47 protein-coding genes and 3 pseudogenes are annotated in these 51,386 nt (G+C 33.2%); 4 read left to right on the forward strand and 46 right to left on the reverse strand.

What is annotated here, in order from left to right:
- Positions 1-249 precede the first annotated feature (249 nt).
- The 6 genes from JOD14_RS06875 to JOD14_RS06900 all read right to left on the reverse strand — a co-directional run bounded on the left by JOD14_RS06875 (position 250) and on the right by JOD14_RS06900 (position 6,409).
- A complete protein-coding gene (locus tag JOD14_RS06875; RefSeq protein ID WP_204654105.1) occupies positions 250-1,113 on the reverse strand; it encodes a formate/nitrite transporter family protein in 864 nt (287 codons plus the stop codon).
- A gap of 911 nt (positions 1,114-2,024) precedes the next feature.
- A complete protein-coding gene (locus JOD14_RS06880) occupies positions 2,025-2,507 on the reverse strand; it encodes a hypothetical protein (RefSeq protein ID WP_204654106.1) in 483 nt (160 codons plus the stop codon).
- Entirely contained in the window at positions 2,500-3,252 is a 753-nt protein-coding gene (locus JOD14_RS06885) for an ImmA/IrrE family metallo-endopeptidase (protein WP_204654107.1), read from the reverse strand. Before JOD14_RS06885 ends, JOD14_RS06880 begins: the two co-directional genes overlap by 8 nt.
- Positions 3,253-3,261: 9 nt before the next feature.
- A complete protein-coding gene (locus JOD14_RS06890) occupies positions 3,262-3,591 on the reverse strand; it encodes a helix-turn-helix domain-containing protein (RefSeq protein WP_204654108.1) in 330 nt (109 codons plus the stop codon).
- Positions 3,592-4,146: 555 nt separating this feature from the next.
- The gene (locus JOD14_RS06895) at positions 4,147-5,544 is read right to left on the reverse strand and encodes an MmgE/PrpD family protein (protein ID WP_338031676.1); all 1,398 of its coding nucleotides are present in this window, start codon (positions 5,542-5,544) and stop codon (positions 4,147-4,149) included.
- A gap of 28 nt (positions 5,545-5,572) precedes the next feature.
- On the reverse strand, positions 5,573-6,409 hold the full coding sequence (locus tag JOD14_RS06900; protein ID WP_204654110.1) for a phosphosulfolactate synthase: 837 nt from the start codon (positions 6,407-6,409) through the stop codon (positions 5,573-5,575).
- Positions 6,410-6,671: 262 nt separating this feature from the next.
- On the opposite strand from JOD14_RS06900, the gene JOD14_RS06905 reads away from it, so the two are divergent.
- Positions 6,672-7,592: a LysR family transcriptional regulator gene (locus JOD14_RS06905; protein ID WP_204654111.1), complete on the forward strand. Its 921-nt coding sequence runs from the start codon at positions 6,672-6,674 to the stop codon at positions 7,590-7,592.
- A gap of 111 nt (positions 7,593-7,703) precedes the next feature.
- Here JOD14_RS06905 and JOD14_RS06910 read toward each other — a convergent pair whose 3' ends face one another.
- From JOD14_RS06910 to JOD14_RS07000, 19 genes and pseudogenes are all read right to left on the reverse strand, one after another.
- Positions 7,704-8,387, reverse strand: coding sequence for an RloB family protein (locus JOD14_RS06910; protein WP_204654112.1), 684 nt, complete (start codon positions 8,385-8,387; stop codon positions 7,704-7,706).
- The gene (locus JOD14_RS06915) at positions 8,380-9,621 is read right to left on the reverse strand and encodes an AAA family ATPase (RefSeq protein ID WP_204654113.1); all 1,242 of its coding nucleotides are present in this window, start codon (positions 9,619-9,621) and stop codon (positions 8,380-8,382) included. Before JOD14_RS06915 ends, JOD14_RS06910 begins: the two co-directional genes overlap by 8 nt.
- 935 nt (positions 9,622-10,556) lie before the next feature.
- Entirely contained in the window at positions 10,557-10,784 is a 228-nt protein-coding gene (locus JOD14_RS06920; RefSeq protein WP_338031679.1) for a type II toxin-antitoxin system RelE family toxin, read from the reverse strand.
- A gap of 13 nt (positions 10,785-10,797) precedes the next feature.
- Positions 10,798-11,019, reverse strand: coding sequence for a type II toxin-antitoxin system RelB family antitoxin (gene relB / locus JOD14_RS06925; RefSeq protein ID WP_204654115.1), 222 nt, complete (start codon positions 11,017-11,019; stop codon positions 10,798-10,800).
- Between the two features lie 648 nt (positions 11,020-11,667).
- Positions 11,668-12,234, reverse strand: coding sequence for a hypothetical protein (locus JOD14_RS06930; RefSeq protein WP_204654116.1), 567 nt, complete (start codon positions 12,232-12,234; stop codon positions 11,668-11,670).
- On the reverse strand, positions 12,227-13,453 hold the full coding sequence (locus JOD14_RS06935; RefSeq protein WP_204654117.1) for an AAA family ATPase: 1,227 nt from the start codon (positions 13,451-13,453) through the stop codon (positions 12,227-12,229). Before JOD14_RS06935 ends, JOD14_RS06930 begins: the two co-directional genes overlap by 8 nt.
- A 358-nt stretch (positions 13,454-13,811) precedes the next feature.
- Positions 13,812-14,765 (reverse strand): uroporphyrinogen decarboxylase family protein, encoded by a 954-nt coding sequence (locus tag JOD14_RS06940; RefSeq protein ID WP_204654118.1) that lies wholly within the window; start codon positions 14,763-14,765, stop codon positions 13,812-13,814.
- Positions 14,762-16,066 (reverse strand): Sapep family Mn(2+)-dependent dipeptidase, encoded by a 1,305-nt coding sequence (locus JOD14_RS06945; protein ID WP_204654119.1) that lies wholly within the window; start codon positions 16,064-16,066, stop codon positions 14,762-14,764. Before JOD14_RS06945 ends, JOD14_RS06940 begins: the two co-directional genes overlap by 4 nt.
- 15 nt (positions 16,067-16,081) lie before the next feature.
- Positions 16,082-16,900 (reverse strand): PTS system mannose/fructose/sorbose family transporter subunit IID, encoded by an 819-nt coding sequence (locus JOD14_RS06950; protein WP_204654120.1) that lies wholly within the window; start codon positions 16,898-16,900, stop codon positions 16,082-16,084.
- A gap of 4 nt (positions 16,901-16,904) precedes the next feature.
- A complete protein-coding gene (locus JOD14_RS06955) occupies positions 16,905-17,657 on the reverse strand; it encodes a PTS mannose/fructose/sorbose/N-acetylgalactosamine transporter subunit IIC (protein ID WP_204654121.1) in 753 nt (250 codons plus the stop codon).
- Between the two features lie 26 nt (positions 17,658-17,683).
- On the reverse strand, positions 17,684-18,538 hold the full coding sequence (locus JOD14_RS13530; protein ID WP_204654122.1) for a PTS sugar transporter subunit IIB: 855 nt from the start codon (positions 18,536-18,538) through the stop codon (positions 17,684-17,686).
- Positions 18,535-19,005 (reverse strand): PTS sugar transporter subunit IIB, encoded by a 471-nt coding sequence (locus JOD14_RS06965; protein ID WP_204654123.1) that lies wholly within the window; start codon positions 19,003-19,005, stop codon positions 18,535-18,537. The genes JOD14_RS13530 and JOD14_RS06965 overlap by 4 nt, the downstream gene beginning before the upstream one ends.
- Before the next feature lie 14 nt (positions 19,006-19,019).
- Positions 19,020-19,409, reverse strand: a complete 390-nt coding sequence (locus JOD14_RS06970) for a PTS sugar transporter subunit IIA (RefSeq protein ID WP_204654124.1) — start codon at positions 19,407-19,409, stop codon at positions 19,020-19,022.
- A 154-nt stretch (positions 19,410-19,563) separates the two neighbouring features.
- Positions 19,564-22,086, reverse strand: a complete 2,523-nt coding sequence (locus JOD14_RS06975; protein ID WP_204654125.1) for a sigma 54-interacting transcriptional regulator — start codon at positions 22,084-22,086, stop codon at positions 19,564-19,566.
- A 296-nt stretch (positions 22,087-22,382) separates the two neighbouring features.
- Positions 22,383-22,790 (reverse strand): PTS sugar transporter subunit IIA domain-containing protein, encoded by a 408-nt coding sequence (locus tag JOD14_RS06980; protein WP_204654126.1) that lies wholly within the window; start codon positions 22,788-22,790, stop codon positions 22,383-22,385.
- A 12-nt stretch (positions 22,791-22,802) separates the two neighbouring features.
- Positions 22,803-23,285 (reverse strand): PTS sugar transporter subunit IIB, encoded by a 483-nt coding sequence (locus JOD14_RS06985; RefSeq protein WP_204654127.1) that lies wholly within the window; start codon positions 23,283-23,285, stop codon positions 22,803-22,805.
- A gap of 29 nt (positions 23,286-23,314) precedes the next feature.
- A pseudogene (locus tag JOD14_RS06990) lies at positions 23,315-24,133 on the reverse strand (PTS system mannose/fructose/sorbose family transporter subunit IID).
- Complete coding sequence (locus JOD14_RS06995) at positions 24,120-24,899, reverse strand: PTS mannose/fructose/sorbose/N-acetylgalactosamine transporter subunit IIC (RefSeq protein ID WP_204654128.1); 780 nt, start codon at positions 24,897-24,899, stop codon at positions 24,120-24,122. The pseudogene JOD14_RS06990 and the gene JOD14_RS06995 overlap by 14 nt, the downstream one beginning before the upstream one ends.
- A gap of 1 nt (position 24,900) precedes the next feature.
- Positions 24,901-26,979, reverse strand: a complete 2,079-nt coding sequence (locus tag JOD14_RS07000; RefSeq protein ID WP_204654129.1) for a glycoside hydrolase family 31 protein — start codon at positions 26,977-26,979, stop codon at positions 24,901-24,903.
- A gap of 331 nt (positions 26,980-27,310) precedes the next feature.
- Here JOD14_RS07000 and JOD14_RS07005 point away from each other — a divergent pair, with 331 nt between their 5' ends.
- On the forward strand, positions 27,311-28,480 hold the full coding sequence (locus JOD14_RS07005) for an ROK family protein (RefSeq protein ID WP_204654130.1): 1,170 nt from the start codon (positions 27,311-27,313) through the stop codon (positions 28,478-28,480).
- Between the two features lie 547 nt (positions 28,481-29,027).
- Here JOD14_RS07005 and JOD14_RS07010 read toward each other — a convergent pair.
- The 4 genes and pseudogenes from JOD14_RS07010 to JOD14_RS07025 all read right to left on the reverse strand — a co-directional run bounded on the left by JOD14_RS07010 (position 29,028) and on the right by JOD14_RS07025 (position 33,963).
- On the reverse strand, positions 29,028-30,806 hold the full coding sequence (locus tag JOD14_RS07010) for a hypothetical protein (protein WP_204654131.1): 1,779 nt from the start codon (positions 30,804-30,806) through the stop codon (positions 29,028-29,030).
- 11 nt (positions 30,807-30,817) lie between these two features.
- Positions 30,818-31,516, reverse strand: coding sequence for an ATP-binding protein (locus JOD14_RS07015; protein ID WP_204654132.1), 699 nt, complete (start codon positions 31,514-31,516; stop codon positions 30,818-30,820).
- An 81-nt stretch (positions 31,517-31,597) separates the two neighbouring features.
- Positions 31,598-31,786 (reverse strand): annotated as a pseudogene (locus tag JOD14_RS13625) (AAA domain-containing protein); the annotation flags it as partial.
- 5 nt (positions 31,787-31,791) lie between these two features.
- Positions 31,792-33,963, reverse strand: a complete 2,172-nt coding sequence (locus JOD14_RS07025; protein ID WP_204654133.1) for a protein kinase domain-containing protein — start codon at positions 33,961-33,963, stop codon at positions 31,792-31,794.
- A gap of 508 nt (positions 33,964-34,471) precedes the next feature.
- On the opposite strand from JOD14_RS07025, the gene JOD14_RS07030 reads away from it, so the two are divergent.
- Complete coding sequence (locus tag JOD14_RS07030; RefSeq protein ID WP_204654134.1) at positions 34,472-34,966, forward strand: hypothetical protein; 495 nt, start codon at positions 34,472-34,474, stop codon at positions 34,964-34,966.
- Positions 34,967-35,013: 47 nt separating this feature from the next.
- Here the strand turns inward: JOD14_RS07030 and JOD14_RS07035 are convergent.
- The 17 genes and pseudogenes from JOD14_RS07035 to JOD14_RS07115 form a co-directional block, all read right to left on the reverse strand.
- Positions 35,014-35,487: pseudogene (locus JOD14_RS07035) on the reverse strand (GDP-mannose 4,6-dehydratase); the annotation flags it as partial.
- Positions 35,488-35,764: 277 nt separating this feature from the next.
- Positions 35,765-36,634, reverse strand: coding sequence for a UTP--glucose-1-phosphate uridylyltransferase GalU (gene galU, locus JOD14_RS07040; RefSeq protein ID WP_338031677.1), 870 nt, complete (start codon positions 36,632-36,634; stop codon positions 35,765-35,767).
- A 624-nt stretch (positions 36,635-37,258) separates the two neighbouring features.
- The gene (locus JOD14_RS13385) at positions 37,259-37,786 is read right to left on the reverse strand and encodes an acyltransferase (RefSeq protein WP_275581288.1); all 528 of its coding nucleotides are present in this window, start codon (positions 37,784-37,786) and stop codon (positions 37,259-37,261) included.
- 65 nt (positions 37,787-37,851) lie between these two features.
- A complete protein-coding gene (locus JOD14_RS13220) occupies positions 37,852-38,403 on the reverse strand; it encodes a serine acetyltransferase (protein ID WP_239576126.1) in 552 nt (183 codons plus the stop codon).
- Positions 38,403-39,569 (reverse strand): nucleotide sugar dehydrogenase, encoded by a 1,167-nt coding sequence (locus JOD14_RS07055; protein ID WP_204654136.1) that lies wholly within the window; start codon positions 39,567-39,569, stop codon positions 38,403-38,405. Before JOD14_RS07055 ends, JOD14_RS13220 begins: the two co-directional genes overlap by 1 nt.
- Before the next feature lie 339 nt (positions 39,570-39,908).
- A complete protein-coding gene (locus JOD14_RS07060; protein WP_204654137.1) occupies positions 39,909-40,982 on the reverse strand; it encodes a glycosyltransferase in 1,074 nt (357 codons plus the stop codon).
- Position 40,983: 1 nt separating this feature from the next.
- Entirely contained in the window at positions 40,984-42,204 is a 1,221-nt protein-coding gene (locus JOD14_RS07065) for a hypothetical protein (RefSeq protein ID WP_204654138.1), read from the reverse strand.
- A 6-nt stretch (positions 42,205-42,210) separates the two neighbouring features.
- Positions 42,211-43,755, reverse strand: a complete 1,545-nt coding sequence (locus JOD14_RS07070) for a lipopolysaccharide biosynthesis protein (RefSeq protein ID WP_204654139.1) — start codon at positions 43,753-43,755, stop codon at positions 42,211-42,213.
- Positions 43,756-43,959: 204 nt separating this feature from the next.
- Complete coding sequence (locus tag JOD14_RS07075; protein WP_239576127.1) at positions 43,960-44,268, reverse strand: transposase; 309 nt, start codon at positions 44,266-44,268, stop codon at positions 43,960-43,962.
- Positions 44,269-44,386: 118 nt separating this feature from the next.
- Entirely contained in the window at positions 44,387-45,076 is a 690-nt protein-coding gene (locus tag JOD14_RS07080) for an IS3 family transposase (RefSeq protein WP_338031678.1), read from the reverse strand.
- The gene (locus JOD14_RS13535; RefSeq protein WP_204654141.1) at positions 45,012-45,431 is read right to left on the reverse strand and encodes a COG3415 family protein; all 420 of its coding nucleotides are present in this window, start codon (positions 45,429-45,431) and stop codon (positions 45,012-45,014) included. Before JOD14_RS13535 ends, JOD14_RS07080 begins: the two co-directional genes overlap by 65 nt.
- Positions 45,428-45,940, reverse strand: coding sequence for a transposase (locus JOD14_RS07090; protein WP_204654142.1), 513 nt, complete (start codon positions 45,938-45,940; stop codon positions 45,428-45,430). Before JOD14_RS07090 ends, JOD14_RS13535 begins: the two co-directional genes overlap by 4 nt.
- 91 nt (positions 45,941-46,031) lie before the next feature.
- A complete protein-coding gene (locus JOD14_RS07095) occupies positions 46,032-46,682 on the reverse strand; it encodes a DUF1919 domain-containing protein (RefSeq protein ID WP_204654143.1) in 651 nt (216 codons plus the stop codon).
- Between the two features lie 22 nt (positions 46,683-46,704).
- Positions 46,705-47,796, reverse strand: a complete 1,092-nt coding sequence (locus tag JOD14_RS13540; RefSeq protein WP_204654144.1) for a glycosyltransferase — start codon at positions 47,794-47,796, stop codon at positions 46,705-46,707.
- Positions 47,789-48,826: a glycosyltransferase gene (locus tag JOD14_RS07105; RefSeq protein ID WP_204654145.1), complete on the reverse strand. Its 1,038-nt coding sequence runs from the start codon at positions 48,824-48,826 to the stop codon at positions 47,789-47,791. The genes JOD14_RS13540 and JOD14_RS07105 overlap by 8 nt, the downstream gene beginning before the upstream one ends.
- A gap of 90 nt (positions 48,827-48,916) precedes the next feature.
- Positions 48,917-49,834, reverse strand: coding sequence for an ATP-grasp fold amidoligase family protein (locus JOD14_RS07110; RefSeq protein WP_204654146.1), 918 nt, complete (start codon positions 49,832-49,834; stop codon positions 48,917-48,919).
- 33 nt (positions 49,835-49,867) lie between these two features.
- Positions 49,868-50,758 (reverse strand): sugar-transfer associated ATP-grasp domain-containing protein, encoded by an 891-nt coding sequence (locus JOD14_RS07115; protein ID WP_204654147.1) that lies wholly within the window; start codon positions 50,756-50,758, stop codon positions 49,868-49,870.
- 113 nt (positions 50,759-50,871) lie between these two features.
- Here JOD14_RS07115 and JOD14_RS07120 point away from each other — a divergent pair.
- A partial coding sequence (locus tag JOD14_RS07120; protein ID WP_204654150.1) for a transposase occupies positions 50,872-51,386 on the forward strand: 515 nt, incomplete at its 3' end.

The raw sequence follows: 51,386 nt of genomic DNA on the forward strand, positions 1-51,386 counted from the left end.
TCCTCTTTTTGTTATTGGCCGCTAAACCTAACATTAAGAATAATGGTCTTCTTTCTTTTTTTCTAGTCCTACCGCAATATATTTTACACTTAGGTAATTTCCTCATAAACAAAAACAGCTAAATCCATTTAATTAGGGTTTAGCTGTTTATCTATCGGTAAAAGCACAAGATATTTGAGTTTTATTCGAATGATTCTTCTTTTAGTTTACTACGAATCAGTATGTTTCTATCCTTTTAATTCAGGCGAATCACTGATTTGGCGATTCACTAAATGGCTCACTCAAATTGGGATACGTTTCATTTGATGAGGCAAGTACTTGGTCATGACTTGTTTCGCTAGCGACTTCTTTCATTCCTACTTTAAACGCTAAGAAATACAACCCTCCCAGTAGCAAACCGCCACCGACCAAATTTCCTAGCCAAACAAATAATAAATTATTCAAAAACGCCCCCCAAGTCACACCACCAGCTAAAATGCCTGCCATTATCAAGAACATATTAGCGACCACGTGTTGATAACCGGCAATCACGAAGCCTGCAACCGGTAAGAAAGTACCTACAATTTTCCCAATAAAATCTTTCGAAGCCATATTCATATACACACCTGTACAAACAAGAATATTACAAGCAATTCCCGACAAAAAGGCTTGTAATGGCGCATCCGCAATTCGTCCCTGAGCCACGGCAATGGTTCGCTCTAAAAAATGACCATCTAATGTTTTTGAATAGTAACCAAAGAAAATAGCAACACCAACAGCCCCAACGAAATTAAAAACCGTAACTAAAAATAAATTTCTTGCCCATTGCTTCACACTAATTTCCTTGGCATAAAGCGCCATCGTTACGACAAACATATTACCAGTCACTAGCTCACCACCTACAAGCAATAAGCAAATTAAGCCAAACGGAAACATCAGAGCGCCCATTAAGTTAGTCATTGTCCCCCACGAAGCAGGCATTGTCCCCATTGTTCGAATCATCGCAACACCCGCTAAGGCAATGAAAACCCCGGCCATCATTCCTAAAGTTGCGATTGTTATAAAACTATAGTTTGCTTTTACTTTTCCTCTTTTAATTGCTTCATCAACTAATTCTTTTGGTGATAATGACATTGACTTACCTCTTTCATTTTTCAATATGTAAATAAATATATGTATTTATATATAAATTTGTTATCTTTTTCACTATTATAATAACATATTTTTTACATAATAAAACCCTTTTTTTTATTAAAAAATAGAATTTCCAGTTATTATCCGCTTGAAAACAACGACGAAAAGGCTTTTTCTAGCTAAAAAAAATAATAAATGCTCATTTGTTAACAATGGTTTTTTGTTTGAATTGCTTTGATTGCTAAATTTTAAAAAAGGGATTGTAAATTCTTGTTAATTTTGAACAACTAGAAAGCCAACAGGATAAAAAAATCGCCTGTTGGCTTTTCGTTAATTTTTTATATAATGTCTACTGAATAATTGCCAAATATTCATAACGTGCTCAATTTTCGAATATTGACTTAAATATATATCTTATTTAATAGCCACTATAATGCTAATAAAATCGTGTATAATAAACTTATAATTGATGACTTCTGAAGGAAAAACACTGGGTCCCAAAATGGGGTAGGCATAAATCGCTGAGCATTCCTATGTGCCTGGGGTCATCTTTTTTTATTGCTATTGCATTACTTGCCAAAACTTTGATGAACCCTTTAATTTTCTTATTTAAATCAATAAAACCTTGTGATAAGCAGATGAAAATTACAAAGTATTTATAAAAAACCAGCCCACCCTTCAAATTTGAAAAGTGGGCTGGTTTGCTAATTTTTGTCCTGGTAGTCTTAATAAGATATGATTCACTCCCTTTAAAAATTAGCCCTCCACCTCAGCTAATCGTTTGTCTAACTGTTCTAATTTGAATTGTCTTTGGTGGGATTCAAAAATAATCGATTTATAAAAAGAACGAATACTCTTACGTGAGGCAATCTTATTCTGATAACAATACACACAAAATCTTCGGCAGAATCTTATACTAACAATACCTCTTGATTATCAATCAAAACACGATAATCCTCTTGAATGGCAATCGTCCGAATATCAAAATCATTACTACAAATTACTCGGGCATTGACCATCAGGCAAGCTGTAATTGTGGCAATCTCCCCAAAGTTAGAAACTGGTTTCATTCGTTTCCCTTCTTCTATCTTAGTAAGATTCATCTCACGAAAAGATTCTTTAACATCCGTGAGTCGGTTTCGATAGATTTCTTGCTCAACCTTCGTTAAACAAGAAGAATCTGCCGGATCAAATAGAAGCCATTGTTTCTCAGTAACAAAAGAAACCACCGTATTTTTTATTTCTGAGGTAAGTAATTCGTTATAAACTTCTATATGGATATAAATATTCTCATATAGGTTATCCATCCATTCTAAAACATTCTCTTTTTGAAAATTGGCGGCAAAGATTAACATGTTCGAATCAATAAATACCTTTTGAGGTGAATCAGTCATCTTCTACCCAATCGTCCATTAGCTGTTGTCGCTTCAGCCAGTAAACTTCCGCTTGTTTAGGATCAATGTGTTTCAGAAGATTGGCAGCCATTTCTAACGTGATTTGATGATTACTAACTTGTTTCTCAACTTCTTTTGAAAAAGAATTAAACTGTTCAAACGGATAACTTTCATCTAGATAACTTGGTGGAAAACCGAGGTCTTTTCTAACTATTTTCCATTCTTCATCGCTTCTGTTTATAATCGATGAAGAGATACTATTTCCGAGTTCTTTTAATCTTCTAGTTACTGCAACATAAGGCATAGAGGAGAGATCCGCAATCTCGATTATTTTATTATCAAGATTTCCTTTCAAATTTCGAAAAAGAGCGGTTACGAGATCATCAGGTAACATAACATTAGCAGCAAAATGGTCTGCTGCTCGCTCATGATCAATTTTTTCATAAGCAATTGGAATTTCATCTGATTCATATTGTAGATGCCAGAGTTCATGCGCAGCACTATAATACCTGATACGTAAAGGTTGTGCCGTATTAATTGCAATAAGATGTTTATCTAACAAATGAATTGAAGCGCCATAATAAGAAAAATCCGGTACATTTTGATAAATAACAAACGCCTTTTTAGCAATTACCTTCTCAATTTCACTCCCTAAAAAAACTTCTTTTCCAAAATAATTTTTTAGAAAATCATTAGCATAAATTCTTGATATTTTTTCCGCTTGTTTTTTATTGATTGTTGTCATCTAATCCACCTACTTATTTAGCAATTGAACAAAGTGTTCTACGTCAAGTAACAATTGATTGAATGCACGTTCCCCTTGTTCATTAGAAATACTTCCTCTTAAAGAATAAACAAGCTTGCCACTAAATCCATCTGCTGAAGAGGCAAGTTCAGAAATACTCATACCCGTGATTTTGGCAAATTTTTCAATCTGTGCAGGTTGAAGTTTTCGCGTACCATTAAATAGTTGGCTAATCAAAGAAGGTGCAACGTCCATTTCAGTGGACAACCATGCTTGGGTTTTACCATTATCCGTCAACCATTTCTTTACATTTTCTACTGTATTTACATCACTTCTCATTGTTATCGCCATCCCTTCACACATAGTGTAACACCATTTGTGAATATTCACAATTATAACGATACGGATTGTGAACTTAATTTCCAAAGAAGGAGAGACTATAAAAATTTAAACTAAAAAACCAAATCATAAAAAGATACTTAAACAAACGAATCGTTTGATCTCATTTATCTCGCTATCATTCTTTCTCAATTTTATAAAATCTATAGCTAGCACACAGCCATCTATAACTTAATAAATTCTTTTAATACACGATAAACTGTCACAATAGGCATCCTTTTCAATCGATTCAGCAGCAATACGGTCTCGATTATTCCATGCATTCGTTAAAAGATACGCAAATAATAACTGATTTCATTTTAATTTTTAAACTTCTTTATTTAAAATGGCATTTAATTTCTTTAAATCACTAGGTAATAAAAATTGTTTTCTTCTATAAAAAACCAGCCCACTCTTCAAATTTGAAAAGTGGGCTGGGTTGCTTCGTCTAAAACAATTTTTGTCCCCTATCGTCGGGGTTGGGGCTCGAGTAGCAAAACAAATTCCTCGCGATAACTATCCTTCATTCATTTCATTCAAAACCCGTACCTGACCAAGCAGTGAAGTGAATTCGGTGATGGCAACTTCATCAATTTTTTGGATGGTTGCGGCGATTTGATTGGCTAGTTTTTGATCGATTTTTTGGGTTAAAGTCTCGTACTTTTTAAGTAGTACTTCCCAAGTAGCTGGGTGGGTGGTGAAGCCTTCGTAATCTTGCTTTTCTACCGAATAAATCGTGCCATCGTTTGTTTCAACTTCAAGGCGACACGCCATTTCTTGTGGGAAACGCGCGCTGTAGGTCGCATCGACTTTTACCTCGACTTTTTGTAGTAGGTTTTGAACGTCGGCTTGGTTAATTCGACTCGGCTCGTATTGCTCAGGCATAACTTGACCGTCTAAAAAGGCCACGGCCAGCATATATGGCAACGAATGATCGGCTTCTTCTTTCGTTTGGATGGTTTTCTTTTCGCCTTCTTCGCCACCGCCAATGATATGATACGCCACATCAAAAGTTGTTAGACGGATTTGTTTGATGTCTTCTACGGCTATTTTTTGCTTATTGCGAATTTCTAAAAGCCCTTCGATTGAAGATTGGGAATGAATTTCAGCGTTGTATTTTTTTATGATGGTTTTGTTTACGTGTTCTAGCATTTCTTTTGACCAATCAATAGTAAACTTGCCGGCAATACTGTCCATCAAACCTTTATTGCCTTCAAATACTTCGCGTGGACCAGTAATGCCATAACTTGCAAGGAGCGCCGCATGGACAGCTCCCATTGCGGTATTCGGATAAGTCAGGCCTTTCCAATTGGATAGACTGCCTGTTCTTGTTACCCGTAAAGCGTTTTGAGTTGTGCCTGCAATCGCAATGGCATTGGCTATTTTCTGTGCATCAAGTCCCAGTGCTTTTGACGCACCAGCCGCTGCACCATACGCGCCTTGCACGGTGTGGTCAAAGCCGTGTTTTCGAACGGGTGCTACCTCTGATAATCGAGTTTGTACTTGATAAGCGATCCCTAGCGACAATAGAAATTCTTTGCCACTAATTTGATTGTATTCCGCCGCAGCAAGAACTGGCGCAATATTGTCTGATGGGTGACACGTTTCTTCTTTGGCTAAAAAGGAATCGTTGTAATCCAAATAACGAATTGCTGCCCCATTGTAAAAAGTTGCGTCCACCGGTGTCGTTTTCCCACCACCGATTAAAGTCACAAGCGGCTTGCCACCAAAAGTTTCCGTCATTTGACGAATCGCTTGAATTGGCTCTCCTTCTAGCGCGCCAATGGCTACTCCAACACTATCTAATAGCCGCTTTTTTAAAGCCTCCACCGCTTCTGCTGATAAATCTTGCCATTCAAGTTGTGCGACCCATTCGGCAAGTGATTCAACCATTGTTTTATTTGTTTTTGTCACAGAAATCCCTCCTTCTTGCGATGATTCATTAAGCATTTTTGCCGTCATCCAGTGTCAGGACGCGACCAAATAATTCCGCATTCCCCCAAATCCCTCGACGCAAACCTTCTAATTGAACAATTTGGCTATGGTCGACGAACAGATTGATTTCCGGACCATAGTTTTTAATATACCAAGCAAAAACATTCGGATCGGCTGCTTCAAACATGACTTTTTCCGTGCCTAGCTCTTTCACAAATTTAGAAACCATGTCTGTTCGCCAAGTATCCACACTTTCCGTAATACCTTCTGATTCAATCATAAGCATATACGCACCCGCGGCTAAACATTGCTTGCCCGTCTCAATTGCCTTATCGATATCGGTTAACCCAGCTGCTTCGTTTTGCGCCACCGTGTTGGTCCCACCAGAGCCAAATTGAATCCCAATCTCTGGTTTTGCCAGTAATCCCGCTGCTTGAACACGCTTGGTTAAACGCACAATGTCGTCACTTGGAATTGTTAAAAAACCCGTAGAAATCTCAATAATATCAAAACCAACTCGTTTGCATTCACTAATATAATGATCGACCGCTTCAATTCCTTGCGTCAAAACGTACTCCATCCAGCCACCCGTATCGACTTTCACGTCATATTCATGACAAATATTGATAAAATGAATTAATTGATCTTCTGGCATCAAAGAAAACGAGCCCCCCGCAAACTTAATGATATCCACATGTTCACCCATTGTTTCCATAATATCTCTTAAATAACGTTCCCCCATGACATTGTAGTACGGGCCGCGGATTTCGGTTACCCCATAACTTCTTGGCTTTTTCGGGCGGCTATTGTGTCTAATTTTTGAAAATGCTTTATTATTGGTCATCTGACTTCAATCCTTTCTATGATAAAACTAAAAACAGTGCGTGCTTCCCTTGCTCCTTTTTTCATACACACTTTTGAGTCATTCATCGCTTTTTTCGTTTTTCCTGTTTATGTTACGATTCATGCATGATAAAAGCGTTTTGATTGATTCTGTGCTAAAGTGAAGAAGTAACGTTAAAGTCATCTTAGCACCACAACTTTTAGAGATAAATATGGATTCTCGTTAGAAATATCGGATTTCCCGATGAATAGGATGTGAAAGAATGAATTTAAATCAAATGAACGCCTTTTTGGCCATCGTTGAAACAAGTAGCTTTACGAAAGCCGCTGACCAGTTGTACATTAGCCAATCCACCCTATCTGACCGACTCTTTGCTTTAGAAGAAGAACTTGGCACACGCTTAATCCAGCGACGTTCCGGCAACAAAAAACTAAGCTTAACCGAAAAAGGCATTGAATTTTTAGACTACGCTGCTCGTTATATTGAATTAGAAAATGAAATTAACGATTGGAAAAAGGCCCCCTTACTCCCGCATCTAAAAATCGGCGCACCGCAAACCGTTAATGCGTACTTGTTTCGTGGCCTTTATCGCAGTTACCTAGCAGATACTTATCAAATCCACGTCAGCTCCCATTGGAATCGCACCATTTACAATATGGTCAATTCATTTGAGCTCGACATTGGCATTGTTTCTCGCCCTTACCAGTCTAAACAAGTAACGACCACCGCTTTGATCAATGAGCCATTACTAATTGTTTATGACGAACGCTTTTCAGATTACCAAAAACTCACCGATTTAAAACGCCCCGATCAAATCTATATCGGCTGGGGACCCGTTTACAAAAAGTGGTATCATCAACACTGGGACCGAAACATTCCGGCAAGAATTACACTCGATTCCCCCGAATTACTGATGGACTACCTCGAATCCGAAGCGGCTTGGGCGATCGTTCCCTTATGTATTTATCAAGACATTATCCAAAAAAATCCCCATATCAAAACCGTGCCAACCGAAAGTGACGTCCATCGCACGCTCTATTTAATTTATCAAATGGGCCAAGGCCAAGCCCGAAATCAAAAAATTGAAGAATTTATCAAGAGTTTGCATGATTATGTGCTAGATTTAGAAGTGCAGAATTTATGTACAGTTTTAGGGGGGATGGGGAAAGAAAAAAGAGAGTGAAGCTTGTTTTTGAGAGTTTTATTGAAACATAAAAAAACTTGAAGCGCCTGCGATACATAAAGGCGCTTCAAGTTTTTTATATTTAAATTTATTTTTTTATAAATCAAATCATTAAAAATATCTCTCTTGCATTTTTATCTTATCAATTATTCTTTCTAATTCAATAATTTCCCTTACCAAGTGATGAACTGTTGTACATGGATTTTTTTGCGAAGCTGGAACGTTCATCTCGTAACTCTCTTCAAGTCTCTGAGCATTTTTTATTGCTGAATTTCTACGATTTTGTAAAATTTCAGTTACCCTAGGATCATTTTTGTTATATCCCTCGAGTCCTTCTTTTTTCATATACATGTCCAGTTTTTCAGTATATTGCTCTCTCATAATCCCTGACTGAAGATATTCGAAATGCAATAAAAACCATAGTTCAAAAGAATCATTTGCCCAAGCCGTTTGCCAACCTAGACTAGCAGCCTTTTTAATTGCATTATCAAAATAATTTTCTGGAATATCATCTTTGTCAAACACTAACCATATATTTTCAAATAATCTAGGACTTGTCCTTAAATAAGCTACTACATCTTCAATTAAACGAAAATTACTCGTTCCCATCCCTTCAATGTCAAAATTAGGAACAGTTACTCGATCTTCGTATCCTTGATATTTTCGGCTTAAACCATCAGCCATTTGTTGAAAGTATAAGACTTCTGTTTTCGTTCCCTCTGAAGCAACTAAATAAGTGGCCGGCTCAAGAATTCGTTTTTCTCTTGTTTTTCGTTTTCCGACTTTTCTAGCCATTGAACTCCTCCATTCGTTTTAATGAAGGGATAGAGCGGTACCTACCTAAGATATAGTCTTTCCCATAACTTGCATCATTGCGGATTTTTTTGTCTTTTTCATCTACATAAGATACTAAAGAATACAATTCAGAAACCCCTTGCTCGCTTTTATCAGTAAACCAAATTTCATCTCTTCTAAGATTATCCTTGTCTAAGGTAAAAACTTCTTGCGTTGAAAAAATTAGTTGCGCATGATTCGGGTTAATTCTTTGGTCGTGGAACATAATGATAATATAGCGAATTAATAATGGATGAAGTTTGGCATCCAATTCATCAATAAAAATTGTTCCTCCATTATCAAGAACTTGTTTAATATTTACATAAAGCATCAACATTTTTATCGTACCACTCGATTCACTCTCAATCGGTGTCTGCAGTAACTCTTTTGTGAATGGATTCTGATGATAAGCAACGACACTTTTCCCATCACTTTCTTCAATCACACCTAGCTCGGCAATTCCAATATCAATTGCCCGAATAAAGTTCTCAAGTTGTTTTTTTTCTTTTGGATTTTCAATCAATTTAATCAATGGATGATTCCAACGGCCGTTTTTCATTCGTCTAATTTCTGTAAATTCTCGATTAGGGTTACCATAATCGACAACAGGCGTATTTTTAAACCATTCAAATACCGTTTGTATAGTCGGCAATTTTAATTTAGAAAGAACAGAAAGAATCAAAGTGTTACTTTCCACTAACGAAAGTAAATTTTTAACATCAATTTCGTCTAAAATAGTGCCTTCGAGACTATTTTTAGTGCGATCAAAAATTGTCAAATAATGTTCCATTACTCGTGATGAATCACGCTGATATAAATATTCTTCAAGTATCATTCCCTCTTGACCAATTGAAAAACCATACTGAAAAATATCTTGTTTAGCAGAAAAAATAACACTAAATTCAGTCGGAATTGCTTTGTCTTCAAACCAAAAAGGTTCTGGTTGGAATCGATTACTAGATAACTCGTTTTGAAAAGAATAAAGCACCAGATGTTTCATAATATTAAACGCATCAATGACGTTACTCTTCCCAGAAGCATTTGCACCATAAATTGCTGCAACTTTTAATACCTTTTCATTAAACGAATCCGTCACAACATCTTCTGGATGCTCTTTAATCGAAGTTGCTAATAAATCTAGAGTCATTTCATCTTTAAATGATTTAAAGTTCTTAAACGTAAATTGATGTAGCATATCCTCACCTCTCAGAATCATTATACGTTAAAACAATCGATATTTCAATTTTTGAGAAAATATCTCAAAAATCAAATCAGAAAATTTAACCGTTAAAAAAGTCTGATTAAACATATTTCTGTTTAAATCATATGCTGTTTATCATTTCCATGCACAAAAAACTTGCCATCCATTCGTATATAAATGGATGGCAAGCTTGCATTTGTTGAAAAGTTTGTTATTTATTATTGGGAGTAGATAGTGGAATAACATTTGAATCGTTAAAATAAATAGGTAGCGGTTCAGTCGTATATTGATCTAAGAAACTAGGTTCTAAATTGAAAATCGCTTCAAAAAAAGATCGATCAATAAAATGATCATTGCAGATAAAATTTTTATTTCTACTAGTACTAGTGTTTGCCAATTTATTTTGCAAAAAAGTGAGCGCTTGAATATTCTCAAAAAAAGCTATATTTTATACTCATTTTAACGGAAAAAACCCTACTTTCGTAAAAGTAAGGTTCCTTAGTTTGGATACGTATATCGAACTAAAGTAAGATTAACCCCGTAGTGAAGCTTCACTACGCGAGCCAGTCTGAGAAGACTGTTTCATTTAAGAGAAATATTACTATTACTTACTTAGAGAGTCAAGTAAAATAAAAAGAGGATATCTTTGAGAACAGCTTCTTCATCCATTTGTTCTAAAAGATTACCTAAACTAACGATATTTAGCGACATCCAAATTAACCCTTTCTAACTAAATAACTAAAAATAGAATCAATTGAATCCTTATCATTTTATGTTGACTTTCAATACTAACTCGCTTTGAACTGTCTAAAGCATCCAGAAATTTCTCTGCGGTTTTTGTACTAAAGGTCAATTCTTTTTTAAAACTCTTAGTTGCCATGACAGGTTCACTCTCCCTTCTATTTATAAACGTCTCGGCGGTGGCCAATTTATAAAACTAAAATAGTGATTGTATCGTCCTCTCTGTTTGCTAATAAACGATAAGCACCTATCCTATATCGCCATTGTCCGCCCTTGTTCCCCGCTAATCCTTTACCATGAGTTCGAGGCAAATCGGTGCCTTCTAAATTTTTAGTAATCCAAGATAGTAGCAGCATCGTTTGGTACTTATCCATCTTTTTTAATGCTTTTTGAACATTTTTTTCGCATCGAACAATCGATTTTTTTCCATCATAGCCCTAGTTCTCGAAACAGTTCTTGGTAGGAAATACTTTCATCGTTTAATTCATGAGATTTTATCGCTTGTTCATACAATGCCATATCAACTTGATTTTCTAATCTTTCTAATAGCTTGGTTTTAGCAAATTCTGAGAGACTTAATCCATTTAAATCTGCCAGCGCTTGAATAACCGTTTTTTCTTCATCGGTCACTCGAAATGTAATAATATTCATAAAAAAGCCTCCTTCGCGTACATCCGCTCTACAAATCGACTGTAATATAAATGTACGCAAAGGTCAAATATTTATGCGTTTTGTACCTAATATTATAAAAGCTATAAATTAGTTTATGGGTTGTTGTTGGTTTCTTTAAAATAAACGATAAATCATTTTTTCAATAAGAAAAAGGACTACTAAAAACTGTTGCAATCGTTTATACTACAATTATTGCAGATGACTCGGGAAGGAAAAACACTGGGTCCCAAAATGGGGTAAGCATAAATCGCTGAGCATTCCTAGGTGCCTGGGGTCATCTTGCTTTAAATCATTCTTCCTCAATCTTTGGTAAATAGTTTTTTTGGGAGCTATATTCTATGACAATAAAATCAATAAGCCATGGTTCTAATCTTCATATCTGCTTCCTCGTTTCTATGCACAGTATATGACTGCGCTCTCAACACTTAAAATAGAGTTTTCTTCAACTATTTACCGCAAAAAAGTAAACGCTCTATCAATAAAAACACCTAGACTGCTTAACCGAATTAAAAAGTTAAGTTGCCTAGGTATTCCTAATAATTTAATTTTTGATTCTTTTAGTCTAGATTCAGCTAATAACATTTTCTAATACTTTTTAAAATGATAATTAAGCGTAAGATCTTTATCCTAATCTAATGATAACAAATCTACTAACCCCAATTGATTTGACTTTTTTCGTTTAGGACTTTTTTGGGAATACGCTCGGATCGCTTCCACTAAATCATTTGGATTTGAAAAAGTTGATTCAATGTAGCCTTTTGATTTCAAGATACTTGCTTTTTCATTTAAATGTGTTGCTAAAAAAATTGAGGGTTTTTGTTTCTCTTTTCCACTTTTCACTTTCTGAAATTCTTGATATAAACCATAGTGATGAATTAGCAACATCTCTATTTCCGGGGTCGTTAAAAAATAATATGTAGCTTTAATTTTTTCTTGATATGGACTTTTAATTTTTCTCATCGCATTATCGTTATCTTGAACTAGAAAGATTACTAATTCTTTGTCATAATTCATCGTTAAGTAACGTTTCTGAAAAATATCGGATTTCCTAGCGTCAATTGGCAATATATCATTCGTCAATAAATCATCTCGGTTAATTTTTAATTTATTATGATCCAATAAAATTTTCAGATAATACTTTTCAGAATTCCCCTCACAAATCAATGCAATATAACGATTTGACCATTCAATCATTGTCTAAGCCCTCTACTGTTTTTTTTATAAATCGATTTAAATTCCAATACCTTTCAAAAGATGGTGCCGTACCAAACAATCCACTCAAAAATAAATCGCTATTTTTGATATCTGAACGATTTTTACCTCCCTCACTGGCTAAGCGATTCAAGCTTTTCACACTGATTTTTTTGTTAATTTTTCTAACAATCCGAATAGAATCACGCCTTTTTAATGAATCAAGTAGTTCACTGTAGTGGGTAGAAAAAATAATCGTTGCGCCGTTCTTATTCACATCCGACTGGAAAAATTCAATAATATTTTCTACAATCGCCTTATTAAAATGGTTTTCCAGTTCATCAATTAGTAGGTAGCCTCCCTGAGTTAAAGTAGAGATGATTGTATTTATTAACCCCAATCCCCTAATTGTTCCTGAAGATAAATACTGATTTAAGTCAAAAAACGAAACTACCGTCTCTTCTTGATCGGCTAATTTTAAATCAAAAGCAATTCTTTCTATAGAAAAATTTTCTTTATTAAAATCTTTTGGAACTTTTAAGACTAATTTTTCAATAGTTGGATCCAAAAATAAGATGATTTCTGATGAGAATTCAGAAACATTACTTAAAAAATTCATATCAGTTTGATTGAACGTATCACTCACATAGTCAGAAGGTATTTTATTTAACTGCGATGGCACAATTGAATCATCAGACTTTAAAAATTGAAGTATTTTCTTATCTAAATGTTTCCTCTCTAGCTTTAAGGAAAGCTCTTCTTCCCCAAATTCATAAAGTTTTCTTTTAGAGAGGTTACTTGTCAATTTCTTTTCTAAGATAACTTCATTGACAAACTCTAATTGATTCACATAACCTTTTTTATTTTTTTGTAACTCTGAAGTTGTTTTATAAATACAATCTTTATCAACAAAAAAAGTAGTGATAATAATACGATCATCCATTAAATCCATTATTTTTTTTGTCGAATTTGCACTTTTTCCCATAAATATAACTTCAAACACATAATTCATTAACAATAAACTGTTCGTTTTCCCCGAAGCATTGACACCTGCCAACGCGATTACATTATTGGTATTTACGGTTCCATTTATCGGCGTAACAATCCCAGTTTCTTTTTCTTCTTGGTAGACTCTTTGTTCATTCACAAAGTTCATTTCAAATAAATGATTCTCGAATATTTTTATTCCTTTAATTTTCATACTTAGCATTTTAGGCAACATATTAACGCCTCCTTCAAAAACTATCATAAACGAAATTTTCGATTATGACCAGCGTTATTAGTCAAATAATGAATATTGCAAATGAATAGAGCCACTTATGCGGGGTATAGAGCCAGCTATTGCATTAATTAGAGCCGCTAAGCGCGAAAGAGAAAGCCAGTAAAATAATAAATCACTGAGCATCCCTATGTGCCTGGGGTCATCTTGCTTTAAATCATTCTCCCTCAAGCTTTACTAAAAACCTCAAGCTTTACTAAAAAGCTTGAGGTTTTTTTGCCCTGAAAACAAAAAAAAGGCGTTTCCGCGCCTTTTTTTCTGAAAGTTTTTTATGATTTGATACTTCGTGCATTTTTTATTTTTATTTTTGTTTTAATAATTCATTGATATAAGCGATTTTTTCAAACGCAATTTCTGTTGGTAAGGTACAGTCGGCACCAATGATGTATTTATGTGAGCCAAATGTCGCTTGGATTTCAGCTAGATTTTCTTTGATTTCGGCTTGGCTGCCATCGACTAATACGCCTGAGCGGTCATCGAATCCGCCTAAATAGGTTTTGTCGCCAAAGATTTCGACTGCTTCGTTAAAACTATAATGGCTTTCATGCATCGCCCAGTTGACCACATCGCTTGGGTAATCTTTGTATCGTTTCAATTCGACTTGTTCTTTACACATATGTAAAAAGCTAAATTTTTCTGTTGTTTTAGTAGCGTTTAAAAGGCCAATTTCTGGTTTTTCTAGAACGTCTGCAAAAAAGTCATCGTTAAAGACATTTTTTTCACCTCCTAAAGCGGCGTAGTAAATGCCTTGTACGCCACTGGCTAACGTTGCTTCTAAAACAAGGTGCGTATTTTCTTCAATAATTGCCATGGCATCTTTAATGGCTTGTGGATTTCTGGCATAGTGTTCTTTCATTAATTCAGGTGAGTAAGAGTAACTGTGGCCGGATGAATGAGAAAGTGACGCCATTAAACCGTGTACGGTACCTAATAAGAAGCATTCGCCATCGTTTTCTGTTACGATTCGATCCAAAATCTCTACTTGATCGGTAATTAATTTTGAATTTTTAGTTAGGCGCGTGATCTTTTTCCAATCGTCAATGGTTTGGATTTTATTCGTGGTGCGCATCTCGTTTTCGTTCATGATTTTCAAAATATCGGTTTGTGTTTTTTCTTTATATTCGAGATGGGCGGCTACTTGAGCATCTACGCCTTGCTTGATTACGTCAGTTGGGAAGTGAAGCCAAAAGCCCATTGGTGCGTGGTCTGTTTGTTCACCGGCTAACGTTTTTATGACGCGTTCCATTTTATTCATGTTTTTTTCTCCTTTGCTGCAAAAACTAATATTTTTAAGGCTTCGCGATAAATTTTGATCGTTTGTTGAAAAACTGTTTTATTCATTCGTTCGTCTTTTCCGTGAGCGAATGTTCGCACGTTTGCCAGTTTTGGGCCGTACGAAATAAACCCAGGGAAATAACTGGCATACGTGCCACCTCCCATATACACAGGAGTTAATTCTTCTTCTGGGTAAAACTGATGGAAATTATTAATTAATTGATGAATCAAATTATTTTGTTCAACTAAATGGCAAGGTTTTTCATTTATCGTCTCAAGTGTCCAATTATAAAATGCTTGTTGAATAGTATGGACGACTGCTTCTTTGGTTAAACCTGTCCCAAATCGAACGTCTAACTCGATAGTCCATTGGCTATTTTCGTAGTTAGTGATTCCTAAATTAATTGTTGTATCACCGAATCGTTCATCGGGAACAGATAAGCCAATTTTTTGACCATTCATATCGGGTGTGTCGAGTTGTAAAATTTGCTGGATTCCCTCACTTAATTGGTATTCGGGGATACTTTTTAACAGGCGATAAGCCGCATTTACGCCGGCCGTTGGTTTTGAACCATGGGCAGGTAATCCCCAAGCGAGAAAGTGATTTTGTCCGCTTTCTTCGACTTGGCTAAAATTAAAGCGAGATAAATTTGCCTTATGGTCAACTAACATTTTTGCTTGATCGGGAACAGAATTAACTTGTTCCCCGCTACTAAAGTTAGTCAACCAAGGAATGGCTTCTTTTTTTGTTAAGCGCAAATGCAAGCGGCCTTTTTCTCCTAAGACTGCTGGAAAAAGAGCATCTGGAACAAAACCATACACAGGCATTTCTTCTTGGCGAACATATTCTTGAATGCATGCCATCCCAGTTTCCTCTTGCGTACCAAAGATTAAGCGAACACGAACACCTTGGTCTTTTATCATAGCTTCTAGTTCTTGAATTAACAGAAGCATCATTGCCGCTGGACCTTTATTGTCATAAATTCCCCGACCATAGTAAAAATCTTGATCTTGCGTTAATTGAAATGGCGGTACGGTCCAACCTTCGCCAGGTGGAACGACATCTAAATGAACAGGAAATCCAATTAAAGGGCCTTGTTCACCTATTTGTGCCCACCCAACAAGGTCATTGACTTTTTTAACTAAGAAACCTGCTTTTAAGCAATGTTCTAACGTAAAATCAAGAATGGCTTGTTGATCATTGGTGCCACTTGTTGGATAAGATTGAAAAGCCAGCCATTTTTCAAGTAACAAAAGAATACGAGTTTCAATTGTAGGCATCTTCTTTCAACCTTTCTAGAACAAGCGTAATAAGGAGCCAAGTAAACTAAAGCCAATTAAAATCCATAATATTTTTGAAGAAGTCCATTTTTTAGCGGTCATTCCCCAATAAACAAAGAAGACAAGGGCAATTGGCAAGATCCCTGGAGCGATTTTATCGAGGGTTTCTTGTAAACTAATCGCTTTTTCACCCACATTCAAAGCGACAACTGTATTTAGTTTTACCATCGAAGCAGAAAGCGCCCCCATCATAAACATCCCTAAAATACTACCGCCTTTAATAATGCTTTTAACTAAACCACCGCGTAAGACTTTACTGATTGATTCTCTTCCTAGCTTGTAACCATAATGGAAAAAGAAATACCCTTCAAAAAAGTTTAAAATTGACCAAAGAACTATAAAGAACGCACCAATCACATTACCTTCCGCCGCAAATGATGCACCTAAAGCAGAGAATAACGCTAAAAATGTTCCGCCATCAATCGCATCACCAATCCCAGCCATCGGTCCCATTAAACCCGTTTTAAAATCGACAATGACTTCATCTGGAACTTCTTCACCAGCAGCTTTTTGTTCTTCCATTGCAAGAACACTACCGTGAATTAAACTTCCCCAAATCGCTTGCGTATTAAAAAAGCCTAAATGACGTTTTAAAGCAGCTTTCAAATCTTCTTCGTCTGGATACAATTTCTTTAAGACAGGCGCAAAAGAGGCACCAACTGCTAATGCTTGCATCCGCTCAAAACTATTAGAAAGTTCGGCTGTCCACCACCAACGTAAGTAAGTTTTTGTGACGTCTTTTTTCGTTAACACACTTGTTTTTTGATTTTCCATCTTTTTATGCTCCTTCCGCTTCTAAGTTTTTCCCAATTGTCATCATTAAAGCGATACAAGTACCAAAGATTGCTGCACCCATAATTGGTAATTCAACATATTTCACTAAGAAGAAGCCAATTACAAACAGTGGAATATAGTGTTTTTTACCAATCATAAAGATCGTTGTCGCAAACCCAAGCGCCGGTAATACGCCACCCATGACCGTCAAACCGTTCATGATCCAATCTGGAATAAAGTTTAAAATTTGATCAACTAAATCCGCGCCGAAATAGTTTACGACAAAGATAATTGGAAATCGTAAAACAAAACCAAACAAGAAAGAATAAGTAGTAGCACAGTGCCAAACACCTTTAATATTGCCTTCATCCGCATATTTATCCGCTTTATGGACTAAAAAAGCATTTCCTGTTCGACGGAGGTTATTAATAAATACACCAATAATTCCCATTGGAACCGCAATACTAACAGCGACTTCCGTTGTAATCCCCGTTTGTAAAACAATTGGAATCGCAACTAAAGCAGCTAAAGCTTTATCAGAAGGAATGTTCCCACCAGCTGCGACCATTCCTAAGTAAATGACTTCAATCCCAGCACCTGTAATTAATCCTGTAGTCACATCGCCTGCAATTACCCCCAAAACAAAACCAATAAAGGTTGGTGATTTTAACGTTGAAAATAATGTATATCCGGCTAAACTCGCCGCAATCCAATACCATAATGCCGTAACCAATGCTAATACAAATGTTGAACTCATCACATTCACTCCTTAAATTTTAGTGATTAAAACTTACTTTTAATTTCCGCAAAACTCATGCTTGATTCTTCTGGAACAATTTGAGCAATAATTTCAGTCCCGTTTTGAGTCATTGTCTCTAAAAATTCAATTTCTTTTGGTAGTAAAGAAACGGCTGAAATAATTTTCGTTCTTCCTTGTTCGTAAGGAATCCCACCTAATTGTAAACTTGTTAATTTCAAACCATGATTTACCGCTTTTTCAACGGATGCGATATTTTTGAATAAAACAAAAACTTTATCTTTTTGATACGCACCAGTATTGAAACGTTCGGCACCTGTTTGAGTATCTAAAATTTCAACATCAACCCCAGCCGGAGCCGCCATTTTATAAATATCAACCATAAAAGCATCCTTGCCTAAATTGTCATCTAAAATCACAATCTTGTTGGCTTGAACTAACTTCATCCACTTTGTAATGACTTGTCCGTGAATCAAACGGTGATCCACGCGTGCAAATTTAATTTCTTCCATTTTTGTATCCTCCGTTGTGTAGTTTTTAAATGCCTCAACTACATTTTCATATTTTTTTCTTTTTTCTAAGGAATGACTCAGTAAATCAAGTAATAAACGTAACGACAAATCGGTATAAGCTTCACCGTCAAATTCTAATGCTAAACGCAAACCAACTTTGTAAGTTGTACTCCCATTTAAATCGCTAATAAAAACAAGTGATTGCTTATTACCAATTGAAGCTCGAATATGATTGAGGTATTCTTCATGATCTGCTTCTAGTGCTAAAGGAAACGCGATTAATTCATCGGAGGAGCCAAATTGCTTTTTGACATCTTCCACTAACGTTTGTCCCCAATTGCCATGGGTCAAAAGAACGACTGTACTCACTTGGCTTCCCTCCTTAAATAAGTTTCTAAATCAATTGCTTCATCCTCTGGGACCATCTGAGAATAAACCCGGATACCTTGATTGATCGTATCTAACAAACGCTGACTTTCTTCACTTGTTAGAAATAAGTTACTCAATACTTTCGTCTTGCCAATTCCAGATGCCATTCGTCCAAGATTTAAAGAGGCGAGATGGTACTGCTGGACGAAGTGACAAGCTAAGTGAATATTTTTAAACAAGACCATTGATTTATTGTTAGTGTCTGCTTGAATTTGATCCATTTGACTACTGGTTAAAAAGGAAACTTCACAATTTTTTGGTTTAGTCATTTGAATCATTTGTTTTTCAATAATGTCTGAAGCCGTTTTGTCATCCACAATAATTATTTTCTTAATTTGCTCATGATCAACCCATTTAAAGAGCACTTGACCATGAACCAAACGATCGTCACAACGAGCAAATAACATCGCAATCACCCCTTTTATGGTAAGACTTCAATCACACTGTTTTGGCCAATCGTTTTACAATACACAACCAACTCCTCTAAGTTCATCGAATCTCTCATCATCGCGCATTCAATTAACATTGGTAAGTTAATCCCTGAAAGCAATTTGAAATTGCGCCTTTCTTTTAAAGCCAATGAACAAATATTAAATGGTGAACCGCCAATTAAATCCACTAAGACAATCACGCCTTCTCCTTGATTTAATTCGTCTAAAGCTTGATCCACTTTTAACTTTAAATCCATAATGTCGTCGTCGCGATTTAAAGCAATAGCTTGGCAATTGGCGATATTTCCTGCAATCAACTCCGAACTATTTTTTACTTCTTGACCAAACTTGCCATGAGTGACGATTAAAATTCCAATCATCTTTTGTCCTCCTCTCACTTTTCACTTTTATATAAGCAAGTAGCGTGCCAACTTTTACAAACGCTTACAATTCAACCTTAAAACCATAAAAAAACCCACTAAGTTCCCAATAAAATTTGGTAAACATTAGTGAGTTGTTTAGTGGGTTACATTTTCACTCTCTAGTATCTGTTAAATAACTAGTGGGTTCTTCCCACAGATAAGGATACTCATAACGCAACATATCAACAATATTATTCAATTCTTCTTCAGGTAAAGAAATCCCAAAATACTCTTCAACAATTTGATAAACTTCTTGTACTTTTAAATAAACCAAGTCTTTAGGTGCACTAGATAGCGATTTTTGCGAAGGAACACCTTTTTCTGTCAAAACTTTTTCTAACATACAACCATTATGAAAAATAAACTTTAATAAAAACTCATCCGATACTTCAATTGCTAGATCATTTTCCAACTTGGATAATACATTTTTAAATAAAGGATAAATTTTATTAGGGTCTAAAAAAATCAAGATTTGTTTTAATTGTTGCATGACTAAAGATTCAAAATAGCGTAATGGTGGTCCTATTTCTTCTTGGTTTTGATCTCTTTGCCAATGACGGGCCATCGTTGTACTTAAACTCAGTACTAATTCATCCAGTGAAAGTTGGCGATTCAACGATTGTTTGGCGGCTTCTAAGACAAGCGGCGTACTAGCCATATCCATCACCCGAACTTTTAAAGAACACTCTTCGATTAACTTTTGCTCAAAGGACTTGATCGAGCCCATATCGGCTAAAATCAAAACCCCTAATCCTTCATCAAGTTCGGTCACTTTTGCTTTGGTTTGTAAGTAGACCGTTTTAACCTTTTCATCTAAATGCATGTTCACTGCTTCCACACTCGTAATTCCTAGTAAATCATTCACCGTCTTAGCAATGCTTGAAGCCGTACTTTCACCGTGCATCACAACTAAGATTCCTACATGTGGTTGTATTTTTTCACTCAACAAATAATTTAAGATTTGTTCCAAAACTTGACGATCAAATTCAGATAAATGAATCTTTTCGCTTACTTGCAAGTTTCTTTCTAGTTCATTGGTAATCGTCGTGATTAAACTGCTGACTGGTAGAAAATGTTGCATGAGGATTTCTTTTTCAATCTTTAGGTTTTCAGCAAATGAATGCGTTTTTAAAACAATTGTTAAATGATAAGCCACCATCTGTGTATAAAATGCCCGTTGTGCTGGTTCAATATACTCAGCCAAAACCGCTTGAACCATATCATAAATGGCAGGCGGCACTTGCATCTCCCCAACAACTTCTTCTTCCACATAAATTTGACCTGTCACCTTCTCGACAATCTTATCCATATATTCAGAAAGAAGCTCTCTCAACCACTTCTTAGAAGAAGCAAGCGAGTAACTTCCACCTAATAACGATAGACCACTCCGCATTTGTTCGTAGATTTTTTCTTCTTGTTTATTGATAAACGCCGGACGACTCGTTGCTGTACTTTCAAAACGAACACTTTCTGGTAATTGGTAAAACTCTTTCCTCTTTTCTTCGAGACCACTTATTTCTTGCGCAATTTCCAGTGGTAAATGATTTACTTTAAGGACAATCTCTTCTTTTTGTCCATTTAAACTGTCAATAAAGGCATGCGCGCAAGTATATTGAATTTCACTTTTCATCTGACCAATGTTGCCTGCAAAATGATAATTTAATAATAAAACGAACACTTCTTGCGGCACACGAATCGGTTTTTGAATCCGCTGACTTTCTTCTTGAATAAACGAATAAATAAATTCTAATTTTTCTCGCCAATCTTTTTGGTATAACGAAGGCAAATGAATATGAACTGGAATTCTGCGTAAAAAAGTATTCAACATCACATTCGTTGGCTCTTCCGTCGTCGCCATAATTAAATGAATATTCGCATGCTCCACTTGGTCGACTTCTCCCAGACGCTTGTATGTCCCTTTATCCATTAAATAAAATAGCATCTCTTGCCCTTTCGCACTCAAGCGATGAACTTCATCTAAAAATAAAAAACCCTCTTTTGCGGCATCAACTAACCCTCGACTATCGCTATCCGCTCCCGTAAAAGCGCCTTTTTTATAACCAAATAAATGCGATAACAGTAATTGCTGATTATCCGCAAAATCCGCACAGTTAAAAATAATAAACGGGGCGTTCTCTTGAATAATTTCACGTTTTTTTGCATATTGAAACATATTCTCCGCAAATAAAGACTTCCCAACCCCAGTTTCACCTGTAATTAAAGTCGTCAAACCATTTGGTGGATACAAAATCGCTGCTTGGGCTTTTTTCACTGCTTCTTTTAAAGAACCTGCAGCACCAACGAGACTTCGAAAAGCTTGTTCTTCAACTTCTTTTCTTCCCTTAAAGAGAAGTTTGAACTCTACCATTGATTCAAAACTCGTTGTCGGCAACTCCAAGCCAAATTTCTCTTCAATTACCACCGTTGAAAAAAATAAAACCGGACGAGTATTTATTTTAAAAGCCTTACCTTCACTAACTAGCTTATTTAAATCTTTACTAACATTTGCCCGTTCTAAATTTAAAGCCTCTGAAATATCAAGCGCCGTAACCCCTTGAATTTCTTTGCCATATAACACAACTTGCGCTCTAGAAAGCTCTTTCATTTTATCGTAAACCTTATCAAGTCTCCGCACCTTGCCACCTCCCTCGCTTTTCTCTTTTTATAAGATAACTGTTTTGAAAGGGAAAAGCAAGGATTCGAAATGGCTATTATTATTTTCCATATTTTCATAACTTTATTATCTTAAATTTAATAATAAACAGATGAATGTGAATGCTAAATCTAGATAAACAGCAATTGCGACACAACTAATTTTTCTTTACTAAACATACGATGACCTAACAGTATGAATGTATTAACTCATCTACAAAAAGAACAGCCACAAACTCCCAAAAGAGTCTACAGCTGTCCATCACTCATTTATACTTCTCACTCATCTTCACTATCAATCACTTTCGTCCCGACAATTGAAACGCCTTGACTACCGATATTGACTAATTGCTCCGCTAAGTGATTAGAGTCCAGTAAGAAAAATGATTCTAAAACCATGCCTAAATTCATTCCCGTAACGACTTTTAAATGTGGTCTTTCCGCAGCTTTCATCGATGCGACATTGGCTGGGGTGCCACCAAGTAAATCGGCAATGACGATAACTTCTTTGTCTTCTGGTAGTTCAGATAAAATTTGATTCAGTTTGGTCATCGTTCCGTCAATGCCATCATCTGGTGTCATACAGACAACGGGATAATTGATTTGGTCACCGACAATCATTTTGGCAGAGTTTAATACTTCTTGGGCCATCATGCCATGGCTCATTAATATAATTTGTTTTTCCACAGATTTCACTTCCTAAAGAATATCTTTTAACCAAGTTTTTTTATCGTCTGGTGTCATGATTGTTGTGATTTCAATTCCTTTTTCTAACAATTTTTCAAAAGCTTGTCTTTCTTCTTTGGTCACACTAATATTTGGTTTTAAAACTTCCGTATCTTTTCTACTAGACATGTTTCCTACATTAATGTTTTGAATATCTAAACCATTTTCAACAAATGGTAGTAGGTCAACGGGTGATTTCACAATCAAAAGCACGTTTTGTCCCTCGTATTTACCGGCCTTAATATTTTGAATCGCTGTTTCTTTTGAAATAATCGATGACGCAATGCCTGCTGGAACGGCCATCCGTAAAACTTGTTTTTGAATATCATTGGTTGCAACGGCATCGTTTGCTACCATTAGACGGGTCACACCTAATTTATTACTCCACATCGTTGCTACTTGACCGTGAATTAGACGATCGTCGATTCGAATATTGCGAATTCCTTTCATTTCCATCACTATTCACCTCGTAAAATAATTTTTTATTATTGTAAAATTCCTAAAGCTGCTAAAAGAATTGAAAGTACCATTACACCTAAGATCAAATAAATCGGTTTTACATTTTTCTTTAACGCCCAGAATACTAGCCCAACTAAAGCGGCTGGTAATAATCCTGGCATAATCTGATCGAGTATTTCTTGCCCTTTCATCGTAAAGTCGCCTTGGGTAAAGTTTAAAGCCACGTTCGCTTTCACAACAGAAGGGATTAAAGCACCCACAACCATCAACCCTAAAATTGAAGTTGATTCTGTTAATAACTTCAAGCTTTTTTCAATAGTCGCAATTAATTTAGTTCCAGAAGAATAACCTGCATTAAATAAAGGAATACTAACTAATTTTAACGCGACACTAACGGCAATCCATAAGAAAATCCCAATGGAACTTCCATCAATCGCCATGTTTGCGGCAATTGCGCCAAAGATGGTCCAAGGAATAACGACAAATAAGCTATCGCCTAATCCGGCTACTGGTCCCATCAGCCCTGTCTTAATTGACGTAACTGTTTCTTCGGTATTTTCATCGGCATTTTCTTCCATCGCTACGTTGATTCCAAGGATATAAGGAGCGACCCATGGATTAGTATTGAAAAACTGCAAATGATTGAGTACTGCTTTTTGCAAATCTTCTGGCCGATTTTTGTATGCTTGTTTTAAAAATGGTAAAACAGCGTAACAATAGGCTAATGCTTACATTTTTTCATAGTTTGACGAAACAGAACTTGTAAAGAACCAACGCCATAAGACACTTTTTTTTGTTTTTTCATCGACTTGATTTGAAACGACTTTTGTATTATTCATCTTCATCCATTCCTCCTACCGTTTGAACGACTTGATTACTCGCTTGGCTATTTTTCTTAAAAATAAGTAAGGCTACTGCAGCCCCGACAATCGCTACCCCTAATAATGGCATATGAACATAAACGGCTAAAACAAAACCAATGACTAAATAACTGAAATACTCTTTCGCCGGTAAGTAACGGAGTAATAACCCAATCCCGACTGCCGGAAGTAACCCGCCAGCTACGGTTAGTCCGCTTGTTAACCACTCTGGTGTGCGTTCTAAAATTGCATTAATCAAAGAAGGGCCAAAAATAACAGCTAATGCGACTGGAATCCCGGTTGTTGCAGCCGTTAAGAAGACACCAAACATTTGCATTTTACTCACCATGCTGTAATCGCCTTTTTTAACACCTGCTTCGGCTTTATGCACCATCCAAACACCAATTGTATTACGAATAACATCTAATTGAACCATTAATAACGCAACTGGAATACCAATTGAAATCCCCACTGAAGCTTCTTGACCAGTTGTAATCGTGATAAAAGTCGCCACAATACTGGCTGTTTGGTAATCAGGAATTGAAGCGCCACCAAAATTACTAATTCCAAGAGATAATAACTGCAACGTTCCACCAATGAATAACCCAGTCGTTACATCACCCAAAATTAACCCGGTTACAAAGCCAGCGGTCACAGGTTGATACGTACCAAACATTGTTGAATTCTTTTCAAAGTTAATAAAAAATCCGTATAATACAATTAAAACTAATTGAAAAAAACTTGCTTCCATTTTACTGTTCCTCCTTAATGACTTTCAATAGTTCACTGAAGTTTTCTTTACTTTTTTCTTTAATTAGTACAGGGATTTCGGCTAATTCGGCTTTGATTGTGACACTTTGTCCCCCCGCGATTGTTTCATTAGTCCAAAGATTCACCCAATTATCGCCCGCAGGTAAATAAACCAGCCGTTCTGTTGCTTGGTAATCCATCACCGGCGCAATTAATAAATCCGAGCCAAATAAATAAGTATTATCAACGTTCCAAGCAGCTAAATCATCGGGATACTCATAAAACAATGGTCGCATTAAAGGATCGCCCGTTTCATGTGCCTGTGTCATTAATTTTGAAATATACGGTCGGATTGCTTCTCGAATTTTTAGATATTTCGTTAATATTTGTTCGACTTCTTGTCCGTAAGACCAAATTTCATTTGGCGCACCGGTAACCATTGAGCCTCCACCTGAATCAGACAAAGGTTTACTGTGTGGCAAACGATCGCCATGCATTCTAAGAACTGGCGAGAATGTCGCATATTCAAACCATCTTACCAATAACTCTCTAAATTCTTTATCTTTTGGATCACCACCGTGGAATCCACCAATATCCGTTGTCCACCATGGAATACCCGCCATCCCAACGTTTAATCCGGTATTTACTTGGTTTTTGAAGGCCTCGAAACTACAATCAATGTCACCAGACCAAAGAAGAGCCCCTTGTCTTTGCGCACCTGCCCAGCCACCGCGAACTAGCGTAACGGTTGGGTGATTTTCTCCTAATCCTTCCGCAATCATTGCTAAATAATCAATCGGATAAAGATTACCACATTGCAAATCGGTGCCTTTTTTATAGCGATAATTATCAAAATCATAGACTGCATAGCCTGGTTCTGCGACATCTAGCCAGAAATAAGAAATGCCTTTATCTTTGTAATTTTTTTTAATGAGACTCCAAACATAGTCTCTGGCTTCCTTGTTCGTCATATCGACAAAGACCGTGTTGCCTTGAATTTGCATCGTCAAACGAACTCCGCGATTGACCTTCACTAAATAACCATTATTTAGATATTCCTCATAGTTTTGCGCATCTGTTTGAACTGTAGGCCAAATAGAAATCATGGGTTCCACGTGATAATCTTCTTTTAACGTCTTCACAAGTGCTTCTGGCTGCGGCCAAAAATCTTCGTCAAAGCGATATTCCCCTTGTTTTGGCCAATGGAAGTAATCAATGGCGATTGTTGATAGTTGAATCCCTTTTGTATGATATTTTTTTACAACTTCTAAAACTTCTTCTGGCGTTCGATACCTAAGCTTACTTTGCCATAAACCAAGTAAGTGATCTGGCATTTGTGGAACTTTGCCGGTTACATTTGCATAATTTCGTAAAATATTTTTCGGCGAATCCTCTGCTGTAATCCAATAATCAATATAATTCGTTGATTTCATTTCCCAACGTGTCAAATTTTTTGCAAAGGAAACTTCACCAATGCCAGGATGATTCCATAAGAAACCGTATCCATTACTAGAGACATAAAAAGGAATCGATATTTGTGAATTACGTTGCGCTAGTTCTAACACCGTGTTTTTTAAATCCAAGAATGTATGTTGATACTGTCCCATACCATAAATCTTTTCATCCGGATCCGATTCAAAGCGAGTCGTTACGGTAAAATCACTCGATAAATTTGAACGATACTCTCTTGATTTTAATTTTAATGTCGAGTTAAAATCCTTTGTAATTTCAATTGTTCCGGCATCTTCACTTCCATCGTCATGCTTAACCGCTCTTAAACGAATGTATTCCTTTAATAAAAGTTTTCCATTCTCGTCATAAAAAGATAAACGATCGCGATGATCTAATACCACTCGAATTTTCCCATTAATCAGTTCCGCCGAATGGTCATTAACATTAATTTCTACCTTACCATTTGTCTTTTGACTACCTTCTAACAACGCATTCAGTCGTTTTTCTTCCTTCATATCTGCAAAAGATCGCACCCGTACAGAGTGATCCCCCCACGCTTCAACAATTAATAATTCATCGTCGAATTTGCGTATGAAGGAATTTTGACCTGCCTTAATCACTACTTTCAACCTTCTTTCTTTTTTAATTCCCTCTCGTTACAACCGTTTTCAAAACAAACAACTCAAATTAGCAAATTGATTTTAATTAGCCTGCTTATTCTTTTAATCCTGCTAAATTTTAATTGTTAGCACGATAAACTAATTAAATAAAAAAAAGAAAAATTTAGCAGTAAATCAATGAATTTGCTTGATTTTTATTTGTTAGCACGATAAACTAATTGGTAAATAGAATATAAATCAGAATTTTTTATTTGTCAACCCTAACTTAGTTTTTTATCATTTTTCCCAAATCAAAAAGTAAGCCCGACCATAAAAAAACTGATCAGACGGAGGAAATCCAATGATATCAAGCAAATATACCATTCGAGAACAAAATGAATCGCTTATTTTAAATCACATTATTAAACACAAAGAAATATCCAGAGCAGATTTAAGCATTGTTTCATCTTTAAACAAAGCTTCCGTCTCCTCCATTACCAAAAAATTAATGGATGACCATCTCATAATTGAAAAGAGAATTGGTGAAGCGAGCTCTCGCGGTAGAAAACCAATTTTACTAACGTTTAGTCCAACCGCTGGCGTCGCAATTGGTCTTGACTTAGGTTATAACTACCTTGATGCAATGATTGCCTATCTCGATGGTACTGAGATCAAACGAATTCAGCGAGTCGATACCTATGTTTCAAAAGACAATGTCCTCGCTATGATTGAAGAAGTCGTTCAGAAATTATGCATTGACTTGCCAAAAACCCCGCATGGCATCGTCGGTATGACGATTGCTATCCAGGGACAAGTCTTAAATGATCAAATTATCAGCACCACTTATTATGATTTAATGGCTTTTGATTTGATTACAAAATTAAACAATACTTATGATTTTCCCGTCAGCATTGAAAATGAAGCGAATTTATCTGCACTAGGAGAATATACTTTTTCCTCTGAATTTGAAAACATGATTTCAATCAGTCTACATAGCGGCATTGGGGCCGGATTCGTCAAAAATGGCAAATTAGAAGTTGGCAATCAAGGCTATGCTGGACAAGTTGGCCACATGATTTTGTTTCCAGACGGGCGTGAGTGTCCTTGTGGCAACCACGGCTGTTTCGATCAATACTGCTCCACTCGAGTCATTTATCAAGAAATTGGTCAATTAAAAAACATTGAAAAAGTTAACTCGGATGTGGTCATGCAACTATACCAGAAAAAAGACCCGGAAGTACTCAAAATGATTCAAAAATATGCGGAATACCTTGCAATTAGTGTGAACAACATTATTATGATTCAAGCACCGGAAATGGTCATCTTTAACAGTCCCATCACCAAAAAAATTCCAGCCATTGTTGAATTTATCAAAGACTATTTGAAAAATCGTTACGCCAAAGAAGTCAAAATCATGAACAGTCCCATTCAATGGAATCCGGTAATCTATGGTGCCATTGCTTTTTCTATCCAGCAATTTTTAAATATCGAGCAACTTAAATTAATGAATGGCGATGCAGTGATGGTGTAGGGTGATTGGAAGTTATCCGTATATTCCCGATAAAGCAGGTGAATTTCCTACTTTATCGGGGATTGAGGTTATAAAATTTTATTGACGTAGAATACTTTACTGAAGGATATTTATCAGTTTTTGAGCGACGTTAATGATAATTTTTGTATTTTACTATATCCATTACACTTACATATAGTTAATATTTTGAAAACATAACTTTCAAGATACTTCGGGTAACTTGAAATATTTTTATGCTTTTAGCCAATTGCAGCCTTGTGTATTTTTTTGTTGCAATTGTATGTACTTTTATATCTCGTCATAAACAGCCTCCTTTGTCTCAAGTTTTATACTAGCATTACTGCCTATAAATTAAACAAAGCAGCTCTCGATGACATCAAGATTACTTATGTCATCGGGTGTTGTCTACTGAGTGGCTCATTTTAATGCCGAAGGTGGTTCGTTTTTGCGCAGAGATGGTCAATTTACAGTGCCGTCTTCAAATGATATTTTGTCTAGCTTAATTTAACAAATGAAAGTTCATTTTAATTGGCATAATTAAAATAAATTAGAATGGGTTATCTTCATTTACTTTTAACTTCTTTTTAGTAGCCTTCAAAGCTAAATACAGTCCATTTATCATTTTGAATTGTTTGTACTCAAAAACATTCTCTAATGTTACTGAACAATAATTATCAAAATCACTAGGTATTATTTCATAACTAATTTCAGCAATAAATTTATTAAATTCATCATGAGAATAACTATTTCTATAAACTCTAATTCTATTCAATGCCTCACTTAAATCAGGATATTCTCTTTTAAAATCATTGTCAAAATATCTCTTGTTTTTTATTTTTGATGTCGTTTTTTTGAAATTTTCTACTATTTTAATACATAATTTAGTTGTGAAAGATTCAAAAGCTGCTTCATCATTCGTTGGTTCTATTCCTAAAAACAATTCTTCTATATCTGCTCTATTTCCTCTTTCAAACCAATTAAAACCTATAGTTGAAAATAAACTATCTACTTCTTCCATCAAATTAAAAATTTTACTTGAAGTTGCTTTTAAATTAAAATCCTCTGGAATATCCAATTTCTTACAACTTTTTTCAATTATTTCATTTTTTAAATATGCTATTTGCTTACTCGTTAACTCCTCCTGATTTAATAGAACAGCTTTTGAAGAAGTTGCAGATAGACTTATCGGAACAACTGTTGGTGAAAAATATAAACCATAAACATCATCTATAATAAAAGTTTGTGGACTATATTTATTACTGCTATACATATTAAGTTTCTTATATTTTTTTGATAGTTTTTTTAGTTTAGTTATACTACTTTTTTGTCGATTATCTACTTCTTCTATCCCTGATACAAAAATATTAATAGTTTTTTTTGATTCACACAGCATTTCTATAAAATCAGATAAATCTTCATCAAGCATTAAAAATTGTGTTAAAGGAAAAAAAATATCAACCTTCTCTTTTACATCACTTAAAAATGTATATGATTTAAAAGTTTTATTATTAGAATTTATTTCATCATATGATTCAGAATAGTTCTTTTTATTCACCAAAACATTTGTTTCAAAAAAATAATCATACTTATTACTAGTAATTAAACTGTTAGCTGATTCTTTCTCTAAAATAAACTGCTCTAAAATTCGATTTCTTTCAGTTCTATAGTATGCTCTAATTTCGACATTATTCTGTTTATTTAAAAAATAGTAAATATTGAACTTTCTATATACAGTTCCTTTTTCTTCAGCTGTTAAAACTTCTAGTAATTCACCTTTATAACGATTATCTCCCATATTTTTTCTATATTTCCAAATAGGTCTTATTTTTTCTAAAGACAAATCCACATCATAAAACTGTTCATCTTCATAAATAGAGTTAAAATACGATTTTTGCTTATCTTTAAAACGAATATAAGATGCCTCCTCTTGATAAGAAAGCTCTCCTGTAATTTTATTTACAACTAAATTGAAATCTTTTTTTACCCTATTATTTATTTTTCTATTAAAGATATATTTTCTACCATCATCTGTTAATCCTTTAGTTAAGTAATCAATATATTCCTTTTGTAATAAATTTAAATAACTGTTTTGAATATCATCAGTTGGCACAGCTAATAGATTTGACGCTCTATTTATGTTAAATTTTTCAACATCAATGCCATATAACCTTAATACAGCATCTTCTATCGGAGACAACTTCTCTTCATTTGAAACATATGCCGTCAAATTTAAATTAGAAAAAGGTATTAGTAATGTCGATTTTGAGATTATTTTACCTTCCTCTTCACTTTCCAAAACAAATAAATCTTCTTCCCTAATAATCATTTTTCCCCCTCCTACATCAAAAGTGCACAATCAAGTGGATTATCAATTATATATTTAAGTAATCTTGTAAACGGATTATTTTCCAGTGGATAATATTCAGATACTTCACTATCTCCAATTATTATCAGATGTTCTTTTGCCCTTGATAGCGATACATTTAGTCTTCTTTCATCTTTCAAAAATCCTAAACTTGAACTATCATTACTTCTTACAATGCTATAAATAATAATATCTTTTTCACTCCCCTGAAACGCATCAACATTGTCAATTTCTATATCTAGAAATTCGTAATCTCTATTAACTTTATCAAGTAATAGATTTTTTTGAGCATCATATCCTGATATAATTCCCACTGACTTTTTCCTTTTTTTAGTTTTAAGATAATCATTAATTCTATCTAATTGTTTATTTATCTGATTCAATTCCTCATAGTTTTTAAATGAGTTCTCTTCTTTACTTTCTGATTTATTCGGACTATTGTTTGTATCTATCCAAGTCACTGATTTTAATATTGGAGATAACACATAATCTTTATCTGTAAAATAATCTTCTATTGTAATATTTTGATAATATAAATTATTAATTAACTTAGATATGACAGGATTCATTCTAAACTGTACATCTAATGTTACCTTCAACTTTGTACTTAATTTCTCATAGAGATCTTTAAATAAACTTTCTTCTAAAGCTTGCTGGATATCTTTAGCCATTCTATCTGTTTTTTCTAAATTTACAATTGGAGGAAGTTGTTTATGATCTCCTACTAAAATAGCTTTTTTAGCTCTAACTAGAGGTATCAGAAGTTCAGGAACTGTTGATCTCGCTGCCTCATCAATTATTACCCATTCAAATTCTAAATCATCAAATATGTCATATGATGCTATACCGCTGCATGTAGAACATACTAAAAAAGAATTCTCAATTATTTTTTTTTCAAATTGCTCTGAATTTGATAAATCTAAATACCAGTCTTTCAGTATTGAGACTAATTTTTTTCCTCACTGTGTTCATCTGTTATAAGGTCGTCTATTTGTTCTCTATTTTTTTTGGAATCATCATCTAAATAATTTATTATTAATTCAATTTCTTTATCTTTGTATTTTAATAAATTTGTCATTTCTATTTTAAAATTTTCTAAAGATTCTTTTTTTACTTTTTTTGCCCACTTCATAGAATGTTTATCCATTTGTAAACTTTCATTTTCACTTGAAATTTTTTCTTCTTTTCCAAGCCTTACAATATAATTATCTGCATCAGATTTAACTTTTTTCATATTTTTTCTAATGTCTTTAAGAGCATGATCAACAGCGACATGAGAAGGAGACACAAATAATACTTTTTTCTCCGGAAACTGTGAAAATAATTGGGAAATCATTTCTGATATCAAAGTTGTTTTTCCAGTTCCTGGAGGACCTTGGACCAGATACAAATCTTTAGTAGATAAAGCATTTTCTATAATTTCAACTGTACTATCAAGTATTTTTTTATCAAATTTATTTTTTACAAAAAAATCTTTGTTCTCACTACTAGCCACTCTAGGATTATTTAATATATCGAATAGAAAAGTGTTTACAGATGTTCGTTCTAACAATTGTCTCATTGCATTGCTATAGCTATTAGTTAATCTAGTAGCCATATAATTATTAACACCTATTTGACCTTTCTTATTAAAATTTTCTTTGTTAAAGCTTCGAGCAGCAATTATTCTAATACTATCCTTAGTCAAATATTTATAAAATTCTCCTACAATTAACTCTTTACCATTTTTTGAAACTAATTGTATTTTATCTTTTGGTTCAAATTCAAATGGACGCTCTAGTTTAAAATCTAAAAAATTAGAGTTCTCACTATACTCCATTGATAGATACCTTCCTAGATTTGTTTTTAAATACGATTCATATTTTTTTCTTTTTAAATAGTCATCCCATATAGTCAATAAATCACTCATGGAATTTTTTTCATTTCTTTTTATTTGATCTATTCTATATTGATTTTCTAACTTTTCTTTTAAATATTCTAAATAAATAAAATCATTTTTTTGTATATATTTCCAATTTTGAGGGTAAACCTCAACTTTAGCTCCAATCTTAGTTCCTCGTTGTTTTTGAGAAAAGTTATCTAAGTTCCAAACACCTGTAATAATCACTTGCTCACTTTCTACAAACTTAATACGATATTTTACTTCATTACCGATTAAATAACTAGATTGATTATGCCCCATAAAGATAACTTTTGATTTTTTTAATGATTCCAAAATAAATTTTTGAACAAAGTTACTATTAGTACCCTGAATCTTTTCCAAGCTATACAATTTTTCTGGAATGTCATTTGAATAAGTTAGCTTTAAAACTTGATTTTGATGTTCTATATCTAGTGCTGCTTTTTGTATATCATCATAAAGAACATCTACTGCACTATATCTATCCTCACGAGCTGGCATTGTGGCTTTTATAACAATTGGTTTAAGAAGATTGTGCAGTGAAGATTTACTTATCTCATCTTGTATTAAGGCATCATCTGTATTTAAGATATTATCTGTGAATATATAATTTATTAATATTCCTAAAGAATAAATGTCACTTTCCTCTGATGTAGATAATTTCTTTTTCTGTTCTGGAGAAGCAAAAGGTGATGTTTTAAATTCTCTAAGTGTCATAGATGTTTTAAATGTAATGCTATCTTTAATTTTACTAATACCAAAATCAATTATTTTAACTTTACTACCGTCATTGGAAATCAATATATTACTAGGTTTTATATCTCTATGAATTATTTTTTTATTATGACAAGCAATAAAACCACTTAAAATATTTAACAAAATTTCAAATTTTTGTTTATCTGAAAAACTTTGTATCACTTCATTTAGAGGTTTTAACTCTTTATCAAACTCTGTAACAAGATAATATTGATCATCATATTCAAATGAATCTATATATTTTATGATGTTGCTATTATTAAGTAATGTTAAAGCTTCTTTTTCTCTATTAAACAATTCAATTGCTATATTTTTATCTTCTCTATCAAGACTATTCATATTCATCTTTTTTAATACGTATTTTGATTTTGAATCATTTTCACTAGATACAATATAAACTGAGGAAAGTAAACTATTGTTTATTTTTTCATCAATATAATACTTATTTATTTTTTCCTTCAAACTAAAAACACCTTTCTTTACTTTTATAGATTATTTACTATTACTCTAATATTATTTCAAATGAGACATCGAAATATTTCTTTATTGCCAATAGTTGCTCCAACTTAATATGTTATTTCCCACCCTCAATTTTAACAAGTGTTTCCTTAGTAATATCAACATTCATCAATTTTAATTGTTTAACTGTAAATGGCGGTAGTAAAATGTAGGAAAAAGGCGGTCAATAATTGTCGGTTTTTCTACATTTTTATTTTATACTTTTCTTATCATGATTAAGGAGGAACACATGGTAAGAAAAGACATTTACGAAGGAGTGTAGACGTACGTGACACAAGGAATAAAGCCAAACTGGATATTTCGGAACAACAAACCAGTTTGCACGGGGGCAAAAACCACTTGTCACGGAATATAAAACCATTTATCACGGCTAAGAGACCATCTTCACTTTTCCCTTTATAATGAAAGCGGCACACATTTTAGTGTAACTACTTTTAGGAGGTCGATAATTATGCTGAATTATCGAGAAATCATGAGATTGAGAAGTTTAGGTTATAACATTACTGAAATCGCGAATAGCCTTCACAGTTCTAGAAGCACAATCAGAGAGGTGCTATCTCGGTTTGAAAAGAATGGGGCTACTTGGCCACTAGATGACGCGATCACTAATGAAAAGCTGTATGAACAGCTTTATCCAGAAATAAAGGAGAAAATAAAACAATACAAAGAGCCGGATTTTGACTGGATTCATTCTGAACTCTCTAGAAAAGGTGTTAATTTATCGTTACTTTGGAAAAAGTATCAAGCAAAATGTCGATTAAGCAACGAGATTCCTTATATGTATACCCAATTTTGTGAACACTATCGTTCTTGGGCGGGAAAGAACAAGGCAACGATGCGTATTCATCATAAACCAGGTGATGCAATGATGGTTGATTGGGCTGGTGGTACTTTAACAATCACTGACTCCTATACTGGCATTCAAACAGAAGGATTAATGCAATAGATGGCTCTACACTCCGCACGTATGGCTCTATTCATTCGCAATATCCAGTAGGGGCTGGATGGATTATAGGGTGTCTGATCGGTGAATTTTTCTCCTGCACCTTCTCCATGACCGGGTAACTCTTCTCTTAAAGGCAAATCGCCATAGACTTCATCGGTTGAAACATGATGGTAACGAATGTTATATTTTCGGCAAGCTTTAATCAAGGTGTAGGTTCCGATTAAATTTGTTTGAACAAAAGGGTACGGATCGCGTAAAGAATGATCATTATGTGATTCCGCTGCGTAGTGCACCACTGCATCGGTTGTTTTTAATAATTGGTCCACTAACTCGGCATCTGCCACGTCTCCTACCACTAGTTTCACTCGATCTTTTGGTAAGCCGGCTAGATTGGCTTCATTGCCGGCATAGGTAAGTTTATCTAGAACGGTGACGTGCACATTGGGATGATGTTTCACTACATAATGGACGAAATTCGAACCGATGAAACCCGCGCCACCTGTTACGATTATTTTTTTCAAATTGTTTCCCCCTCATTCATCGAATCAAGACGATAAATCTTGTCTAGCCTCCATCCCCTTGAAAAATCCCCCTATTCTTCAATATTCGTGTAGTTATTAACTAACCAAAGATAACGCTTTCAATACCAAGCATGGCAAAAACCCCATTTAGTATAAACTACGTTAGTAAAAAAACTAATCTAAAGAACAATGACTCCTAGCTTGATGTTAGGCTAACCATACGGCTAGGAGTTTTGTTCATGCTTTACACTGATTGAAAAATTTACACGTTTATTTCTTACAAAGTAGCCACTAACGCTTTCAAATACTCTACCAACTCATCTTTAACTTCTGGGTGAGTCAAGCCGTATTCAATATTGGCTTCTAGCATGCCCATCTTATTTCCGACATCATAGCGTTTGCCTTTAAATTCATGAGCAAAGACGCGTTGAGTTTTATTTAACGTATCAATCGCATCAGTTAATTGTATTTCGCCACCTAGACCGGGTTCTTGATGTTCTAAAATATCAAAGATTTCAGGTCTTAATAAATAACGACCGATAATTGCCAAATTGCTTGGCGCATTTTCTGGTTTTGGCTTTTCAACAAAGTGATTCACATCGTATAACCCTTCGGAAACTTCTTCGTTTGGCGACACCACCCCATATTTATCGGTATCTTCATGCGGGATTTCCATGACTGCTAGTGCAGAAGCTTTGGTTTGATCGTAGGCATTCATTAATTGCTTCGTTAGTGGCACGTCATCTTCCATAATATCGTCGCCTAGCATCACGACAAATGGTTCATTACCAACAAAGGCTTTGGCTTGTAAAACAGCATGGCCTAAGCCTAATGGACGTTTTTGACGGATAAAATGAATATTAATTCCTGTCGTTTCTTCGACCAATGCTAATAATTCATCTTTGCCTTTTGAGGATAAGTTCTGCTCTAACTCTAGATTGGCATCAAAGTGATCTTCAATCGGACGTTTGGCTTTTCCGGTAACAATTAAAATATCTTCAATCCCTGATGCAATTGCTTCTTCAACGATAAACTGAATGGTCGGCTTATCGATAATTGGTAACATTTCTTTAGCAATGGCCTTTGTTGCAGGTAAAAACCTTGTTCCAAGACCTGCGGCTGGAATGATTGCTTTACGGACTTTCACGATAATATCCCCTTTATACGCTTCTTAATTTTCTCCAAAAATTCTTTTTTATAAAATTTATTCGTTACCTCTTTCAATTATTGTAAAAAAATTTGAAATATTTTTAAACTAATTTCTTTAATCAATAATGATTTATAAAACAATTATTATTTAATGTTAGTATAAAAAAAGAGACTTAAATATCTTTTGCTTTAATTTACTTCACAACTCTTAAAAATAACGATTTGTGGAAATTACCTAGGTAGGCTATCATCGCCAAACACCATAATTGAGATAATATTTAAAAATTTTCTTAATTATATAATCTTTTCTTGTATTATTTGTATCCACAAGAGTAAATATAACTATTTTATGATACATCTGCGTATATGAATTAACAAAATACTTTTTTTTATTTCTTCACCTTAATAATCATTGTATTTAAATAACTAAACTATTAATCATTATTCGTTAGTAAAAAACATTAAATTGAGATTTTAAAGAATCAATAGTGTTAATTGTTGCTAAATTCTATTTTTTACATTACAAGAGTCCATTTATTAACGATTATAATAACCATTAAACTAGTCCTAATTATATTTAATACAATTTCATTGTTACTCAAATATTTACTTATAAACAATCTCAAACAACATCTTCTTCCATATTTTTTATTAAATATGATTTTTTTTCTTCAAAATTCATGTTTTTTGTATATAAAAAGTTTTTTTTGTTTTTTTCAATATATTCTGATAGAGTACAAATAACTTTTGCTGGTACACCTGCAACAACTACATTACTTGGTATATCTTTAGTCACAATTGCCCCTAGACCAACAACTACATTATCTCCAATTGTAACTCCTGGCATTATTGTAGTATTCCATCCGATATTAACATTATTCCCAATTTTTATTTTACCAAATTTATCGATATTCTTATATTCAGGACATAGGTTTCTAATTACGTGTAAACTTCCATCATGAGTTACAAAATTAACACCTCTAGTTAGTCTTACATTATTGCCAATTTCTATTAAATACGGCTCAGATCCAAATATTACATCATTTGATATATCACAATTTTCTCCTATTATCAGACCGTTTTTTTTTCCTACCCTTACATTTTCACCATTACAAATTAATCTACGTATTTTTTGAATTATCTTATTCAAATTAATCATCCTTTAACTATCCCGATTAATAATTAATATATTCTAAATAACGAAAACTATAAATCTCATGATATATAATAATCTGTTGCATTTTTAGAATGTATAATTTTATTTCCTACAACTATAGAATTAGATGGTATATCAAAATTAACAAAGCTATTCGGAGATATTAAAACATTATTACCTATCTTTATATTTCCTACAATAGTGGAATTAACCCCTATCCAAACTTTATTTCCAATGACTGGTGTTCCCTTTCGTATACCTCTATTTTCTTGACCTATAGTTACTCCTTTATGAATATTTATATTATTACCTAATATAACTTTGGGATTTATAGTAATTCCTGAGAAATGTCCCATATACAAGCCTTTTCCAATGATAACACCAAAAGGTATTTCTATAGTACTGTTAAAAAACAATATTTTTTTAACTATCTTCAATAAAAAAATAGCTGAGTTTTTTTCTTTAGCAAGATAACTATTACCTAATCTTATTATCACTGAGTATCTAAAAGCTTTATTTTGAAAAATTTCTTTCACTATTTTCAATTTACTAGAGTCATTTTTGTATCTTAGGTAATCAGATTGTATATATTCATTTACTTTAGTATCCATTAATTTTCTCCAAAAATATCTCTTGTATAAACTTTATCGGACACATCTTTTAACTCTACTTCAAATCGATTCGAAACAATCACATCCGAAATTTCTTTAAATTCATCAAAATCTTTAATTACTTTTGAATTATAAAAATCTTCCGCGTCTAAAGCTGGTTCAAAAACAACAACCTCGATTCCTTTTGCTTTAATCCGTTTCATGATTCCTTGAATAGCGGATTGTCGGAAGTTATCAGAGTCAGCTTTCATTGTTAAACGATAAATACCAACCACTTTTGGATTCTTTTTAATAATCATATCTGCTACGTGATCTTTACGAGTACGATTGGCATCGACAATTGCCGACATAATATTTTGCGGTACATCTGCATAGTTGACTAATAATTGTTTCGTATCTTTAGGTAAGCAGTAGCCACCATACCCAAATGAAGGATTGTTGTAGTGCGTGCCAATTCTAGGATCTAAACCAATACCTTCGATAATTTGTTTGCTATCTAAACCTCTAATTTCAGCATAAGAATCTAATTCATTAATATACGCAACACGCATTGCTAAATAAGTATTCGCAAAAAGCTTGATTGCTTCAGCTTCGGTTGAATTTGTAAAAAGAATATCAATATTTTCTTTTTCTGCACCTTCTGCTAATAAATTTGCAAAAACTTCTGCTCTTTCAGACTGTTCACCAACAACTATTCTAGAAGGATATAAATTATCATATAAAGCTTTACCTTCACGTAAAAACTCTGGTGAAAAAATAATATTATCAGTATCAAACATTTCTTTCACTTTTTCGGTATAACCAACTGGAACCGTCGATTTAATTATCATGATTGCCTCTGGGTTAATCGATAAAACATTAGCGATTACCGCTTCAACGGTTCGTGTATTAAAATAGTTTAGTTCTGAATCATAGTTGGTTGGTGTTGAAATAATAACGAACTCAGCATCTTTAAAAGCTTGATAGTTGTCAGTTGTTGCCTTTAAGTTTAACTCTTTACTAGAAAAATACTCTTCAATCTTATCATCTTTGATTGGCGATTGACGATTATTAATCATATCTACTTTTTCTTGAATAATATCAAGTGCAATAACTTCATTTGTTTGAGCTAATAATGTAGCATTAGATAATCCTACATATCCTGTACCTGCAACTGTTATTTTCATAATATAACATCTTCTTCCATTATTTTAATAAGATATGTTCTTTGTCTTTATTTATCATATATTATTTTTAACTGTCATAGTTAGTAATTCTGAATTATTTTTATAATTACTTAGTACGCTGATTCGATAGGTTTGTTTCATATAAAAAAACTTCTTAAATAATTAATATCAATTAGACAATGCTGAAAAAGATTGGCGAAATGATTTCTAGCCCATAAGTATAGTTCTAGTGACGTAGATAAATAATTATATTTTTTACTTTTTTAGCATGCGTCTATGAACGATTATTGTAAAAAGTGCTCAAGAATATCATATAAAAGATATGTCTTGCAGACTAAACTAACTAAATACTTCAGATATCCATAATTTTGATATTCTATTTACATCATATTCTAATACACGTTTTAAAGATTTTTCTTGATATTCTTTTCTTAAATTATAGTTATTGATTAACATAAATAGTTTATCGGCTATTTCTTTTTCTGTAAAATCACTAGTTATAAACCCAAATTCACCATTATTTAAGATTTCCTTAGAGCCTGAAGTTGGAGTAGATACTATAGGAAGTCCATATTCCATAGCTTCAAGAATAACTACTCCAAATCCTTCAATCCTAGAAGTAGATATAAATATAGATGACTCTTTGTAATGGTCCCTTAATTTATCTCCTTCAATTCGTCCTACAAATTTTATTTTTCCATGGTTATCTATTTTTTTCAAAAGATTTCTAATTTTTTTATTTTCTTTACGATTACCATCTCCAGCAACTTCAATTGTCCATTCGTTCGGTATTAAATCAGCTAATTTTATCAATATATCGATTCCTTTTGTTTCTACTAATAATCTACCAGTAAACGAAATTTTTTTTGACTTTAAACTTGATGATTCCGCATTTTTAATATTTATAGGGTTTGGTATAATAGTACAATGTGCTATATCTTTACTAAATATCCCACTATCCTCTTTTGTTAAACATATTAACTGATCTAACGTTCTTAAAGATTCTCTAAAATTTTCTATTTTTCTTACAAAATATTGATTGTAGTACGCATCAGCTGAGCTATGGGCCCAACCAACTAATTTTATATTTGGGAATTCCTTGCTAATAAAAGGAGCTAATAAAATTTTTTCAGCTTGTAGAACGACTACGTCAAATTCACTTTCTTTTAGAAAATCGATTAGATAATTTGCATCTTGAACTACCCTATCGCCATGCTTAAATTTCCGCAATATTCTGCTAATAATACTAATTTTTGCAATATTTATTTTTGTTTTCGGTTTAAAGTACGCTTTACGATTACTATAAACAAAATATTCACACTTTATATTTTGCTTCAATTTATTTTGAAGAGTTTGATTAACTGATTGAACCCCACCTAAACTCATATTGTCGTTTACAAAAAGAACTCTCATATTATTTTTCTCCAATCATCATATTTTTCAAATTATTAATTGTATTTATGATAATGAAAACAACAGTAACATAAAGTAAAATAAAATCTCTACCTGTACCTAAACCATTATATGAATTAACCTGAACAATTAATAAAATTAGCATAAATAGAACATCAAACTTTATTTTTCTATTACTTATGAAAAAAGCTTTAATAATTGGATATAAAAATAAAAGGGAGAAAAAAACTATAGTAAATATTATTCCATAGTAATAAAAAAATAAATATATTGGATATTCTAACGCTATAGTAAATCTATAATCCGGTAACGTTACACCCAATGAAGTGAAAAATTTAAAATTTAATTGATTAGTATCTCTTAGTATCTTCAAATAATAATTTCTACCTGTAGAAAGATCTCCTTGTTTAATCCCTTCTGTTAATCTTTCGATTGTTCTAGAAAATATCCCTGTTAGAGATATTATAAATAATGTAAGTGTACCAAAAACAAAAGTAGGTAGATTAGATGGTTTTAAATTTATAACTATAAAAAAAACTAACTGTAACACCACCCCCATCTTACTGCCTGTTAGTGCAGTACCTATGATTGAAATAAAAAAAATAAATAACATTTTATTTTTTGAAGTCCTATGTATTAAAGAAAATGTATAATTCAAAATTGTAAAAATTAGCAATACTTCAGCTGAGTAAAGAGAGTGTCCCAAATAAGAAACCATTCTTCTACTCGCTAACATTGTAGATAACGACTCCGAATCATATAGATTAGTGAAAAAGGCGGAAAAAAAACTAGATGATATCATATCAATTAATCCAAAAAATACTATTACATATATAGATAAATTAAGTATTTTTAATACTGTTGAATAAAACATTTTAAATTGTTCATAATCATGAAATTCAAATAGAAATAACATCGTTGGAACTATCATCATTAGTATCAACCGAATATTTTGTAAAAAATCATTTGAATTACCCGAAATAATTATCAAAATTATACTAATTACAATTAAAAAGAAAATAAATAAATTTTTTTTTATTGAAAAAGTAATTCCTATTTTTTTTTTATTCAGATATGCATATACAAGCCCTATCAACCAAATAATATTATAATCTCCTAATAATGGATTTATTAAATTTCTGATGTTAAATGGTAAAATTAATATCGATCCAATTAAAAATAACGCTAATATTTTGGGACTTTTTTTTGAAATGTTTTCCATAATTACCTACCTTCTTAATCTGAAAAATATCATTCTAATTATATTACTAACATAATTTATAACAAATTTAAATTCTCTCTTTTTATAATAAAATATTAAATAAATTAATAATGATATAAATAATCCCACTATTAAATTTATCATAAATCCTATTAAATCAACTCTAAAATAAAACCTCTGAAACAAACTAATTATAAAAATCGATAAAAAAAATGATAAAAAATGATTCAAGATTGTATATATATAATATCTAATTTTTTTATTAAATCCATATTTAAATACAACATGTAACTCCCACCATAATACTACCGTTAAAGATGATATAATATTAGATAGTAGTACCCCTACTAACCCTAGTTTCATATATATTAATAAGTATACCGAAACAGATATATTAACTATAATTTCAGCTATCGCTTTCCACCTAACATACCATGATAAACCTAGTGCAGATAAAAAAACTAAGGCAGATTTTCTATACATATCAATAGCTAATTTAATAATAATCAATAAAACAATTGTATTACTTAATAAAAATGATTCTCCTGCCCATAAATTAATAAAGGGTTGTATTATAGCTAATAATAGAGTAGATGCAAAATAAGTAAAAGTAAAGTTAATGAAATTGTGCTTTTTAAATATCTCATACGTTTTTTTATAATTATTTTCAATTCCTAAATTTCCTATGCTAGAAGTTACTGAAGAAACAATTTGTGTTACTAAGTTAACTATATTTGTAGTTATTAAAGAATAATTGGAATATATTCCTAATGAAGATAAACTTACAAATGAACTAATTAAAATATTATCCGAACTTACAACTATTACCGAAGATATTCTAGTAGCAATATTGCCTAAAGTATTTTTCTTTAGTTCTTCTTTAGTTTTATCTGACAGTCCCACTACATTATTATTATTTAGAAATTTATAGCTTTTATTTACCTTTTTTGAAAGTCTGATATTGCCAAACAATGTTGCTAATATCTGAAAAATTAAAAATAAAATATAACTATTAGTGAAATACAGTGTAACTATTTGAATTATAGTTAATCCAACCTGAAAGTAGAAATCATTTAAAATAGGTATGTAGTTTTTTTGATCTGCATTTAATAAACTTCTATTATACGTAAACATATATGAACAAACCGAATTTAGTAAAAATAAAATAAAAATCAGGTGTACTTTTTCTACTTTCGTCTCTGTTCCAATAATAATATTCAAAAAAGGAAGTAACCCTATACCGATTATCGCTACTACACCAGCTACACCTAAATATATTTTTTTGTATAATCTCATTAATGAATTAACTTTATCATACTCTTGTCTTGCCAATGGAGAATATAATGAATAAACTATTGCATTTCCAATGCCCAACTCAGCTAGAGATAACATTGATAAAATACTTGTAAATAACCCATTTAATCCAAGATACTCTTTTCCTAACTTATAAATAAATACTGTTCGAATTATAAATTGCAGTATCATTTTAAATAAATATATTATTGTAGAAACAGATGAGTTGATAGCTGTTGCTTTTATTCTATTATTCATTTAGTCCCTCTTTTTTCTTTTAAAAAACTAATTTTTATAGTTTAACTCACTAGTGGTGCACAGAAAACATTTTATAATTAACAGAATTATCTAAAAATAATAATTCCTCAAATTTTTTTAAAAACAAGTGCTGGCGCAGAGGACGACCTTTTTCCAGAAATTTTTATCCATTATTCAACTAAAGCAACAACGCCGTTGAAATAATCAACTACTCGAACGAAATTGGTCGAACCACTGATTCGCAGGCTCAAATCTTAGATAGTGAAAGGCCCTTTTCAACTGAAAGAGGGTGGCAGCCGTGTTCCATTCCATCTTGAATAAATACGTAAGCAACGTCGCAATCAAGGTCAGAATCACTTGATTAATCGCTCCTTGTTCACTTTGTGAGTACAGTTGTTTGATGGTCAAATTTTGTTTAATGTGTTTGAAAAACAATTCCATTTGCCATCTTGCTTGGTACATATCGCGGTATTTGTCAATATAGTTGTCGTATCTTTCTTTCAATTCATTCAAAAGAAAAACCTCCTTACAGTCGGTAAGCCTCGTCATCGAATAGGGCAAGAAAAGCTTTTTCCCCTATTCGATGACGAGGGTTATCTGGGTTTTTTCTGGTGGCATCTGAAAGAGATGCTTAATTTTGTTTTTCTCTTTCTTTTAAAGGATTCAAAGCCACCGATTGATGAGGCGACCAATTACGAATGCCTTTTGACCAACGCTCAGGGTGTCGTTTTTTCGCACATTCATAGACCTGTTTCCGTTTCTCTAAAATAGCGATATGTCGGCCTTCATGGCACTCAGCAGGTGAGACAAATTTAATCCCACTGTGAAGATGAGCGTGGTTGTACCAATCCACAAACGTATGTGTCCATTCTCGTGCATCATCCAGTGTTTTAAAACCATGATCCGGGTATTCCGGTCGATATTTTAACGTACGAAAAACCGCTTCAGAATAGGGATTATCATTGCTCACTCGTGGCCTTGAATAGGAACTTTGAATACCTAATTTTTCTAATAATACTTGGAACGTTGCCGCTTTCATTGGGCTACCATTATCCGAATGTAAAACTAGTGGTTGCCCTTGAATTTGTTCTTTTATAACCGTTTGCTGAATCAATTGTTCGGCATACCGCGCTTCTTCTGTTTCCCAAATTTCCCAACCGACCATTTTCCGGCTAAATAAATCGATGATTAAATACAATCGGTAAAACAGTCCTTTTACCGGCCCTTTTAACCAAGTGATATCCCAGGTCCAAACTTCATTCGGGCGACTCGCTAAGTGGCTCGGAGCCAACCATTTTTTGTGGCGCTTGACTTCGCCCACGATGGTTTTGCATTTTTTCTTCTCGCAACACACGATAGATGCTTGATTCGGACGCAATGTAAATGGCTTGATCAGCTAATTTCGGAACAATTTGACTCGGTGGTAAATTCATAAATTCTTTTTTTGAAACCACTCGTAAAGTCTCTGCGCGTTCTTCTTTCGTCAACTTATTTTTCGGCGTAGGGCGTTCCGCCAAAGGTCGTTGGTCTTCTTTTACTTGTCCTTCTGCCGTCCATCGTTCGTACGTCCGCACACTGAGGTTTAATTCTTCGCAAGCTCTGGCTAAACGCGCGCCATTGCGATTGGCTTCTTGAATGAGCGCGACTGCTTGTCTGCGGTCTGAGGTAGGAATCATTCTTCCTCGAGGTCCCCCCAGATCGCTTGTGCTTTTTTTCTTAATAATAAGAGAGCCGCGGCTTCTGCTAAAGCTTTTTCTTTTTTTCGTAGCTCTTTTTCTAATTGTCGCGCTTGTTTCTTTTCTTCTTTTAACTCGATAGAAAGAGCCTTCGTGCGGTTTTCTTCTTGGGTGTTCGCCGAAAGACAAGTTTTTTTCCATGCCTCAATTTGCTCTTTAAATAAGCCTTTTTTCCGGCAATAGGCTGCTAATTCTGCTTGATTCATGGGGAAGGTTTCCATGACGATTAAGAACTTATCTTCACTTGACCATTTTTCAGTATGCTTTTTCCCTCCTGGTGTCGCTTTCCCTTGCATCCGCGCTTTTTTACGCCAAGAATAAAGTGTTGCTTCAGGAACGCCTAATTCTTCACTTAATTGTCGCACACCTTCATTTTTAGGGGGCATCATTCGTTGAATGGTCGTGGCTTTAAATTCATCTGTATAACGATCGTTCTTTTTATTTGTCATGGTAATCATCCCCCGTATAGTTTTTATTATAACTTATTTTTCTATACGACATCTATCCTAACATAGGGGGCTAGTACCTATTAATATATTTTTACTTAAGTAAATTTAAATAGTATGTCAAATTCATTATCTTTGTCCCTATAATTGGTTCATAACTGGCTCTAATACTTTCACCTGATGATTTAATAAAATATCCATATTTAGGTAATATATTATTATCATTAGTAAAAAATAGCTTATTTTTATAACTTAGTTTATCAAACTCTTCAAGATCACTTTCCTCAAATCCATTTTGATTATTATACTTAATAATCAAATTATTTAAATTAACTCTTTTTTTCCTCTTATCCCATTTTTCTTTAGCTTCTATTTCATTATCATAGTGTAAAAAATGAATTTCGACGTCTTCTAATAATCCAATAGGATAATTAGTTGATTTGCTTAACTCGCCCGAAATAAAGTACTTTGAATTTTCAATTTTAATAAATACTAAATCCATATTAAGATATTTTTCTAAATCTGATAAAAACTTAATATAGTCCTTGCTCATGATAAATAAACCTATGGTCATAGAATTATATGGTAAATTATATGACTGATAAACGGTCCCTCCCCAACAGTTATTAGAAATGATTGTGAAATCAGTATTTATCAAAAGTTTACGTCTTTGATTCTTAAAAAATAAAATATATATTCTTCTGAATTTTAATCTTATTATCTCTATATAGTTCCTAAATCCCATTTAATTCTCCTCACACTAACCACTATATGCGATCAATAAAACTTTCCCATTGATAGCATATTCTTTTAACATTTAATTTTTCTCTTACCTTTATTGATTCTTTAGTTAATTCTTTAGCAAATTCTTTATCATCAATAATCTGAATAATTTTTTTTGATAGCTCTGTCGTATCATTTACTGGTACCAATAAACCATTAATTCCATCTTCTATGATCTCTCTAGGCCCTCCTATTGGACAATCCGTAGCTATTACGGGTATGCCAATTGCCATCATTTCAATTAAAACATTGGGCATCCCTTCATAGTTGGACGATAAAACAAATAACTTAGCATCTGAAACTTTACTTAACACATCTGGTATTGCGTTATTAATAAATACTTTTTCATATACATTTAATTTTCGGGCTAAATTTTCTAGTTCAAGTTTTAGGGGACCATTTCCATAAATGTGTAGTTCAGTATTAGGAAAAAGATCAATTACTTTGGCAAAAGCTTTAATAAGTAAAGCATGATTTTTTTGTTCAACTAATCTTCCAATCGAAACAATCTTATTAACACTTTTTTTTCTTGCAGGCAACATTGGATTTAGAGGGTTATGTATAATGGTTGATTTATGTTGAATTTTTTTTGAAAAATACATTTTTGCATCTTGGGTTTGAAATACATATCCATCTGCACTAGGAAAATTATATATAGTATCTCTTAATATTCTCCATATCCTACTTGTAGGATCTAAATAAGGATTATTTCTTTCTGATACTATAAGTTTAGATCTTAATCCTATATTTGCAATTATTGACGTGATATTAGGTTCTGTGATAAAAGAAATAATTTTCTCAATTTTTTTATCTTTAAATTTCTTTCTGAGATAAAATATCTGTTGGATTTTCTTAATAAGTTTAAATTTACTCCATATTTTTTGAGGGACAATTAATTCTATAGATTCATCTAAAGAAAAACTATATGTTGGATTATCTGACATTATTATCATTTTCACAACATAACCATGCTTTGAAAACTCGTTAGCTAATACTGTGATTACTCGTTCAGCTCCTCCTGGAGTTAAATCATGCGATACAAAAGCAATCTTCTTATCATCGTTTAAATTAATCACTTTTCAATTTCCCTTCAAAAGCTTTCAAGTAAATATTTTCAAGTTCTTTAACACAATCCTTAATAGAGTATCCTTTTTCTTTCACTAGTTTAAAAGCCTCATGCCTATCTGTCGTTGCTTGTGCCCCTAGCATAGCATTACTCCATTCTTTAGTTGAATAATCTTTTACAAAAATAGAGTTTCCTAATAAATCTGTTTCTTTCGTAAACGCTTGAGATACAATTTGCCTTACCCCGTTTGCTTGAGCTTCTATACTAATTACAGGAAATGCTTCCCATTTTGATGGCATCACTAGAAAATCAGCTACATTTAATAATTGGCTTACATCATCTCTTATACCTAAAAAAAGAACATTTTTTAAACCTAGATTGTCTTTGAGTTCTAATAAATGCTCTCTTTTATTCCCATCACCTACAATTAATAAATATCTTGAAACACCGTTATTTCTTATTTCTAGTTCTTTAAATGATTCTAGTAATATTTCTTGGTTCTTTTGTTCACTTAAAGCCCCTACATTAATGTAAACTATATCAGAATTAGAAATATTAAACTCCCGCCTGTATTGATCTCTAATAATTGCATTAAATTCAAAATTATCAATTGAAATTCCATTCTTAATTACCGTAAAATCGAGTGGGCCATATAATTTCTCTCCTGCACAAGAAGAGGCAGATAATCTAGCATCAACTAAACTTGATAAAAAAAGTTTAAAAATCTTATTAAATAACGGATAATCGTTTTTTGTATTATGCACGTGTATAATTATTTTAGTTTTCGAAAAAATAAACGGGAATATATCAATAAGCATTGTTGCACTATTTCCATGAACGTGAACAATATCATATTTTTCTTTTTTTGAAAGACGAATTAACATATAAATATAGTTTAAAAAATTTTTTTTTCGATTTTTCGCTATATAGTATTTAGCTTCCCTTGCATCAAACTCTTTTTTTATACCTTCAGCTATTTTTTTATCTCCGACAAATGAATAAGAAATATTATCATTTATAGAATTTCTATAATAATTCATAATTACGGATGTCATTCCATGATAAGTAAATGGATTAGTGTTGATTATTAGTACTTTCAATATATTTAATTCACTCACTTCCGAATTATTTTATGTTAAGTATTTCTTTGTTTTACTTAAAGAGAAATATTTCCCAAAGTATAAGTCCCACTCATCTGGTTTAAAAGGAGTATTTCCTCCAAAATGATAAAAGGTTAACTCTCCAAATTTCACTTCTCCTTCATATTCATACAAGTCAACTCTCACCATAGGAAATGGTTCCGACAGCTTTCTAGCGACTTCAAGCATTTCATCAAATGTTTTTGGTTTTTTTAATGTTTCATCCCAGACATGTCCATTATATACAGGTAACAAATTCCAATCCAAATCAAAAAAAGAAAACTTAACATCTTTTTCTCGTTCACTTGCTACATATAAAAACTCTGGTTTTCCATAAAAACAAAAAAATTTATAATCATTGGGATACTTTCCCCCTTCGAAATCTAAGAGTTTTTCTGCTAGAATACCTTGTTTTTGCTCATAGTATACCCACTCTTTAGTTAGATGTGAGAAATCATTCTTCATACTTTTTTCTAGTGATTTCACAATTTTTTTTTCATCAATTATCGCTTTATCTCTAACCAAAATAACATCACCTGTCCCTGCAACTGGCTTAAGAACAAATGAATTAGGTAATTCATTAAATTCTATATCTGAAGGAGATTCCCAATAGCCATAGTCAGAAATCAGATATTCCTCTCCTATCTTTTCCTTAACAAAATCACGTACTTCCCATTTATTTGAAGCTTTTCTGGCAAGTTCATTTCGATAATTTAATTTCAGCCATGCTATTTGCTCTGAATAGTACTTTGGATTATCTAAATTTAAATTTCGTTTATATATTTTTTTATACGCGAATTTAAGATAACGTTCATCACTCATCCAATCCATTAACCCTAATCTAGCTGGAATATAATATAACTTTTCTGGCTTAGTCATGATTTTATTAAATATATTAACAATTTTCATATCTTATCTCCCATCATTTTAGCCACCTATTTACTATTTTTTTATCAACTCTAATACTTCATTTGTGTATTCTCCGAAAGCCGTTCCTTGATCAAATTCATGTAACCACAAGCTAGGCTCTCGCAAGTTTATTTCAACAATCTTTGGAATGTTATTTTGATTAATAGTCACATCCCACGCAACTATTCTATGATAAGGTAATTTTTTATGACTCTTTTTTATAAATGAAGTAATTTCACTCCAGTTAGGAGTCTCTAGAGATGAAAATCTAGTATTTAACTGCTCCTCTGTATAGTTATTTCCAAATTCATCTCTGGCCTGATTAGAAGTAATTCCGTTTTTATCAATCGTTATAAATTTTCCGCCTTTATGAGCATTATCGTATTTACTACCCTTTTTACCAAACCGAACAATTGCTCCTAAGATTATTGTTTCACCAGTTTTAGCCCTATATGTAGTAAAACGTAAAGTATTAATGCTAGACTGACTAAATAGATTCATTGTCTTCGACTGCTTAATTACTGGTTGAATTAAGAAATCCTTTATTCCACTCTCATGAATAGCGTGAATAGAAAAATTACGTTTATAATTGTCAAAAAATTTAACATCTTTTCCACTAGATAAACCTCCTAACCCAACCTTAAGAACTAAATTGTCGTGTTCATTTGCTATTGATTCTGTTTCAGCAATCGAAATATTTTGTAAATCATCTAAATATAACTGATTATTGATAGATTTAAATAAAATTATTACAGTATCATCCCCAAATTTTAATGGCAAAAAAATTTTATCTTCATCCGCAGCAACTACTAGTTGATTATTAAGTTTTTTTTCAACATATCCATGGAATAAATAATATGGAAAAGCTAACACATTAATTATTCCTAAAGTATTTTTTATTAGCTCTGCATCATGAACAATCACAACTCTTCCAATAACTTCTTTTCCAACGATTCAGCGGCGGATAGTTTAAAACAAGATCCTTTGTTTTCTCAGGTTTTGAACTCACCGCTTCTCAACCAACTCTTTCGCGTTTTATTAATCAAAAAGAGGAACAAGACAATCACTACGTTCATCAATTAATGACTCGTTTAAGTGAATTACTTTTAACTGAAACCAATCAAAGACAAGTCATTGTAGATATTGACTCTACCCATTCGGATACGTTTGGTAAGCAGGAAGATAGCGATTATAACGGACATTACAAAACCAATGGCTATCACCCCCTTCTTGCTTTCGAACAACAAACAGGCGCTTTATTAGGTGCTCAGTTACGACCTGGAAATCACTATACTTCAAGAGATTCAGAAATGTTTCTTGCGCCTATTTTGTATTCGTTCGCTACTCAAGAAATGGAATGTTTGGTTCGTGGGGATAGTGGTTTCGCTAAACCAGAAATTTATGAACTGTGTGAACAAACCAATACGAAATTTATCATTCGATTGAAAACAAGCCAGAAATTAAAAAAAATAGCGGAACACCTCGTTTTGTATAGTGATGAGACAGATTTCACCTCAGAAGAAGTCCAATGGTTTTCTATCCATTATCAAGC

It is taken from the genome of Enterococcus lemanii (genome assembly GCF_016909125.1).
In the GTDB taxonomy this organism is placed as follows: domain Bacteria; phylum Bacillota; class Bacilli; order Lactobacillales; family Enterococcaceae; genus Enterococcus_I; species Enterococcus_I lemanii.

Coding starts and splice junctions, on each gene's coding strand:
- JOD14_RS06875 (WP_204654105.1), bottom strand. CDS start 1,113: ATGTCATTATCACCAAAAGAATTAGTTGATGAAGCAATTAAAAGAGGA.
- JOD14_RS06880 (WP_204654106.1), bottom strand. CDS start 2,507: ATGACTGATTCACCTCAAAAGGTATTTATTGATTCGAACATGTTAATC.
- JOD14_RS06885 (WP_204654107.1), bottom strand. CDS start 3,252: ATGACAACAATCAATAAAAAACAAGCGGAAAAAATATCAAGAATTTAT.
- JOD14_RS06890 (WP_204654108.1), bottom strand. CDS start 3,591: ATGAGAAGTGATGTAAATACAGTAGAAAATGTAAAGAAATGGTTGACG.
- JOD14_RS06900 (WP_204654110.1), bottom strand. CDS start 6,409: ATGACCAATAATAAAGCATTTTCAAAAATTAGACACAATAGCCGCCCG.
- JOD14_RS06905 (WP_204654111.1), top strand. CDS start 6,672: ATGAATTTAAATCAAATGAACGCCTTTTTGGCCATCGTTGAAACAAGT.
- JOD14_RS06910 (WP_204654112.1), bottom strand. CDS start 8,387: ATGGCTAGAAAAGTCGGAAAACGAAAAACAAGAGAAAAACGAATTCTT.
- JOD14_RS06915 (WP_204654113.1), bottom strand. CDS start 9,621: ATGCTACATCAATTTACGTTTAAGAACTTTAAATCATTTAAAGATGAA.
- relB (WP_204654115.1), bottom strand. CDS start 11,019: ATGAATATTATTACATTTCGAGTGACCGATGAAGAAAAAACGGTTATT.
- JOD14_RS06930 (WP_204654116.1), bottom strand. CDS start 12,234: ATGATTGAATGGTCAAATCGTTATATTGCATTGATTTGTGAGGGGAAT.
- JOD14_RS06935 (WP_204654117.1), bottom strand. CDS start 13,453: ATGTTGCCTAAAATGCTAAGTATGAAAATTAAAGGAATAAAAATATTC.
- JOD14_RS06940 (WP_204654118.1), bottom strand. CDS start 14,765: ATGAATAAAATGGAACGCGTCATAAAAACGTTAGCCGGTGAACAAACA.
- JOD14_RS06945 (WP_204654119.1), bottom strand. CDS start 16,066: ATGCCTACAATTGAAACTCGTATTCTTTTGTTACTTGAAAAATGGCTG.
- JOD14_RS06950 (WP_204654120.1), bottom strand. CDS start 16,900: ATGGAAAATCAAAAAACAAGTGTGTTAACGAAAAAAGACGTCACAAAA.
- JOD14_RS06955 (WP_204654121.1), bottom strand. CDS start 17,657: ATGAGTTCAACATTTGTATTAGCATTGGTTACGGCATTATGGTATTGG.
- JOD14_RS06965 (WP_204654123.1), bottom strand. CDS start 19,005: ATGTTATTTGCTCGTTGTGACGATCGTTTGGTTCATGGTCAAGTGCTC.
- JOD14_RS06970 (WP_204654124.1), bottom strand. CDS start 19,409: ATGATTGGAATTTTAATCGTCACTCATGGCAAGTTTGGTCAAGAAGTA.
- JOD14_RS06985 (WP_204654127.1), bottom strand. CDS start 23,285: ATGGAAATGAAAGGAATTCGCAATATTCGAATCGACGATCGTCTAATT.
- JOD14_RS06995 (WP_204654128.1), bottom strand. CDS start 24,899: ATGGAAGCAAGTTTTTTTCAATTAGTTTTAATTGTATTATACGGATTT.
- JOD14_RS07005 (WP_204654130.1), top strand. CDS start 27,311: ATGATATCAAGCAAATATACCATTCGAGAACAAAATGAATCGCTTATT.
- JOD14_RS07010 (WP_204654131.1), bottom strand. CDS start 30,806: ATGATTATTAGGGAAGAAGATTTATTTGTTTTGGAAAGTGAAGAGGAA.
- JOD14_RS07015 (WP_204654132.1), bottom strand. CDS start 31,516: ATGGCTAAAGATATCCAGCAAGCTTTAGAAGAAAGTTTATTTAAAGAT.
- JOD14_RS07030 (WP_204654134.1), top strand. CDS start 34,472: ATGCTGAATTATCGAGAAATCATGAGATTGAGAAGTTTAGGTTATAAC.
- JOD14_RS13220 (WP_239576126.1), bottom strand. CDS start 38,403: ATGGATACTAAAGTAAATGAATATATACAATCTGATTACCTAAGATAC.
- JOD14_RS07055 (WP_204654136.1), bottom strand. CDS start 39,569: ATGAAAATAACAGTTGCAGGTACAGGATATGTAGGATTATCTAATGCT.
- JOD14_RS07060 (WP_204654137.1), bottom strand. CDS start 40,982: ATGAGAGTTCTTTTTGTAAACGACAATATGAGTTTAGGTGGGGTTCAA.
- JOD14_RS07065 (WP_204654138.1), bottom strand. CDS start 42,204: ATGGAAAACATTTCAAAAAAAAGTCCCAAAATATTAGCGTTATTTTTA.
- JOD14_RS07070 (WP_204654139.1), bottom strand. CDS start 43,755: ATGAATAATAGAATAAAAGCAACAGCTATCAACTCATCTGTTTCTACA.
- JOD14_RS13535 (WP_204654141.1), bottom strand. CDS start 45,431: ATGATTCCTACCTCAGACCGCAGACAAGCAGTCGCGCTCATTCAAGAA.
- JOD14_RS07090 (WP_204654142.1), bottom strand. CDS start 45,940: ATGACAAATAAAAAGAACGATCGTTATACAGATGAATTTAAAGCCACG.
- JOD14_RS07095 (WP_204654143.1), bottom strand. CDS start 46,682: ATGGGATTTAGGAACTATATAGAGATAATAAGATTAAAATTCAGAAGA.
- JOD14_RS07105 (WP_204654145.1), bottom strand. CDS start 48,826: ATGAATTATTATAGAAATTCTATAAATGATAATATTTCTTATTCATTT.
- JOD14_RS07110 (WP_204654146.1), bottom strand. CDS start 49,834: ATGAAAATTGTTAATATATTTAATAAAATCATGACTAAGCCAGAAAAG.